This is a genomic window from Lacunisphaera limnophila, assembly GCF_001746835.1.
Classification (GTDB): Bacteria; Verrucomicrobiota; Verrucomicrobiia; order Opitutales; family Opitutaceae; genus Lacunisphaera; species Lacunisphaera limnophila.
Map to the genome: position 1 here is coordinate 2,839,561 of NZ_CP016094.1, position 56,362 is coordinate 2,895,922.

The following is a 56,362-nucleotide window of genomic DNA, read 5'->3' on the forward strand; positions in this document are numbered from 1 at the left end:
CAACGCCGAGCTGGACCCGGCCCGCGTGCTGCGCACGGCCGCGGCGAACTGGGACGGCGGTTACGCGATTGCCGGCCTGGTGGGCAACGGTGACGCCTTCGTGGCGCGCGATCCCTCGGGCATCCGCCCCTGCCACTGGTTTGAGAACGACGAGGTCGTGGCCTTTGCCTCCGAGCGCGCCCCGCTTTGCACGGTGTTCGACCTTGAGGCTGCGCAGGTCAGCGAGGTGGAGCCCGGCTGCGCCGTGGTGATGAAAAAGTCCGGCGCGGTGCAGGTCGAGCGCATCACGGCCGAGCTGCCCAAGACGCAGTGCACCTTCGAGCGCATCTATTTCTCGCGCGGCAACGACGCCGACATCTACCGCGAGCGCAAGGCCCTCGGCGCCGGCCTGGCCGACCGGATCCTCAGCTCGATCGGGGGCGACCTCGAGAACTCGGTCTTCAGCTTCATCCCGAACACCGCCGAGGTGGCCTACTTTGGTCTGATGAGCGAACTGCGCTTCCGGCGTCGCGCCGAGGTGAAGCAGACGCTCCTCGACGCCGCCAAGGCGGGCACGATCTCCGAGGCGCTGGTCGACGACCTGATCCTCAACAACTGGCCGCGCGGCGAGAAGCTCATCACCAAGGACGTGAAGCTCCGCACCTTCATCAGCCAGGAGAAGTCGCGCAACAACCTCGCCTCGCTGGTCTACGACATAACGTACGGGGTGGTACAGCCGAAGGACCATCTCGTGTGCGTCGACGACTCGATTGTGCGCGGCACGACGCTGCGTCGCTCGATCCTGCGCATCCTGAAGCGGCTGAATCCGAAGAAAATCATCATCGCCTCGACCGCCCCGCAGATCCGCTATCCCGACTGCTACGGCATCGACATGTCGGAGATCGGCAAGTTTGTGGCCTTCGAGGCCGCCATCACCCTGCTGAAGGAGCGCGGCCAGGCCGCGGTCATCGAGGAAGTCTACCGCCTCTGCCGCGAGGAGCTGAAGTCGCCGGGCAAGATACCCGTCAACCACGTGAAGAAGATCTACGAGCCCTTCACGGCCGACGAGATCTCCGCCCGGATCACGCAGCTGGTTTCCCCGCCGGCGAATGGCTGGAAGGGTGAGATCGAGATCATCTTCCAATCCATCGAGAACCTGCACCGCGCGCTGCCCAACCACAGCGGCGACTGGTACTTCACCGGCAACTACCCGACGCCCGGCGGCTTCCGCGTCGTGAACCAGGCCTTCGTGAACTACTTCGAGAAGGCGGAGGGCCGGAGTTATTAATCGCGGAACCGCGGAATCACGGAAATAGATCCCATGAATTCCGTGACTCAGCCCCTCCGCGCTTCAGCGATTTTCCCATGTCATTAAGCTACGAAAGTTCCGGTGTCCGTTACGACCAGCTCGATGCCTTCAAGCGCGCGTGCCAGCAGGCGGCGCGGACCACGGCGAACGAGTTGACCTCCCACGGTTACGCCGAGCCGGCGACAACCCGCGGCGAGAGCTGCTACCTGATGGAGGCGGGCGACCACTACCTCGCGCACGTCGAGGAAGGTCTCGGCACCAAGAATCTCGTGGCGGACGTCGTGTACGCCCAGACGGGGAAGTGTTTCTACCGTGAGATCGCGATCGATACCGTCGCGACCATCGTCAACGACCTAATCACCTGCGGCGCGCGCCCGATCTCGGTCGCGATGCACGCGGCGGTGGGCGCCTCGGAGTGGTTCACCGACGCGGTGCGTATGCAGGCGCTGGTGGACGGCTGGGCCGAGGGCTGTCACCGGGCCGGCGCGGTCTGGGGCGGCGGCGAGACCCCGACACTCAAGGGCATCGTGCATCCCGACGCCATCGTGCTCGCGGGCTCGGCCGTGGGCAAGATCGTGCCGAAGACGCAGCGCATCACGGGTGACGTGCAGGACGGCGACGCGATCATTTTCCTAGCCTCCACGGGCGTGCAGACGAACGGGCTGAGCCTGTGCCGCCTGATCGCGGAGCGGCTGCCGCAGGGTTACCAGACCCCGATCGGTCATGGCGACGGGCGCACCTACGGCGAGGCCCTGCTCGCCGCGTCGGCCATCTACGTGGATTTCGTGGTGAAGTGCCAGCAGGCCGGCGTGAAGCTGAACTATGTGGCACACGTCACCGGCCACGGCTGGCGCAAGCTGATGCGGCTGGAGGAGCCGTTTGTCTACGAGATCACGGAGCCGCGCCCGATTCCGGCCCTGTTCCAATTCCTGATGGAGGCCGGCCCGATCGATCTGCGCGAGGCCTACGCGACCTTCAACATGGGCGTCGGTTTCGCCGCCTACGTGGCGCCGTCCGCCGTGGAGGCGACGCTCGCCGCCGCCAAGGCGGCAGGGCACGAGGCCTGGGTGGCCGGCAAGGTGAAGAAGGACGGCACGCGCAAGGCGGTTGTCATCCCATCGCTGGGCCTCGAGTACTCCGGCGACACGCTGCAGGTGCGGTGAGCGTTTTTGTAGGGCAGGGTCGCCGAGCCCCGCCTTTGTCCGAAAGTGATGCCACGTGCGAGGCGGGGTTCAGCGACCCCGCCCTACAACGAGGCAACCAAGCCAGGACTCAGCGCCGGTTCCAGCGGCCGCGCGAGAGGCCGCCGAACTTGCGCGGGCCGGGCGGCTGGCCGTGACCGCCACCACCGGGGGCGGGGGCCTGACCTTGCGGCGTGAACTGGCCGGGCTGCGCCGGGCGAGGCGCGGGAGCCTGGGCCTGGCTCGACGGCTGGAAAAACTTCTGCTCGCGGGCGGGCTGGTGGCCGCGGCCACCGCCGTAACCGCCCTGGCCGCCGCGGCCGCCACCCTGGCCCCCGCGACCGCCGCCGTGGCCGTGGGCCGGGCGTTGACCGTGGGCGGGTGCCGCGCCCTGGAAACCCATCGCGGGTTTCGGGGCGGCGGCGTAGTTGAAGCCCTCGAGCTTGAGCTGCGGGACCTTCTGGCCGATGAAACGCTCGATGTCGCGGATCTCGCCGGTCTGGTCGGGCGTGGTGAGGGTGAAGGCGTCGCCGACGGCCATGGCGCGGCCGGTGCGGCCGATGCGGTGGACGTAATCCTCGGGGTTGGCCGGGATGTCGTAATTGATAACGTGCGAGACGCCGGCGACGTCGATGCCACGGGCGGCGATGTCGGTGGCGACCATTACCTCGTATTTGCCGGACTTGAAACCCTCGAGGGCTTCGACGCGCTGCGACTGCGAGCGGTTGGCGTGGAGGACGGCGACGGAGTGGTTGGCGGCCTTGAGCTTGCGGGCGATCTTGTCGGCGCCGTGCTTGGTGCGGGAGAAGACCAGACAGCTTTGGAAGTCGGTCTTCTCGAGCAGGGCGACGAGCAGGTCGAACTTGAGGCCCATCGGCACCGGGTAGAAGGCGTGGGTGACCGACTTGTTGACCGTGCGCGACACGCCGATCTCGACGCGGGCGGGATTGCGCAGGGCGAAGCGGGCAACCTCCTCGATCTCGGGCGGGACGGTGGCCGAGAAGAACAGCGTCTGGCGCTCGCGCGGGCACATCGCGATGATCTTCTTCACGTCCTTGACGAAGCCCATGTCGAGCATGCGGTCGACCTCGTCGAGGATGAGGATCTTGAGGTTGTCGAGGCGGAGGGTCTTCTCGTTGAGGAAGTCCATCAGGCGGCCGGGCGTGGCGATGACGATGTCGGTGCCCGCCTGGATCTCGCTGCGCTGGCGGCCGTAGCCGACGCCGCCGTGGACGACGGTGGCGCGGATGTCGGTGAAGCGGCCGAAGTCGCGGAAGGCGGTCTCGACCTGAGCGGCGAGTTCGCGGGTGGGCTCGAGGACGAGGACGCGCGGGCCGCGGGGCTCGTGCTTGCCGAGGCGGGCGAGGACGGGGAGGGCGAAGGCGGCGGTCTTGCCGGTGCCGGTCTGGGCCGAGCCGATCAGGTCGCCGCCGCCGAGCACGACCGGGATGGCGCGCAGCTGGATGGGCGTCGGGTCAACGTAGCCCATGGCTTTGACACCGTTGACGAGGGAGGGCGGCAGCCCGAGCTTGGAAAATGGCATAGCGGGTCATTAGCCGGCCATTTGCGGCTCAACGCGAGGCAAATCCTCACCCACGCGGAGCGGCAGAACCACGAACGGCAGGCTGGCGCGGAAGAAGCGCTGCTGCAACATGAAGGCCGTGTGGTTGTGCAGCCAGCGCGTTAGGCGGGTTTCCTGAGCGAAGAGCAGTTGGCCGGCGAAGAAGACGTGGTTGGGGAATTGGGCCGCCGCCTGGGTGGCAAGCGTCATCACCTCCTCGGTGACATCGTGGCCCACGGCGGTGAAGGTCGCCGCGCCATAGCCATGCCGTCGGGCCCAGGCCGCGTAGCGTTCGGCTTCAGCCGCCGTGTGGGTGCGCAGCGCCTCGATTTCCGCCATGCCCTTGAAGTTGCCGGCGTCCACGGCGCCGACCTGCAGGAAAACGAAGTTGCGGAAACTGTCGCCGAACATGCGCGGCACCTGCAGCGCGGTGTGCAGGCCGAGGCCATTGTAGCCATTGACAAGGAGAATGGCGGTGCGGTCCTGTTTTAGCAGGGTGGAGCTGGACTGGCCGACTTGAGCGGTGTCCGCGGCGCTGGACTCCACCAGGGTGTCGAGCCGGCGGAGTTGGTGCTGTACGCCCCGGTAGTGGCGCTTGATGGCGAAGGCGGTGGCGGTCAGCAGGCCGGTGACGAGCAGCGTGGCCCAGCCGCCCTCGTGGAATTTGACGAGCGTCAGCGAGACCAGGATGAACGAAGTCAGCGCCAGGCCGAAGCCGTTAACCGCGAGCTTGCGCCGCCACGCGGGCTCGGTGTGCCGCTCGCGCCACCAATGCCGTACCATGCCGAGCTGCGAAAGGGTGAAGGTGATGAAGACGTTGATGGCATAGAGCACGACCAGCAGGGCGACGGAGCCGCGGGTGATGACCATCATCAGCAGGCCGGCGCCACCCATGAGGAGGATGCCATTTTGGGTCACAAAGCGGTCGCTCAGGTTGGCGAACCGGGCGGGGAACCAGCGGTCGAGGGCCATATTGGCCAGCACGCGTGGACCGTCGAGGAAACCCGCTTGCGCGGCGATGAAGAGCAGCGCGGCCTCGGCGGCGAGGGTGGTGAAGACGAAGGCCGTGCCGGTGGCACCCCAGCCGGCGGTCATTTTCTCGAAGAGAACCGCGTTGAGGGTCTTGCCCGCCACCGGGGTCACGGCATAGAGCAGGTAGGCGAGGAGCAGGCCGCCCACCGTGACGGCCAGGGACACGCCCATGTAGAGCATGGTGCGACGGCCGGTCCGGACACGCGGTTCGCGGAGAATGGGCAGGCCGTTGCTGACCGCCTCGATGCCGGTATAGGTGCCCGCGCCCATGCTGTAAGCCTTGAGCAGGATGGCGAGAAGGCCGATCCAGCCGAGTTCGCCGCTGACGGTGCGGACCTCCTGCACGGTCGCAGCGGCCACACCGCCCAGTTCCGGACCATGGGAGAACAACGCGTAGAGGATGGCGAAGGCGTGGGTGCCGATGAAGACGAAGAAGACGGGCACCCAGATCATGACGGATTCGCGGACTCCGCGCAGGTTGAGCACGGTGAGGCCGGCCACACCGGCCAGGGCGAAGGGTAGCTTCCACGCCAGCCATGCCGGCGGCAGGAGACTGAAGAGCGCATCGGCGCCACTCGCCACGGAGATGGTGATGGTCAGGACATAGTCGATCAACAGGGCGGAACCGGAGACTACACCGGCCGCAGGGGAGAGGAGCTTACTCGCCACGAGATAGCCGCCGCCGCCGCTGGGAAACAGAGCGATGATCTGTGAATAGCTGGCGCAGATGGCCGTGATCGTGATGATCGACGCGAGGGCGATGAACACCGCGAGGTGGGGATGGGCGCCAAGCGTGCGGAAGGTTTCCTCCGGGCCATAGCAGGAGGACGAGAGGCCATCGGCGCCAAGGCCGACCCAGGCGAAGAGGGCGGCGAGCGACACCTTGTGAAAGAGGTCGCGGTCGGTCAGCGAACGCGCGCGACCGACGATGAGGGATTTCAACGACCCGAGGATGGTCGAGGCAGGCATAGGTTTGTTGTCTCCGACATGCGCCCGCCCTCGAAGCGGTGTTCCCGATTCGGTGGACGGTCGCGGTTGAATTGGGGAGACCGTGGGGACAGCGGCCAAAGCCGTTGCCCTAGGGGATCACCCTTCCCATTGCCGACGAGGTTAGCTGACGGGCTAGGTCCTAGGAAGTGACCTTGCTCGCGGTTGCCCGCGACCATGCGCCCCGTCCGCCGCGCGCGAGCGCGGTGGAATTTGGGTCCCCCGTGAAAACGCCGAGGAAGCGGCGTTGCCTTAGGCGGTGAAAGAACGTGGCGGAGAATGCAAATCGGCTGGCCCCCGACAAGGGTGAGGATCCCCCAGACGGTGTAAGTCGCGCCCGGCCGGACGGATGGAGGCTCATTTTTACGAAACTGAACTTTAATCTCTCATTTTGCCGGCGGTCGGGGCACGCTGTGGCCATGGAAAAACGTCCGTTCAGTGAACTGGGCCTCTCGCCCGAGATTTTGAAAGCCGTGGACAAGATGGGATTCGAGGAAGCCTCGCCCATCCAGACCGCGGTCATCCCCTTCGGCATGGCCGGGCGCGACGTCGTGGGCCAGTCGGCCACGGGGTCGGGCAAGACGGCGGCGTTTGCCATCCCCGCGATCGAGAAGGTCGACGTGTCGCTCAAGAAGGTGCAGGTGCTCGTGCTCTGCCCGACCCGCGAGTTGGCGGTGCAGGTGGCCGAGGAATTCGGCAAGCTGGCCCTCTTCAAGAAGGGCCTGATGGAAGTGCCGATCTACGGCGGCCAGAGTTATGACCGGCAGTTCCGCGCGCTGGCGGCGGGGGCGCAGGTCGTGATCGGCACGCCGGGCCGCGTCATGGACCACATGGAGCGCGGCACGCTGCGGCTCGACGCGCTGAAGGTCATCGTGCTGGACGAGGCCGACCGGATGCTCGACATGGGTTTCCGTGACGACATCGAGCACGTGCTCAAGTCGGTGCCCGAGCAGCGCCAGTGTTTGTTTTTCTCGGCGACGATGCCGCACGCCATCCAGGAGCTGATCAAGCGCTACACCCGCGACCCGGAGTGGATCCGCATCGAGTCCCTGGCGCAGAACGCCCCGCAGGTGGAGCAGATCTATTTTGAAGTGGACCGCCGTTCGAAGATCGAGGTGCTCACGCGCCTGATCGACCTGCACGATTTCCGTTTCGGCATCATTTTCTGCAGCACCAAGATCATGGTGGACGAGCTCGACGAGCACCTGCACGCCCGTGGGTACTCGACCGACCGCCTGCACGGCGACATCACGCAGGCGCAGCGCACGCGGGTGATGGACAAGTTCCGCCGCCGCGGCTTCGAGTTCCTCGTCGCGACCGACGTGGCCGCCCGCGGCCTGGATGTGGACGACCTCGAGGTCGTGTTTAATTTCGACCTGCCCAACGATGCCGAGGACTACACGCACCGCATTGGCCGCACCGGCCGTGCGGGCAAGAAGGGCATGGCCTTCACCTTCGTGTCGGGCCGCGAGATCTACAAGTTGCAGGGCATGATCAACTACGCTCGGCTGAAGATTCGGCGCGAACGCGTGCCGTCACTCGACGAGGTCGAGGAGGCCAAGGGCAACGTGTTCTACGAGAAACTCCGCGCCACGCTGGAGGAGAAGAAATTCAAGTCGCACGACCAGATGGTGGACCGCCTGCTGGAGCAGGGGCACACCAGCACGGACATTGCCTCGGCGCTGATCCATCTCATGCAGGGTGACGTCGAGGAGCCGGCCAAGAAGACGGCCAAGGTTCGCGCGGAGCACATCGCGGCCAACGAGAGCCCGGCGCCGTCGGCGCCGGCCCCGCGTCCGGCTCCCGTCCGCCGTGATCCGCCGCCCGCGGCGACGCCCGCCCCTGTGGCCGCGGCTCCCGAGGGCCCGGCGTCCGCCGCGGTGCGTCCGGTCGAAGCGGCCCGTCCGCCCTCCGGCGACAAGTTCGCCGCGCAGAAACGGACTTATGAGCGCAAGCCGCGCACCGGGCGCGAGCCGGGTTACTCGGTCGTTTCCTTCAATATCGGCCGTCAGCATCTGGTGACCCCCGCCGATCTGGTCGGCAAGATCGCCGGCGTCACGCGCCTGCCGGCGAACGTCGTGGGGGCGATCGACATTAACGAGGACCACACCCTCGTGGATGTGGTGAGCGAGCACGCCGAGCTGGTCGTGACCAAGCTGGCCGGCATCCGGATCAAGAACCAGTCCTTGAAGCTGGCTGTCGTGCCACCGCCGGCGGGGTGAGGCGCGGACCCGGTTGGTTGCTCGCGAAGGGGGCGAAGGAAACGAAGGAGGCTTCGTTGACTTCAAACCCCCCGCGAAGCCCCGAGTTGATCAGTGGGTGCAGCCCGGCTGGCGACGAGGCGCAGTTTACCTGTGATCGTAGATCTTGAATCGGTGGCGCGCAGGCTCCACCACTAGGGGCGACATGAAGAGCGCCCCGCTATCCCCTGACACCCACGCCGCCGAGGAGGTGGCACGGTTGCTGGACTTGGCCCCGTTGGAGCAGGAGGGCGGCTTTTTCCGCCGGTCGGCGGAAGCGGCGACCATCCTGCCGGGGAGTGCGCGTCGGGCGTATTCCGTGATTTATTTCCTGATCACGCCGGCCGGGTTCTCCGCGATGCACAAACTGGAGACGGACGAGGTTTGGAATTTCCACTGCGGGGATACGCTCGAATCGTTGCGGCTGGCTCCGGGCGGGGTCGGGAAGGTCGTGACGCTGGGCCTGGACCTGGCGGCGGGTGAGACCCCGCAGGACGTGGTGGCGGCCGGGGTGTGGCAGGGCACCCGGCTCCGGGCGGGTGGCCGGTGGGCGCTGGTGTCGTGTGTGGTGGCGCCGGAATTTCGCTGGAGCGAGTTCACGCTGGGGGACAGGCGCGAGTTGACGGCGGCTTATCCGGGATTTGCTTCGGAGATCCTCGGGTTGACGCGGTAGGGGGAGAACTCCGCAAGATCGTCACGGCCGGTGACTTGACAGGGCGGTGGGGCAGCCATATCGAAGGAACCCGTTGCCTATGGAAGCCGTGCTCGACCAACCGGTCCTCGTGCTGAACCGCCTCTGGCAGGCGGTGAACGTCATTGCCGCGCGCCGCGCCTTCGCCCTGCTGGCCCGGGAGCACGCGCAGGTGGTGCACCAGACGGACGACAATTTCCGCACGTACTCGCTGTTGGATTGGATCAATTTTTCCACCTACAACCCGCCGGCCGAGGAGCTGGAGACGGTGCGCACGATCAACCGGAACATCCGGTTGCCGCGGGTGATCCTGCTGACCTTCTTCGACAAGCTGCCGTGCAAGGAGCTGAAGCTCACGCGCAACAACGTGTTCGAGCGCGACGACGACAAGTGCCAGTACTGCGGCCACGTGTTTGAGCGGGAGGAGCTGAACCTCGACCACGTCATCCCGCGGCATTACGGCGGCAAGACGACGTGGGAGAACATCGTGTGCTCGTGCATCAAGTGCAATTCCCGCAAGGCGAACCGGCTCCCGCACGAGGCGCACATGCGGCTGATCCGCAAGCCGGTGCGGCCGAAGTGGCGGCCGGTCATCAGCCTCGTGCTGGGCAACCACAAGCACGAGAAGTGGAAGGATTTCCTCGACGTGGCGTACTGGAACGTGGAGCTGGAGGAGTAGCGAAGACCACGGTGGGGTCGATCCTTTGCCAAGTCTTCGGATGGCAGGCGCCACACCCAAGGCCGGTGTGGCGCGAGCAAGCTCGCCGCCCACAAAGTGTGGGCTTTGTCTCGTGACACAAATGTCTGTTGCCCGGGCGGTGTCGCGGAACTAACCTGCCCCCATGATCGAATCACTCGTCCTCACCATCATTGCGGCGGATCGTCCGGGTCTCGTGGACCGCCTGGCGGCGTGCGTGGCTGACCACGGCGGCAACTGGCTGGAGAGCCGGATGTGCCATTTGGGCGGGCGGTTTGCCGGCATCGCGCGCGTCGAGGTCGCGGCGGAAAAGCTCACGGCCCTGAAACGGGCGCTGCACGGGCTCGAGGCGGACGGCCTGAGGATCGTGGTGGAGAGCGGAGCCCATTCGACAGGCTCAGGGCAGGCCGCTTCGACAGGCTCAGGGCAGGCGGGTGCGGCGGGTGGCGTCGCGGTGACCATTGAATTGGTGGGCAACGACCGGCCGGGAATTTTGCGGACGGTGACGGGAGTGCTCGCGGCGCACGGCGTCAACGTGGAGGAGCTTTCGTCGGAGTGCGTGAGTGCGCCGATGGGCGGCGGGGATTTGTTTCAGGCCAAGGCCCGGGTGCTGGTGCCCGCCGGAGTGAAGCTGGAAGCAGTGCGCGCTGACCTGGAGAAGATCGCCACCGACCTGATGGTGGATTTGAAACTGCGGCCGGTGGGGTGAAGGGTGGAGGGGAGTAGGGCGGGATTTCCTCCTGTTGCGGTGTGCTCACCGCCCAGGTCCAGTCGCCCAACCTCAGTTGTGGCTGGGAATCCCGCCTTCAATCGAATGCGTCATCGTCATCGCCCAAAGGCGGGGTTCGGCGACCCCGCCCTACAACTGATCCAAGTCGGGGCGTAAAGCCCCTCCCACATTCGGAATGAACCAGCCTCAGGCCGACGGGAGCGGCAGGGTCACGCGCATGGTGGTGCCGCGGGGGCCGGTGTTGCGCAACTGCAGGACGCCGTGGTGGTCCTTCACGATGCGCAGGGCGATGGTGAGGCCGAGGCCGGTACCGCCGGCGCGGGTGGAGAGGAAGGACTCGAAGATGCGGGGCTGGACCTCAGGCGGGATGCCGCCGCCGGTGTCGGTCACGTCGATGTGCACCACGTGGCCCTCGGGCAGGCAGGTGAGGCGGAGTTCGCCGCCCTGGGGCATGGCGTGGAAGGCGTTGAGCGCGAGATTCAGGAAGACCTGCTGGATCTGGCCCTTGTTGACGTCGACGGTGATCGGCTCGGCCGGCGGGGTGTAGTGGAGCTGGACGCCGGCCTGGGCAAGCTTGGCGCGGAGGAGGTGGTTGGTGTCGCTGAGGATGTCGTCGAGGGACCAGCGCGAGTGGAGGCTCGAGGGCGTGCGGGCGAAGGAGAGGACGCGGGTGACGAGGCCCTCGAGCTGCTCGATCTTCTCGGTGATGATCTCAAGGTCGCGCTTTCGCGGGTCGCCCGGGCCGAAGTCGGCGCCGAGGGGGCCGTGGAGGAGCTTGATCACGGTGAGCGGATTCCTGATCTCGTGGGCGATCTCGGCGGCGAGGAGGCCGAGGGTGGTGAGGGTCTCGTTCTTGCGCAGGACCTCCTCGGAGTGGAAGACGCGCGAGTAGAGGCGGGCGTTCTGGGTGGCGACGGCGGCGAAGTTGGCGAGGGCGGTGAAGAGGCGTTTCTCGTCGTCGCTGAAGCGGTGGGCGTGGTTGTGGAAGACGGAGAGCACGCCGGCGGCCTTGCCCTCGAGAAATAGCGGGGTGGCGAGGGCGCTGCAGAGGGTCGGGTCGCGGGGCAGGTCGGCGGCCTCCCGGTAGCGCGGGCCGTCGAGTTGCTGGTACTCGGTGGTGCGGCCGGTGGTGAGGGTGGAGGAGAGGAGGGCCTCGTCGATCGGGATGGTCTGCTGCTGGAGGGCGAGGCCGGCGCTAGCGAGGTCGCCGCCGGCGGACCAGGCGTGGAGGCGGAGCTCGCGGGCGTTGGCGTCGTAGTCGTGGAGCAGGCACAGGCGGGCGTTGAAGAAGGCGCGGCCGCTCTCGGTGATGGCGTGGAGCAGTTCCTCGGGGGCGAGCTGGGCGACGAGGGCGTGGCCGAGTTCGACGAGGGTGGTGAGCTGGGTGGAGTTGGCGCGCAGGCGGTCGAACTGCCAGAGGCGATTGAGGACGGTGCCGGCCTCGTCGGCGAAGCGCATGAGCCGGTCGAGATCGGTGGAGTTGAAGGCGCCGGGCTGGTCCGCGTCGAGATTCACGACGCCGACGATCTGGCCGTCGATGGTGATGGGCGCGGCCATTTCGCAGCAGACCCCGCGGCGGGCGGCGATGTAACGGGGTTCATGGCTGACGTCGGCGACGAGCAGGGGGCGGCCATGCATGGCGACCCAGCCGGTGATGCCCTGGCCGGGGCGGAGGGCGAAGTCACCGGTCTCGGGCGGCAGGCCCTGCTGGGCGGAAATTTCCAGGCTGGCGCTCTCGGGGGTGAGGAGGGACAGCGACCCGCTGTCGGCGGGAAAGGCGGACATGATGGCGGACAGGATGCCGGTCTGCGCGGTGGTGGCGTCGGGGGCGGTGACGGCCAGGGAGGCGAGCGCATGGTGCGCGGCCAGGTCTTTCATCTCTTCCAAACTCATGCGGGGTTAGGGGAGCAGGAACGGACGGGGTTGGGGAGGCTAAACTGGCGGGGAGCCAGGGCGAAGCGCCGGCTGGTCCGGGCGGCGGGTTTGCGGGGCGAATCGATCCCCGCGTTGGGGGCAACGCGTGCCACCCTCAGGCCGGGGCCTCGGCCTTGGCGGGGGTGATGACGGCGCGGAGGGTGTCGCGGAGGACGTGCAGGTGGGATTCCTCGACCGGGGTGTCGCTGCCGCGGGGCTCGATGTAGAAGGTGTCGAGCGCGATGCTGCGCTCGGTGTTGATGCGGGCGAAGGTGATGTCGAAGCCGTGGTCGGAGATCGTCTTGACCAGCTGGTAGAGGAGGCCGATGCGGTCGTGGGCCTGGATCTCGACGATGATGCGCTTGAGCGAGAGCTCGTGGTAGACCTCGACGGTGGGCGGGAAAGTGGCGGGTAGCTCGGAGGGGACGGCCTTGTAGCGGTTGGCGTTGGCGAGGCGCGCGGCCTGGGCGTTGATGTCCGGCAGCAGGTCCTTGTCGCTGACGAGGGCGTCGTCGACCGTGCGGGCGAAGGTTTCCATCGACTTCTGGTTCTGCACGAGGCCGCGGCCGGGCTCGACGATGTGGAAGGTGTCGATGGCGATGTGGTCGGCGCGGGTGGTGATGCGCGCGGAGAGGATGCTGAGGCCGGCAACGCTGAAGGCGCCGGCGAGCTTGTAGAACAGGCCCGCGCGGTCCCAGGTGACGACGTGCACCGTGGTGTAGCTGCGGTTGAGGTCGTCCTTCCACTCGATGACCGGGCGGAGCGGGTTGAGCGAGTCGGCGTTCGAGATCGACTGCAGCAGACGGTTCACCATCTGGATGTGCAGGGTGATCTCGGGCTCGTCGGTCTGGATGAAGTAGCGCTCGGGGAGGAGATTGAAGTGCGCGGTGATCTCGTCCGGGCTGATGCCGGGGATCGTCTGGGCGATGAGGTTGCGGCGGATCATTTCCTTGCGCTCCGAGAGGCGGGATTCGACCTTGTCGCCGAGGACCAGGCGCTCGAGCGTCGTGTCGAAGAGGCGGCGGTGGAGGGAGTCCTTGTAGCTGTTCCAGAGACTCGCCGACGTCCCGTTGGCGTCACAGTAGGTGTGGACGTAAAGGAAGCGAAGCAGGTCGGCATCGCCGACCAGCTCGGCAAAGGCGGCTGAGGAGCTGGGATCATCCAAATCGTGCTTCTGCCAGAAGCGTGCCATGATCAGGTGATTTTTGATGATAAAGTTGACGGTCGCGCGGGTATCGGGGGCCACCCCCAGGCGGTCGAGGACGGGCCCGGCGACGGTCACGCCGGCCTCGGCGTGGCCCTGGATGCCCTCGCTCTTGCCGATGTCGTGGAGGAGCAGGATGAGGTAGAGGAGAGTCGGGCTGGCCGTCGCGTGGAGGACCTCGCGGTATTTCTCGGCGCGGGGATCGGCGGCCGTGAAAATCCTGTCAAGTTCCCGGATGGTGCTGAGGGTGTGGATATCCGCCGTGTAGCGATGATAATACTCGTGCTGTACGAGGCAGGTGAGCGGGGCAAATTCGGGGACAAAGCGGCCGAGCACGCCGAGCTCATGCATGAGCGACAGGGTGGGATAAACCTGGCCGGCCTCCTCGAGAATGGTCTGGAAGCTGAGGTTGGCGTCGGCCGACGCGATGACCTGCTGGGTGATGAGGGGGACAGAGGCACGGATCAGCGCGGCGAGGTCGAGGTCGGGGGTGCAACCGAGCTGCTGGCAGTGGCGGAAGACGCGGATGAGGCGGACGGGGTCCTGCTGGAAGATGTCGCGGTGCTCGTAGGCCAGCTCGCGTCCGCGGATCACGAAGCCGTCGATGCGCTTGGTGCGTTCGTTGCGGCGGGCCAGCATCAGGTTTTTGAGGGAGCCGACGAGACCCGGGGCGGCGGCGACCGTGAGGGCGAGGCGTTGTTCAACCGTCTGGGAGATGCGGTAGATAGCCTGGGCGTGGCGGTAGTAGTCGTGCATGAACGCCTCGACGCGTTCGAGCAGGCCGATCTGGGGGTAACCGAGGCTGGCGGCGAGCCGGGGCTGGATCTCGAGATTGAGCACGTCGGTCGGGTGCTTGCTCATGTAATGGAGCTCGTTGCGCACCCGCATGAGGAAATCGTAGGCCTCCTGCATGGCGCGGAGCTCGGAAACCTGCAGGTAGTTTTGCTGGGCGAGCTCGTCGAGGCGGGTGATGCCGAGGCGCACGCGGGCCATCCAGAGGGTGTTCTGGTAGTCGCGGAGGCCACCGACGCCGTTCTTGATGTCGGGTTCCTGGAGGAAGACGGTGCCGCCGTGCTGGGCGCGGCGGCTGGACTGGTCGCCGAGGCGGGCCACGATGTAGGCCTTGGGGTCGCTCTGGAGGTAGTGCTTCCGGTAGGCGTCGGTGAAGTTGTCGTAGAGGGTGGTGGTGCCGGCGAGGAAGCGGGCCTCGAGGAGGGCGGTCTTGGACTTGATCTCGCGGGCCGCCTCGACGAAGACCTCGCTGAGGGTGCGGGTGGAGTGGCCGATCTTCAGCTTCAGGTCCCAGAGCGGGTACAGTATGCCGTTGGAGAGGTGTTCCTGGAATTTGGCCAGTTCCGGGGTTTTCGGGGCCTCCGGGTAGAGGAACATCACGTCGACATCGCTCAAGGGGTTCAGTTCGCCGCGGCCATAGCCGCCCAGGGCGACGAGGCAAACGGGCACGGGGGGCTCGCCGTGCTGTTGGCGCCAGGCGGCGACGGCGGTGGTAAAGAGGGGGACCAGCAGGCCGTCCATCCGGTCGGAGAGGGCGGCGGCGATCCGCAGGCCCGGAGCCCCGTCCTGGTGCTGGAGGCGGATCCGCGCGCCTTCCTCGTCGAGATAGGCCTTACAGGCGGCCAGCCGGGCGGGCGCCGGGGTGTCGGCGGTGAACACCGGCTGGTGGCGGTTCGAGGTGGCGGTGGGGACAGACATGCGGGCGAGGCTAGATGAACAGTGCAAATCCTTCGGGGGAAGCTGGAAATAGGCGGCCGAGGGAAGTGCGAGGAAAGTGATAATTCTGGTTGACGGAGCAAAACCGAGTTGAATACTCCGCCTTTCTCTCGCGGGTGTAGCTCAGTTGGTAGAGCACCACCTTGCCAAGGTGGACGTCGAGAGTTCGAGTCTCTTCGCCCGCTCCATTTGACTAAGGCGCCCGGTGGCAACACCGGGCGCCTTTTCATGTCCGGATCCCGAGGGGAGATGAAATTCGCATCGGGTTGTGCCTCCGTGGGATGCCGGGCCCGGTCAGGGTGGGGTGCTTCGCCCGGGGGAACCGCAGGGAAGCCTGTTTACGCGCACCGGGCCGCATGGCGCGCCAGCGCGCGGCCCAGCGGGAGGACATACGCATTACCGCGCGGCGGCGGATGACGGTCGCGCGTTTGCGGGGTACCGGTCTCAGAGCGGGCGGACGAGGAGCTCCTCGATAACGGCGCGGGGGGGCAGACTGACGGCCAGCCAGACGCAGGCGGCGATATCCTCGGGCTGCATCATCCGGGCGCGGGCCTCCGGTGGCGGCGGGGTGGGACGTTTGTCGAGCAGGGGGGTGTCGATGTCACCGGGGAAGACCGAGCAGGCCCGGATGCCGTGGCTGCGTTCCTCGGCATTGATCGTCTGGGTGAGGCCGGTGAGGCCGAATTTTGAGACCGCGTAGGCGGCGCCGGACTTGGCGCTGGCGCGGAGCCCGGCCTCGGAATTGACGTTCACGATGGTGCCGCCGCCCTGGCGCCGCAGATGAGGCAGCACGGCGCGCACGCAGTGGAAGGCGCCGTGGAGGTTGGTGGCGAGGGTGGTGTGGTAATCTTCCAGGGAGAGTTCGGCGAGCGCACGGCGCGGGATGTTGGTGCCGGCGGCATTCACCAGGGCGTCGAGCCGGCCGAAACGTTCGTGCGCGCGGGCGACGGTGCGATCCACGGCGGCAGGATCGCCGATGTCGCAGGCGAAGGCGGCGAGGCGCGCGGCGGCGTCCGGGCCGGCCAGCGCGATGGTGGCGGCGAGGGCATCGGCGCGGCGGCCGATCAAGCCGACGGCCCAGCCGGCGGCGGCGAAGCGGAGGGTGCAGGCCCGGCCGACGCCGGAGCCGGCGCCGGTGACGAGGACGGTGGGGGTGGGGGCAGGGGGCATGGGGAAAGGTGGCGCAAAAAACCCCGGCGCGGCGAGGGTGGAATCCGGGTAGGGCGCAGGGAATACCGTCGGAGGTTCGCCCGCGGCGCATTCAAAAACCGCTGGTTTCCCGCGGCTATTTCGGTATCAAGAGCCCGTGAAAGCCTCCGAATTTTTCGCGTTACCCCCTTCGCTGGCCCGGTTTGCGCCCTATTTTTCCGCCGAGGCGGCGCCGTGGGATTGGATCAAGCAGATCGGGGCGGCGTTGGAGAGCGTCGAGTTCGAGGCGGCGGGGTTGAAGATCCCGGCCGGGGTGCACGTGGAGGGCAAGGTGTGGTTGCATCCGACGGTCAAGCTGCCGGCCCATGCCACGATCATCGGGCCCGTCTACATCGGGGCACGGACGGACATCCGACCCGGCGCCTTCATCCGCAACAACGTGATCGTTGGCGAGGGCTGCGTGCTGGGAAATTCCAGCGAGTTCAAGAACTGCCTGCTGCTGGATAGCGTGCAGGTGCCACATTTCAATTACGTGGGTGATTCCATCCTGGGCAATGGCGCCCATCTGGGGGCGGGCGTCATCTGCTCGAACCTCCGGCTCGACCAGAGCGAGGTGACGGTGCGGCTGCCCCACGAGACAGTCCGGACCGGGCTGCGAAAGTTCGGGGCGATCCTGGGCGACCAGGCGGAGGTCGGGTGCAATGCCGTGCTCAATCCCGGCAGTGTCCTAGGCCGGCGCGCGCTGGTGATGCCCACGATGGCCTTCAGCGGCTACCTGCCCCCGGCCACGATCGCGCGGGTGCGGCAGAGTGTGACGATGATCCCGCGGCGGGACTGAGTCCCGGCCCGCGACAGCGGCCTTGCCTTTCAAGGTCGCTCTGACTTTCACTCTCCCTTTCCTCCCTTTTCATGCCCCGCATCCTCACCGGCATCACGCCTTCCGGCACCCTCCATATCGGCAACTATTTCGGCGCGATGCGCCCGGCCATCGAGCTGCAGGCGGGCGGGGACGCGTTTTATTTCATCGCGGACTATCACTCGATGACGGTGATCACCGACCCGGCCGAGCGCCGGGCGTTTTCCCATGGCATCGCCCTGGACTGGCTGGCCTGCGGGCTGGACCCGGCCAAGGCCGTGTTCTGGCGGCAGAGCGACGTGCCGGAGGTCTGTGAACTCATGTGGATGATCGGCTCGCTGACCCCGATGGGGCTGCTGGAGCGGGCGCACAGCTACAAGGACAAGCTGGCCAAGGGCATCGCCCCGAATTTCGGCCTGTTCTCCTACCCGGTGCTGATGGCTGCGGACATCCTGCTTTACGACACCCACATCGTGCCGGTGGGCAAGGACCAGAAGCAACACCTGGAGATGACGCGGGACATCGCGATCAAGTTCAACCAGACGTATGGCGAGGGCACCTTCGTGGTGCCGGAGGAGCGCATCGCCGAGGCGGTGGCGGTCATCCCCGGGCTCGACGGCCAGAAGATGTCCAAGAGCTACGGCAACACGATTGAGATCTTCGGCGACGAGAAGGCGCTGCGGAAAAAAATCATGGGCATCGTGATGGACTCGCGGACCCCGGCGGAGCCCAAGCCGGATGCGGACAAGAACCTCGCCATCCAGCTGCTGAAATTTTTCGCCCCGGCGGACGTGGCGGCGGATTATGAAAACCGGCTCCGGGCCGGCGGCCTGGGCTACGGAGACCTGAAGAAGGCGCTGTTCGAGCACTACTGGAATCATTTTGCGCCCTACCGGGCGAAACGAGCCGAACTGGCGGCCAATCCGGATTATGTGGAACAGGTGCTGCGCGAGGGTGCGCAGCGCGCGCGGGTGGTGGCCGGGCAGGTCATGGCGCGGGCACGGAAGAACTGCGGGTTGCGCTGATTCTGCAGGGCGATCCCGCCCTACAGCTATTTGCCGGCGAGTTTGCCGGCGGCCTTGATGATCTTGGCGGCGAGGGGGAGGGGGAGCATTTCCGGCTTGGTGAAGCGGATGCAGCTCTTGCCGCAGTCGAGGCCGGCGGCCTTGAGTTCCTGGCGGTAGGGGTCGGCGGCCTCAGGGTTCACGTAGAGGCAGAGGTAGTGTTTCTGCTTGTTGAAGGCCCCGAGGTGATAGTCACCGACGAGGTAGGTCGGCATGCGGTATTGCATGGATTCCGTGACCTTGGGGTGGGCCTGCTTGAGGAGGCTGCGGAGCTTCGTGAAGATCGCCCGCTCGGCATCGGTCAGGGTATTGAGAAACCCGTCCACCGTGGTTGCCTTGGAGATCATGGGGGAGATTTGGCGGGGGAAAGTGGGGACTGCAACCGCGCAATCAAAGGGGGAAATGGCCGGCCGGGACGTGCGGCCGGTCTGCCTTTTCCGGTGAGCGGGTCACAAACCCGGGGCGCGATAGCCGGCGGCCATGCTGTCGAGCACGAGCACCCAGTCGGGGCCGAAGGACGGGCTGGTGAAGGTGGCCGGACCCTTGCCCTCGACGATCCCGGCGTCGCGCGCGAAGCCGGTGCGCGGGTCATACCAGCGGACGTGGAGCGGGCCGGGCCGCAGCCGGCCGAGGTCGATTTGCGCGGACTGGTCGGAGGTGGGGAAATAGATGAAGCCGTAGGTGCCGGCTTCGTCGCGGCTGGCAACGAGGTGGCGGGAGCGGTCGGTCTCGCGGGTGACGACCAAGGCGGAATCGGGGATGCGGGTAAAGAAGGGGCGGGATTCGATCAGACGGCGGAGGTGGAGCATCTGTCGGGCGGCGGGGCGCTGCAGGGCGTCGACCCAGTCGCGGTCGGCATAGTTGATGGAGTCGTTGCGCCGGCCGGCGAATTGCCAGACAGCGTGGTGGCCGTAGGTGACGCCGCAGGCACCGGCGAGGACGGAGCGGTAGCATTGCTTGCGCACGTCGTGGTCGCGGAAATAGCCGAGCGCAGGATCCCAGCGCGGCCAGGGGCTGACCGGGTGGTCCTCGTAGTTGGGCTCGAGGTCGAGGGTGGGTTTGGCTGGGGTGAGGGCGTAGTCGTGGGCGATGTTCTCCCAGATGGGCACGTCATGGCCGCCGCCGTGCCCGCTTTGCAGGCCGTTGAGATCGAGCCACGGTTCCTGCCCGAGCGTGGCCGAGGTGCCGCTGCCGCCGGGCGGGTGGTAGAGGGTGAGGGCCTTGGTGCCGAAACCTTCGTGAAGACCGGCGATCATCTCGCGCCAGATGGGGCGCCAGTCGTGGTCGGCGGGGAAGCCGGCGGCGATGCCGGAGGAATTGGGATAATCTCCGGGACGGGACGGATCGAGCACGGCCGGCCGGTCGCCACCCAGCATCCAGATGACATTGCTGCGACCGCGCACTTTGGCGCCGAGGTAACGGCCGTAGGCGCGGGCGACGGGCAGGTTGTCGAGGTGGAAGAGGCGCGGGCCGTCGCCCCAGGGCGCGGTGACCTTGTCGCCCCAGGCGGGGAGGAGCGCGACGTAGAGGCCGAGCGTGGCGGCCTCGTCGACGACCTCGACGAGGCGGTCGAAGTAGGCGGGATTGGGCTGGGTGGGATCGTCGTGGAGGAAGGGTTTTTCGCCGAGGGCGCTGGGGCGCCGGACGCCGTTCATCTCGGCGAGCACATTGGCCTGGATGACGGTGTAGCCCTGGTCGGCGCGGGTGCGGAGAAAGTGGCTGCACTCATCGCGGTCCGTGGCGTGGAGCAGGGCCCAGGCGGTGTCGCCGAGCCAGAAGAACGGGCGGCCGTCGGCGGTCTCGAGGTGGTGGCCGCCGGCGTGAACGCGGACGGCGGGCAGAGCGGCGGAGACGGTGAGGGGCAGCACGAGCAGCAGGACAAACCAGATCAGCCTGCGACCGAGGGGTAGACGGTTTTGCATGCGGGAATCTAGGCAGGCGGTGAGCGCCCGAGCCAGACGAATTGCACCGAGGTCGGCGGAGTGGCGGGGCGGTCCTTGGCGGGTGCGAGCAAGCCAGCGAAGCGCGGGCTCCACCATGGGATACGCTCAGATCACCGGGTAGGCGGGGGCGGGGATGGCCGCGATGCGGTCCATGATGCGCTGGGCGGCGGTCTCATAGCGGGCCTTGCCGGCCGCGGGATCATCGTAGTCGCCGGCCGAAATCGGCGGGCCGAAGACGATGGTCACGGGCGAACCGAAGCTGGGAATGGCCGCGCCCTTGCCGAAAGCCTGGAAGGAGCCGTAGATCCGGCAGGGCACCACGGGCACGCCGGTCTTGCAGGCCATGAGGCCGACGCCGGCCTTGGGTTTGTGGAGCAGGCCGTCGGGCGAGCGCGTCCCCTCGGGGAACAGCACCACGGCGCGGTTTTCCTTCAACGCCTGCAGCACGCGCTTGATGGCGCCGATGTCGCCGCTGTCGCGTTCGACCGGGATGGTTTCCACCTGGTTCAGCCACCAGGCGAAGGCCCGGTTGCTCCAGAGGCTTTTGCGGGCGAAGAAACGCATCTGGCGCGCCACGTGGCAGCCGACGAGTGGCGGGTCAAGGTGGCTGGCGTGGTTCGAGGCGATCAGGAAGGGGCCGTCGACCGGGAAGTTGTCCGTGCCGGCGACGTCGCCGCGGAACCACATGCTGTGGATCGTCGAGGCGAGATAATGGAAGAAGCCGTAGAACGGCGTCAGCTTCATTACGTCGGGCGTGCGGGACATGGAGTGGGCAGGGGGACGGAGGACGGGATGGGACGAATGGCGCGAGTATCGTCAGGGCAGCTTGGGGGCGATGAGGGCGGCCAGTTTGTCGACCACCTGCTCGAGGGTGAGGAAGGTCGAGTCGACATCGATGGCGCCGGCGGGGACGACGAGGGGGGAGGTCTTGCGGGAGGAGTCGAGGCGGTCGCGCTCGGCGACGGAATCCTGCCGGCCCTCGGCGGCGCGGCGCTTGGCGCGTTCGGCGGGGTCGGCGTGCAAGAAGAAGCGGAAGTCAGCGTCGGGGAAGATGACGGACCCGATGTCGCGGCCCTCCATCACGAGCCCGCGGAAGCCGTGCTGGCGTGCGACCTCGGTCTGGCCGCGCTGGTAGCCCAGGAGGACCTGGCGCACCTCGGGCACGGCGGCGTAGTGGGAGACGTGGTCGTTGACGCGCTGGTCGCGGATTTCGTCGCCGGCCGCCTGGCCGTCCACGAGCATGCGGGCGGAGCGACCCTCGAGCCGGGTGGAGAATTTCAAGCCGGGCAGGGCGGCGAGGAGGGCGGGGCGGTCCGCGTGGGGCACGCCGCGGCGGAGGAGTTCCGCGGTGATGTGCCGGTAGAAGGAGCCGGTATCCACGTGGAGCAGGTTGAACCGGTCGGCGAGGAGCCGGGAGGTAGAGGATTTGCCGGAGGCGGCGCCGCCGTCGATGGCGACGATGATGAGGGGGGAGGATCCCATGGGTCGATCAATGAGAGCCGGACCGCAGGCTGGCCAGCAAGTCAAAGAATGCCGGGAAGGTCTTGGTGCAGCAGGCCGGATCCTTGATTGTGAGCCAGGGCCGGCCGTCGCCGCGGAGGTCGTGGCAGCCAAGGATGGCGAAACTCATGGCGAAGCGGTGGTCATGGTAGGTCTCGATTTCGACGTCGGGCGTGAGCGGGCGCGGGTGGATCTCAAGGGCGTCCTCGGTCTCGATGACGTGCTGGCCGAGCCGGGTCAGTTCCCGAGCCATGCCGGCCACCCGGTCGGTCTCCTGTTTGCGCGTGTGGGCGATGCCGACGATCTTGGTCGGCCCGTCGAGCAGCGGGGAGATGGCGGCGAGGGAGAGAAAGGTGTCGGAGAAGTCGTTGAAATGGGCGATCACGCCCGAGCGGGCGGGAGCATGGGCCACGTGTTGGCCGGCGGTCCGGATCAGACCGCGGGCGGTGAGGAGCCGGAAGAACTCGATGTCGCCCTGCAGGGCATCCGGGGCCAGGTTGAGCCCGGGGACGTCGAGGCCGCCCTCGGTGACGACGGCGAGGGTGGCGAAGTAGCTGGCGGCGGTGGCGTCGCCCTCAATGGCGTAGTCGGCCGGCTGGGCGGCGAACTGGGCGATCATGCGTTCGGTCATGGTCACGAACGGACGGGAGACGGTTTCGCCCTTGAGCTGCACGTCGAGCGGGGTGCGGGCGTGCGGCGACACCATGAGCAGGGCGGAAAGCAGCTGGCTGCTTTCGGAAGCGTCGAGCTGGACCGGGCCGCCGGGGAGGCCGGCGGTCGCGAGCGTGAACGGAAAGGCCCGGGCGCTGGCCCGGGCGCCCTGGGATTCAAGGGCCTCGAGCAGCGCGCCGATGGGGCGGCGGCGCATGGCCTCGTCGCCGTCGAAGTGGTAGAGCCCGTCGGGGCGCAGGCAGACGAAGGCGGTGAGGAAGCGCGCGGCCGTGCCGGCGTTGCCGACCTCGATGCGGGCCTCGCGCACGGGGATCTCGCCGCCGCGGCCCTCGATGGTGATGGTGAGCGCGGCCTCGTCGGTGGCGACGGTGAAGCCGAGGGCGCGCAGGGCGGCGACCATGATGCGGGTGTCGCGGCTGAAAAGGGCGCCGCGGAGCGTGACGGTCCGGGGGCTCAGGGCCGCCAGGATGAGGGCGCGGTTGGTGATGCTCTTGGAGCCGGGCAGGGGGGCCTGGCCGCGCACGGGCTGCGTGAACGGGATGATCGGGAGCGTGGGAGGGTAGGAAGACATGTCATTTTGTGGGAGCGACCCTGGTCGCGACGGTCGCGTGCAAGCACGCTCCCACAGGTCGGATCACGGAATGGGGCGGAATTGGTCGCGGTAGGCGCGGCCGCGCTCGAGGATGGCCTGGACCTCGAACCAGTCGCGGTTGGCGAGGGCGCGCTCGAGGCCGTGGAGTTCCTCCTGGTAGGCGCGGACGGCGCGCAGGACCTCGTCGCGGTTCTGGGCGAGGATGGTTTTCCAGAGCTTCGGGTCGCTGCCGGCGATGCGGGTGGTGTCGCGGAGGCCGCCGCCGGCGTGGTTGCGCCAGCGGACCTCGCGCTTCGCCAGGCTGGCGCAGAGGGTGGAGGCGAGGACCTGGGGGAGATGGCTGATGTGGGCGACGATCTCGTCGTGGGCATCGGGCTCGACGGTGGCGACGTCGGATTCGAGCGCGGTCCAGAAGGCGGCGACGCGCGCGGCGGCCGCGGGGTCGGTCTCGGGGAGCGGGGTGACAAAAGTGGTGCGGCCCTTGAAGAGGTCGGCGCGGCCGTGTTCCCAGCCGGTTTTTTCGGAGCCGGCCATGGGGTGGGAGCCGACGAAAGCGTGGCGGGGGGCGAGGGCGACGTGGCTGAGGCGGGAGATCTCGCCCTTCACGCTGCCGACATCGGTGACGAGGGCGCCGGGGGGCAGGGCGGGGGCGATCTGCTGGACGAGAGGGACGATCTGGTCGACCGGCGCGCAGATGATGACGAGTTGGGCGGACTGGACGGCGGCGGCGGGGGTGTCGGCCACGCGGTCGCACCAGGCCTGGCCCTGCAGTTGCAGGCGCACCTCCGGGCGGCGGGCCCAGAGCGTGGTGCGTTGGGCGGCGCCATAGTGGCGGGCGGCGCGGGCCACGGAGGCGCCGAGCAGGCCGGGGGCGAGGATGGCGATTTCGTCAAACACGGCGGCTAGCGAAAGCGGCCCGGGCGGGATTGTCCAGCCCGGGTCAGGTTCGGGCCGCGGCTGGGGGGCGGCCGGCGAACGTGGTTTCGGCGCCAGCAGGCTCCTCCCTGAAGACCGGTCCAAGTCGGCGAGCGTGGGATCTTGGCCTATAAATTAGCCCGGCCGCCGAGTTTCACGATGCGGGCGAACTCTACGGGCTTGAGCGGCATCACGGACAACCGGCCCTGACGGACGAGGGCGATGTCCTTGAGCGCCGGCTCGGCCTTGATCGCTGCGAGGGTGACGGGTTTTTTTAGCGGGGCGACGGGGGCGAGTTCGACGGCGACCCAGCCGTCCTCGTCGGCCGTCCGGTCCGGGAAAGCTTCCTTGGTCACGCGGGCAATCCCGACCACGGCCTTGCCCTCGTTGCTGTGATAATAGAGCACTTCGTCCCCGGGACGCATGGCCTTGAGATGGAGGCGGGCGGCGTAGTTGCGCACGCCGGTCCAGTCGGTGCGGCCGTCGCGGACGAAGGTGTCCCACGCGTAGGTGTCGGGTTCGGATTTCACGAGCCAATATTGCGTTGTCATCGGGTGGGGGCGTGTTCGGATTTGGGTATGAGCGAGAGCGATCCCGAGCTAGAAAAAAAAGCCCACCGGGCACAAATGATTCTTTACGGGGTCATGCTATTCTTCCTCGTGCTGCCCTTTGTCTTGCTGTGGCTGAAAAACCGGGGAGTATTTGGCCAGTTTTAAACCCGACGCATGAACAAGACCCTGCTCGTCATCCGGCTCCTCTTTATTTTTCTCTGCATCGCGGCGAGCTGGCTGGTGTGTTATTCGATCAAGGAGTGGGACGACCACCGCGGGCTGGCCATGGTCATCGGCCTGATGATCGGCCTGCTGGTCGTGCTGATCGACGTGATGCTGAAGGGGTTTTCCCTGCGGGGGCTGACGGCGCTGACCTTCGGGCTGGCGATGGGTACCTTGATTTCCTGGATGATCGGCAGCTCGCCGCTGCTGCAGGAAGGCGACCCCCAGGTGATCTACCTGGTGCAGCTCGCGCTGTTTGTGATCTGCACCTACCTGGGCACGGTCATCGCCCTGCGGGGCAAGGATGACTTCAACCTGGTGATCCCGTATGTGCGGTTTGTGCCGCACGAGGTGGACGTGCCGCTGGTGGTGGTGGACACGAGCGCCTTGGTGGATGGGCGCATCGCGAAAGTCTGCGAGACGCGGTTCCTGGCCGCCGGCCTGATCATCCCGAGCTTCGTGCTGACGGAGCTGCAGGGCATCGCCGATTCGCCGGACCCGGTGAAGCAGGCGCGGGGGCGCCGCGGCCTGCAGGTGCTGAATGATCTCCGTGCGCTGAAGCACGTGGATATCCGGATTCACCAGAGCGAAGTTTCACGCCGGCAGGACATTGAGGCCAAGCTGGTGTTTCTCGCCCAGTCGATGCGGGCCAAGCTGCTGACCACGGACACCAATCTCGCCTCGATGGCCCGGTTCCAAGGGGTGGAGTGGCTGAATCTGCATGCCTTGGAGACGGCCTTGCGGCCCGAGTTGGTGATCGGGGAGAGCATCGCGGTCGAGCTGGTCCGGCCCGGCAAGGACGAGGGGCAGGCGCTTGGATTCCTGGGTGACGGCTCGATGGTGGTGGTGAACAACGCGCGGGCCTTCGTGGGCAAGCGCGTGACCGCCGAGATCATCGGCGTGCTGCCGAGCGGCAGCGGGAAGATGGTCTTCGCCACGCTGCTGGGCGAGGACGTGCCGGTTTAAACGGCCGGCGGGGCCGGTGGCGGGCGAGGTCGCCCGCACTCCAGGTATGGGATGGAGCCACGGCGACCCCGCCGTGGAATCATGCGGTCGCTCAATGCAGGGTTTGAAATTTCCCTTGCCGTCCTATCTGTACTAGTGCAACTAGTACGGAGTGCTCCCGTTCTCCATCGAACTCAAACCCGGCCTGCCGATCACGGAGCAGGTCATCTTCGCCGTGAAGAAGGCCGTGGTGGCCGGCCGGCTCAAGCCCGGCACGCCGTTCCCGTCGGTGCGGGCGTTCAGCCAGGAGCTGCGCATCAACCCCAACACCGCGCACAAGATCATCGCCACCCTCGTCGCCGAGGGCGTGCTCGTCACGACTCCCGCGGTAGGCAGCGTAGTAGCGGAGCACGCCGCCGGTGACCGGGCCGCCAAGGCGGCGCTGTTGGACGACGAACTTGAGCGTCTCGTGGTCGAGGCGAAGAACCTGGGTCTGGGCCTCGACGAGGTGCAGGCCGGACTGGCCGCGCACTGGAAGCGGCTGAACAAAAAGTGACTTTCCCATGAATATCATCGAGACCGACCGACTCACCCGGCGCTTCCAGGCGACCGAGGCGGTGCACGAGCTGACGCTCGCCGTGCCCACCGGAAGCGTCTTCGCCCTGCTCGGCGCCAACGGGGCGGGCAAGACGACGACGCTCAAGCTGCTGGTGAACCTGCTCCTGCCCACGGCCGGTTCGGCGCAGGTGCTGGGGGTGGATTCGCGCCGTCTCGGCGAACGCGAGCTGGCTCAGATCGGTTACGTGTCGGAAAATCAGAAACTGCCCGGCGGGATGACGGTGGCGCAGCTGCTCGATTACTGCCGGTCGTTCTACCCGACCTGGGACCGGACGTTGGAGGCGAAGCTGCTGACGCGCTTCGACCTGCCGGCCGACCGCGCATTGAAGCAGCTTTCCCGCGGTATGCTGATGAAGGCGGCCCTGCTCTCGGCGCTGGCCTACCGTCCGCGCCTGCTGGTGCTCGACGAGCCGTTCAGCGGGCTTGACCCGGTGGTGCGCGACGATTTCACGGCCGGGCTGCTGGAGGCGGCGCAACTGGGCGAGACCACGGTGCTTTTGTCTTCCCATGACATTGAGGAGGTTGAGCGCCTGGCCGACCACATCGCGCTGCTCGAGGCCGGTCGCCTCCGCTTCACCGAGACCACCGAGGTGCTGCTCGGCCGGTTCCGCCGCATCGAGGTAGAGCTGGACGGAGCAGCCGAGCCGGGTGACCTGCCGGCGAGCTGGCTGGGCTGGCGCAGCGAGGCCGGCCGGGCCGTGTTCGTGGAGTCGGCCTACCGGCGGGAGACGACTGAGCAGAACTGCCGCCAGCGCTTCCCCTCGGCCACGGTGCAGGCGCACCCGATGACGCTGCGCGAGATCTTCATTTCCTTGGCCCGCCGCGAATCCAACCCCCACGCCTGAAATCATCCGACCATGAACCTCATGCTCCATGTCATCCGCAAGGATCTCGTCCTGTTCCGCTGGACCCTGCTCATCTGGGTGCTCGGCCTCGGTTATCTGTTCCTGCATTCCATCAACCTGGCGGGCCCCCGGGGCGATGTGCGGGATTTCCTGCAGCTGACCGCGATGTTGTTGATGCTCGTCTCGAGCTTCGCGTACATCGCGGGCATCATCCAAGCCGATCACCCGACCGCCCCCGACGTGCACTGGCGGACGCTGCCGTTGTCGGCCCCGCGCCTGCTGGGCGGCAAGCTGATCCAGCTCGGGCTGATCTTCATCCTGGTGCCGGTGCTCGCCCTCTGGCTGCGCCGCCTGGCCGGCGGCACGGCGCTCGCGGAGCAGCTGCAGGAATATGGGCTGCTTGCCCTGATCTTTGCAGTCCTCACCCTGACGGTGGCGGCAGCGGCCGCGTGCACGAAGAACGTGGTGCACTGCCTCGGGTTGTGGCTGGGGCTCGTTTTCCTGGGCGGGACGTTGACAGAGTTTCTCGACCGCTTCGCCCCGGTGCTGAGCCGGCAGGCGCTGGCGCAGCTGGGCATGACCAAGATTATCCTGATCCTGGGATTCAGCCTCGTTGTCGCGGTGGCGGTCCTCCTCAACCAGTACCTGCGACGCCGGGTGGGCCTGTCGCTCGCCCTGCTGGTCCTGGGGGCGGTGGGCTCGACCCTGATCGGCACTTTCTGGGGGTATTTCTACTTCTACTCGTCGCAGTGACCGGCCAGCCAGGCGCGCAGGTCTGACTCGTCGCCGATTTCCCGGTACAGCTGGTAGTCGGCGGCGAGGAGGGCGGCGTAGGAGGGTTCGGCGAAACGGCGGCAGTGGAGCAGGACCTTGGCTTTCTGTCCCGGGGCGCGCACGAGACGGCCGAGGCCCTGGTTCACCTTCTGGAGGCCGGGGATCTGGTAGACGCGGCGGAAGGCGGCGTCGCGGCCGAGGTCGTGCAGGACGTCCATGCGGGCCTTTTGCACGGCGTTGACCTCGGGCAGGGCGGGGCCGACGACCATGGCGTGGGTCACGCGGCCGCCGAGGAGGTCGATGCCCTCGGCGAAGCTGCTGCCGAGAACGAGGAACAGGACGTCGCTGAGGGCGAGGTTTTCCTCGACCCAGGCGGTCTGGGCGGCGAGGTCGGGGAGCTTGGGCTGGAGGGCCACGCGCAGGACGGAGCCGTAGTCGGCGAGGGTTTTCTGAATGGACTCGGCGTAGGCGTAGGAGGGGAAGAAGACGGCGACGCACCTGCACACCCCGGCCTGCGGCCACCCCTCTCCAGAGGCGATTTTTCCAGTAGCGGCCTCGTGGAGGGCGGCGATGGTGGCGGCGGTGGTGGGGTGGTGGCTGGCGCGGTCGCGGTAGGTGGTGCTGACGCGGAGGTCGACGGCGACGTCGTAGGCCCCGGCGCGCCAGGGGGTGGGGGCGACGAGGGTGGTGTAGGGAAGGTGCGCGGGCTCCGCGCGGGCTGAACCTGCGCGGAGGGCCGGTTCCACCTCAACGCCATTAAGGCCACAGGACTCGGCGAATTCGGCGTAGGGGAACAGCGTCGCGGACATCAGGATGGCGCCGCCAAAGGGTTTCAGGGTCGCCCCGATGGCCGCGGCGGCGTCCACGCAGGTGAATTCCAATTGGCCTGGCCGCGCGACCCAGATGAGTTTTTTCAGCGTCGGGTCGGCCATGAAGTTGGCGAGGGCGGCGAAGGACCAGAGCGTCTCGCTGTGGACCGGGCCGAGGGCGGCGTAGTCGAGGGGGTGGGTGGTGGTGAGCTTGACGATGGATTCCACGAGGTCGCGAATCTCGGCCTCGGTGATCGGGTCGAGGGATTCGGCGGGTTGGAGCGAGGCGAGGAGGCGGATCCAGGCCTCGACGGCGAGCACCAGCGGCGCGGGAGCCGAGAGGTGATCGAGCTCGGCGAGCAGGAGATGGGCTTCGGATTCGGTGGCGCGGTGGGAGTAGGCGCCGGCGACCCGGGAGGGGAGGTTGTGCGCCTCGTCGATCACCAGCAGGGTTTCGGCGGGATCGAAGCCGGGCTGGTCGAAAAAGAGGCCGCGGTTGTCGGGGGCGAAGACGTAGTTGAAGTCGCCGATCCAGACATCGTTGAAGGGCAGGGCGGCGCGGGTGATCTCGTAGGGGCAGATCGTCGCGGCGCGGCCAGCGGCCTTGAGGGTGTCGAGGTCACGGGCCTCGCGGTCGTCGAGGTGGAAGCGGGCGAGACCGCTGCCGGGCCAGCGCTCGGCGCAATCGCGGAGATAGTCGCAGCTGTCGCGGACGCAGTGGAAGGTGTGGTTCACGCAGTGCTCGGCCTTGTTTCTTACCTGCCAGACCGCGAGCGGCGTGGCCGCAGGGGACAAGGGGGAAGGGGGCAGGGACAGGTCAGGGGCCGTCATTTGACGGAGGGTGTGCATGACCTGGATCTGGCCGGTGGACTTGCCGGTGAGCCAGATGAGGCGGGCGAAGCGGCCGGCCTTGAGCTGGCCGAGGGCGTACTCGAGGACGCAGCCGGTCTTGCCATAGCCGGTGGGGGCTTCGAACAAGACAACCGAGGACGGCGCCGTTGCCGCCTGCTGGCGGCCCGGTGTTTGACCTTGGTTCTCGCTGCGTGAAACCCAGGCAAACGGACGGAGGGCAGATGACAGATCGGACTGGATCGTTTCCTGGCCGGGGCGGAGGGACGCGAAGGGTGACCGGAATTGCAGCGAGCGGCGGCGGGCGGTGGCGCGGAGCTGCTGGTTCAGGAAATCGCCGAGGATATCGAGTTGGTGGAAGACCAGCGCCTCGTCGAAGGGGGTGAGGGTGATGGTCTGCGCCAAGCCGGAGCCGGCCTCGACGAAGATGAGTTCGGCGCGGGTGGTCTTGGCGCCTTGCGTGCGGCGGAGGACGACGTAGGCGGCGAGTTGGAGAAAGTAGGCCGGGTAATCGGCGCGCAGGGCCGTCTCCTCGGCGGGGAGCGGGCGCATCACGCTTTTGATTTCGCGGAGGGTATCCCCGATCTGCTGGTCGATGCGGCCTTGAAGTTCGTAGGTCCAGCCGCGGTGGAGGAGGCGGCCTTGAATGGGGACCTCGAATTTGACGTCGGGGCGCAAAGCCCCGGCCACCGTGAATTCCTGCTCGGTGCGCTTCTGGAGCTCGTTGTGCCAATGCTGGCCGAGCTGCGCGCGCCAGATGCCCTGCGGCCCGCCGCCGCTGTCTTGCGGGCCGAGGCTGAAGCCCGCGAAGTCGCCCACGCTCAGGGTGACGGTTTTGGTCTCGAGGGAGAAATGCATGACGGGCCCCGCGGATTACGCGGAAGAACGCGGCGAGGGCAACGGTAGGATGGGCCGGGCGCTGATTCGGTGCCGGGCCGCGGCGGGCCGGGAGGGGTTCAGACTACCTTTTGACCGGCTTGAGGAAATGAACCAGGCGGAACGTTTCGCGGAAGCCGGCTGCCTGGTGGGCGGCGATGCCGACGGCGTTGGCCAGCTCGGCGTCGCTGGCCAGTTCCGTGAGGCCCCGGGCGGCGGTCCAGGCCTCGGCGGCGGAGATGAGCCGCCGGCCCCAGCCCTGCCGGCGCAGGTCGGGATCGAGGTACCAGCCCTCGACAAAACCGACCCGGGGGAACGGGCGCCGTCGACGCGTGGGCGCACGGACAGCTCGATGAAGCCCCGAGGCGATCGCTGCGATCGAGCACGAGCACGGCCCGGAGACGGGAGCGGGCGGACTGTTCCTTCATTTCCAGCCGGTGCATGGCGGGGGCGCAGTCCGGCCAGAGCGCGCAACGCAGGCGCAGCCACTCGGGGTGGTCGGGGCGGCGCAGGGGGCGGATTTTGAGGGGCATGGAAGATGGGGTGTCTGGAAGGCTCCGACGGGGTGGCGCCGCTGGATTGGTGATCGTGGCGTGAGCGAGCTCACCGCCCACGGGAAGAGTCTCTCACAGGCGGATTTCGGTTTCGGCGGCGACCCAGGCTTCGAGGCGGCGGGTGAGGGCGGTGACGGTGGGGGCGTCAGCGGTCTGGGCGGCGAGGGGCTGGTTGAGGAGCTGGGCGGCGGTGTTGCGGTCGCCGGCAGGCAGCAGGGGCCACCATTGTTGTTTCACGGGGTAGCCCTCGTCGCGGAGGAGGCAGTAGAGGGTTTTCAACCAGACGATGTCGGGGCGGCCGCCGGCGGCGAGGGCGCCGAGGCTGGAGCGGAGGAGGGCGGCGACGGGCGCGCGGGATTCCTCGGCCACGGGATTGCGGGCGAGGAGGGTGCCGAAGGCGGCGGCGGTCTTGAGGGCCTCGTAGGAGCGGCCGATGCCGTCGTGGCGGAGGATCAGGCGATGTTCCTTGATGAACCAGGTGCGGCCCTGGCTGGAGGATTCGAGCCAGAGCTCGGCCTCGTCAAAGAGGTCCAGCCGGCCTTCGTTCGGCGCCGCCGAAGTGCGGCGCGCGGAGGCCGGCTTGGCGGTTTTCGGCAGGCGCGTGAGGCAGAGGAGGACGCCGTGCTCGGCGGAGAAGGCGGTCAGCTGCTCAAAGTTGTCCGAACCGGAGGGTTGCCGGGCGAGGATGAAGGCGGTGGTCTGGAGCTGCGGGCCGGGCATTTGGGAGGACGGAGGGCAGAAGACAGAGCACGAAGGCAGATCCGCGCGGGGAGGCGGGATCAGCGATTCCGCCCTACAGCGACTGGCCGAGTGCGGCCTTGGCGGCGGCGGGGTTGGACCAGGTGGGAAGTACGGCGCCGCAGGAAATCACGGTCTTCATGCCGTCGCCGACGGACATCTCCAGTTCGATGAGCTCACCCCGGGGCAGAAACAGGAAGAAGCCGTTGACGGGGCTCGGGCAGGTGGGGACGAAGACGGCCCAATGTTCGCCGGCGAGGCGGGAGTGGGGTTCCCCTTGCGCCTGGTTGGTCACGAAGCCGATGGTGTAGGCACCGGCGCGGGGGAACTGCACGAGCACGACCTTGCTGAACTGCATGCGGTCCTTGGCGCCGAAGGTTTCGATGAACTGCTTCACGCTGTTGTAGAAGCCGCCGACGCCGGGGATGTTCTGGATGAAGCGCTCGGTGGCTGCGCCAATGAGGCGACCGAGGAAATGACGCGACACGTAGCCGAGCAGGGTGATCAGGCCGAGGGCGATGATCGTGGTGACCACGTCCCAGAAGATGGGGGACAGGTGTTGCAGGGGCTCCGGGAGGTACGGGAAAAACAGGGGCGTGATCGAGCCGCCGACGAAGCTGATGATCAGCCGGACCGCCCAGATGGTCACGACCAGCGGGGCCACCAGGAGGATGCCGGTGAGGAAGGCGTTGCGGAGGGAAGTGAAGCGGGTCTCGGACATGGACGGCGACAGGCTCACGCAAAGTCGCAAAGACGCAAAGGGAATTCAGAGGAGGCGGAAGGCCGGCACGGCCCCGGCCGACAGCAACAATTTCATGGCCCGGGCCTCGGCGGCGCGCATGCGGCGCTTTTTCGCCGGCTGGAGGTCGTCGTAGCCGGCGAGGTGGAGCCAGCCGTGAACGAGGTAGAGGGTGAGTTCGGTGGCGAAGGCGTTTTGGAGGGATGCGGCTGGTGCGCGGCCGCGGGCGCGCGCCAGGTGCGCCCCTACAAAAGACCAGGCGGTGTCGGCGGAGAGGCAGATTTCGCCGGCGAGTTCCGCGAGGGGGTCGCCCTCAAAGGTGATCACGTCGGTGGCGGTGGGGTCGCCCATGAAGTCGGCGTGGATTTTGGCCAGGGCGGGATCGGTGAGGAAGACGAGAGAGAGTTCGCCGGGGGGCAGGCGGGGGCCGCCTGCGGCAATTTGAGATTTGCGATCTCAGATTTGAGATTCTGCAGGCGGTTGCGGGGGAGGCTGAGGTGGGGCAGGTCGCCGGGGAGGATATTGAATTCGGCGTCGAGCAGCCCGATGACCCGGGCTACGGCGGCGCGGGGGATGCGCAGGCGGGGGTGGCGGTTGCTGATGGAGATCTCGCGCTTCACGCGTGCGGTCCGTTGGGTTCGCCGTTCTTCGCTTGCTCGTAGGCTTCGAGGATTTTTTGGACGAGGGGGTGGCGCACGACGTCGGCGGGGGTGAAGTGGTGGAAGTCGATGCCGGGGATGTTGCGCAGGATGCGCGGGGCCTGGACGAGGCCGGAGACCTTGGCGCGCGGGAGGTCGATTTGGGTGATGTCGCCGGTGACGATCATGCGGGACTCGTCGCCGAGGCGGGTGAGGAACATCATCATCTGCTCGGGCGTGGTGTTCTGGGCCTCGTCGAGGATGATGTAGGCATTGGCGAGGGTGCGGCCACGCATGTAGGCGAGGGGGGCGATCTCGATGACCCCTTTCTCGGAGAGGGCGGTGACGTCGGCGGCGTCGAGCATGTCGTGGAGGGCGTCGTAGAGCGGGCGGAGGTAGGGGAGGATTTTCTCGCGGAGGTCGCCGGGAAGGAAGCCGAGGGTTTCGCCGGCCTCGACGGCGGGGCGGGTGAGGATGATGCGCTGGACCTGGTTTTTGAGCAGGGCGGAGATGGCGGCGGCCATCGCGAGGTAGGTCTTGCCGGTGCCGGCGGGGCCGATGCCGAAGACGACGGGGTTCCGCTGGATGGCCTGGAGGTAGAGTTTCTGGCCGAGGGTTTTGGGGACAATGCTCTTCCGGCGGGTGGCGATGACGACGGGGTCGTTGATGAGGGAGCGCAGGGCGGTGCCGTCGTCGCGGGCGTAGAGGTCGAGCAGCCGGAGGAAGTCGGGTGTGCGGTAGGCGAGGCCCTGGGCGCGGCCGGTGTTGAGGAGGCTGAAGAATTCCTCGGCGCGGGCGACGGTCTCGGCGGGGCCGTCGAGTTTCAGCCAGTCATCGCGGGTGACCAGGCGGACGCCGAGGATTTTTTCCGCGCGGGCGAGATTGTCCTCGGCGGCGCAGTAGAGCTGGCTGGCGTGGCGGGCGCTGGGGTAGGTGAGGGTTTTGGAGACGGGCACGGGGGCAGAGGAAGGAAGAAAGCGGAAGGAAGAAGGAAGAATCCGGCAGGCGGAATTATTTCAAATCCTGGCGGTGAGCTTGTCCGCGGTGTCCTTGAGGCGGTTATACATGGCCTCGAGCGATTGGGGGAGGACGCGGGTCTGGCCGATGACGGGCATGAAGTTGGTGTCGCCGTTCCAGCGGGGGACGATGTGGGCGTGGAGATGGGGGATGCTGCCGCCGGCGGCGGCGCCGAGGTTGAAGCCGATGTTGAAGGCGTTGGGGTTGACGGCGGCCTGCAGGATTTCCTTGGCGAAGATGATGGTGTCCATCAGGTCGGCGCGCTCGGCGGGGGTGAGTTCCGTGAGATCGGTGGCGGCGCGGAAGGGGATGGCGAGGAGATGGCCCGGATTGTAGGGGTAGCGGTTCAGGATCAGGTAGGACAGCGGGCGGCGGTGGATGATGAGAGCCTCGGCGTCGTTGCCCAGGAGCGGGAGGGCGGCGAAGGGATTGGCGCCCTCGGGCAGGCGGGGGGCCTCGATGTATTCCATGCGCCAGTAGGCGTGCAGGTGGTCCATGATTTCGCGGGCAGGGTTGTCCGGTGGAGGGGGGATGTCAAAGCGGGGTTTGGGTGGGAAAGAGCCCGGCGAGGTCGCCGTGGTTCCAGCTGGGTGTAGCGGTGGCTTGCCGTGGGGTGGAGCGGAGGCACAGTGCGGGGATGGATCGCCGACTTGCCTGGTTTGTTGGGTTGTTGCTTCCGGTGCTGCTGTGGTCGGCCGTCGGGCCGCACGACCGGTTCACGTGGTTCCTGGAAGTGGTGCCGGTGTTGATCGGCATGCCGCTGGCCCTCGTGGTGCGGCGGCGGTTTCCGTTGTCGTCGCTGCTGCTGGGGCTGCTGTGGGTGCACAGCGTGATTTTGATCGTCGGCGGGCATTACACTTATGCGCGGGTGCCGTTGGGCGAGTGGGCGATGGAGTGGTTCGGCTGGACGCGGAACAACTACGACAAGCTCGGGCATTTCGCGCAGGGGTTTGTGCCGGCGATTTTGGTGCGGGAGATTCTGGTGCGGTTATCGCCGCTGGGTGGCTGTGCTGTAGCCGGGGTCGCTGACCCCGGCCCGGCCTCAGCGAGGCCGGCTACAGTAAGAAGCGGATGGCTGGGGTTTCTGGTCGTGAGCGTGTGCCTGGCGTTCAGCGCGTTTTATGAGCTGCTGGAGTGGTGGGTCGCGGCGGCGAGCGGGGCGGCGGCAGAGGATTTTCTGGGGACGCAAGGCTACGTGTGGGACACGCAGTCGGACATGGCGTGGGCGCTGGGCGGGGCGATCGTGGCGGTGGGGTTGCTCGGCCGCTTGCATGACCGGTCGATGGCTAACCTGCTCAGGCGGGATCGCTGAGCTGGTACGTCCCTCCCGGCTTGCGTGGGGGCGGGGCTTGCCTTTGCTCGGCGGGAATGACGGACGCGAACCAAGCCGAAGCCAAAACCGAACCCGGTCCGCGGGTGCCGGGAAATTTCCTGGCCGCGCTCGGGTTGGCGGGTGGGTTCATGGCGTTCGTGGCGTGGGACCAGTCGCACTGGTGGGAGCGGAAGGAGGATTATTCGTTTGGGTGGCTGGTACCGTTGTTCACGGCCTACATGGTGTATGACCGGTGGGCGATGATCACGGCGCGGGTGCGGGAGGCGGCGGGGGCGGCCCCGGGGCCGCGGTGGGCGCGGTGGACGTTGAACGTTGCGGCCGGCACGGGCCTGGTGCTGGGCGCGTTGTTCTTTCTGCTCGGGGCGTTTTATCGCGCGGGAGCGGGGACCTCGCAGCCGGGGACGTTTGCGCTGACGCTGGGCATGGTGGGGATCGTGCTGCCGTTGATTTTTTTCAATGCGGGCGGGGGCGATAATCCGGGTCCGGCCCGCGGGGATGCGGGTCCTCCAGCCCGGGGCATCGCGGAGCTGGGGCGGGAGCCGCGGTTCCGGGTGGCGGTCTTGTTTTTATTTCCGGTGCTGGTGTGGCTGATCTCGGCGCCGCTGGTGTCGGCGATCGAGTCCCAGATCAGCCTATTCCTGTTGCGGAAGGTCGTGACGGTGGTGGCGTTCAGTTTCGACCTGTTGGGCTATCCGCTGGAGCAGCAGGGCAACGTGTTGATGCTGCCGAAGGGACCGGTGGGGGTGGCGGATGCGTGCTCGGGGATCCGGTCGCTGACGGCGTGTTTGTTTGCGGGGTCGTTCCTCGGGGCGGCGTTCTTCACGGAGTTTTGGAAGAAGGCGGTGCTGGTCGGGGCCTCGATGGGGTTCGCGTTCCTGATGAATCTCGGGCGCAGTCTTTTCCTCACGGGCTGGGCTTACGCGCATGGGCCCGAGGCCATCAGCGGGACGGTGCACGATGTGGCCGGTTATGCGGTGTTGGGCCTGACCTGTGCGGGGCTGCTGGTGCTGGTGCCGCTGCTCAACCTGCGGGTGGAGCGGGCGGGGGCGGGGACTTGAGGGCAAAATCGGGAAGTTTAATCCCCGTGTGGCGTGGGCGCTGATTTCGCCGCGGGCGTGGCGGGATTCGGCCCGTTCGACTGGCTCAGGGCAGGCGATTCCGCCCTACAGCAAGGCCAGTCCGGCTAAGCAAACGGTAAGGTGGTGGCGGGTGCCGACGGCGGGGGCGAGGTCGGCGCGGACGCCGGCCCTACAGGGCGGGGGCGGCCGGCTTTTTCTGCAGGAGATAGGTCGGCATCGGGGAGGAGTTCTTGATCTCGATGACGCCCATGGGGACGAAGTCGTATTTGCCCTCGAGGAGCTGCTTGGTGACCTCGGAGACCTGGACCTGGCCGGGCTGGCCGTGGGATTCCATGCGGCTGGCGATGTTGACGGTGTCGCCCCAGAGGTCGTAGGCGAATTTCTTGGTGCCGATGATGCCGGCGACGACGGGGCCGCTGTTCATGCCGATGCGGACGGCCCATTCGACCTGGTGGCGGCGGTTGAAGGCGCGGACGGCCTCGAGCAGTTCGAAGGCGGCGGCGGCGCAGGCCTCGGCGTGGTCGGCGCGGATGACGGGAATGCCGCTCACCATCATGTAGGCGTCGCCGATGGTCTTGATCTTCTCGACCTCGAACTGCTCGGCGATGCGGTCGAAGCTGGAGAACAGCTCGTTGAGGAGCTGGACGGTGCGCTGGGGTGACTGCCGGGAGGAAATGCGGGTGAAGCCGACGATGTCGGCGAAGACCACGGTGGAGTCGATGAAGCTGTCGACGATGGTGCGGTGGCCGGCCTTGAGGCGCTCGGCGATGGCCTTGGGCAGGACATTGAGGAGGAGGCGGTCGGACTTGGTGCGCTCGACCTGCAGCTGGGCCAGGAAGGCCTGTTCCTGGTCGCGGAGGCGCTTCTTTTCGAGCGAGGCGGTGATGCGGGCGCGCAGGACGACGGCGTTAAAGGGCTTGGGGACGTAGTCCTCGGCGCCGGCCTCGATGCAGCGGACGGTGCTGTCGACGTCATCGAGGGCGGTGAGCATGATGACGGGGATATGCTTGAGGCGCGGGTCGGCCTTCATGAACTCGAGCGTCTGGAAGCCGTCGAGGTCGGGCATGAGGATATCGAGGAGGACGAGGTCGAAGGCGCGGTCCTTGAGCTTGGCGAGGGCCTCGCGGCCGTTGACGGCCTCGGTGACATCGTAGCCGAGCTTGTCGAGGCGGCGGATGAGCATGTCGCGGTTCATCTCGTCGTCGTCGACGCAGAGGATGCGGGCGGTGGGCAGCGGGGACGTGGAGATGCCGAAATCCTGAGGGGTGACGGTGGGGGCGCCGAGGAGGGGGGAGCCGAGGCTGACGAGGGCGGAGGCGGGATCCTCGGCGAGGGGGGAGGCCGAGCCGGTGCCGTGCTCAGTGAGGTCGGCGGGGTCGGAGTTCTCGGCGAGGGCGAGCAGGTTCTGGGCGGCGCGGAGGATCTTTTCGAGATCCTTGGCGATGCTGACCTGGCCGGCGGTGCGCGCCTTCTCGATGGATTGGGTGGTGAAACTGATGACGCCGGTGAGGGGGGTGCGGAGGTTGTCGCGCAGGGCGGCGAAATCGACCTTGCCGGCCTCGATCTTCCAGCCGGCGAGCGCGTCGTTGATGAGGGCGAGGAGTTCGCCGCCGCCGCTGTGGATGCGCTTGAGCTCGGGGAGGAGGGTGGTGGTGCCGCCCTCCTCGGCGTTCTCCATCAGGAGCTCGCTGTAGCCGATGATCTGGTTGAGGGGCGTGCGGAGGGCGTGACGCAGCTTGGACAGGCCCTCGTGGTCGCGGGTCCGGAGCGCCTTGAGCAGAGGCGTGAGCGTGGCGGGAGGAAGGGGAGCGGCCGCCGGCGTGGGGTCGGGGACGTTCATGCCTTGGGCGGGAACTTTTTCAGCAGCTCCTCGATCTTCATGAGGAGGCGGGGCAGCTCGACGGGTTTGGTGTCGAAATCGTCGCAGCCGGCGCCGAGGGCCTTCTGGCGGTCGCTTTCCATGGCATGCGCGGTGAGTGCGATGATGGGAATGCCGGCGAGGGCGGGGTTGGCCTTGATTTGCTTGGTGGCATCCCAGCCGTCGAGGACGGGGAGGGACATGTCCATGAGGATGAGGTCGGGAACCTCGGCGGCGGCCTTGGCGACGCCCTCGCCGCCATCGACCGCGACGGAGACGGCGTACCCGCGCTTCTCGAGGCGGCGGGTGAGCATGTCGCGGTTCATTTCGTTGTCTTCGACGAGGAGGATCTTGGGCATGGGAGCGAGGGGTGAGAGGGGTGGGTCAGACGAGGGCGGCAATCGCCCGTTGCACGGCGGGGCGGATGACGTTGACGAGGTCATCGCGGCTGAAGCGGCCCTTGAAGAGGATGCCGACGGTGCGCGGGGTGAGGTAGTCGCGCATGTCGGAGGTGAGATCCATGGACGTGACGATCACGACGGGGATTTTGCTCCACACGGGGTTCTTGGTGATGACCTCGAGCAGCTCGAAGCCGTTCATGCCGGCCATCTTCAGGTCGAGCACGATCATGGCGGGGGCGGACTGCTTGAGGATGCGGAGGGCGGCGTTGCCGTTGATGGCGGCTCGGGAGTTCCAGCCCTCGCCGTCGAAGAGGCGGGTGAGGAGGGTGCGGGAGTCGTTGTCGTCTTCGACGAGGAGGATATAGGCGGGCGGGAGCGGGGCGAGCTGCGCGGCGATCTCGGCGGTGAGCTGGTTGGCGTCGACCGGCTTGAAGAGCACGGCGGCGGCGCCGAGGGACATGGCCATCTCGAGGCCGCTGGCGCCGCTGAGGATGATGACGGGGATGTCGGCGAGCTGCGGCTTGTGCTGGAGCTTGGTGAGCACGGTCCAGCCGTCCATGCCGGGCATCATGAGGTCGAGGACGATGAGGTTGGGGAGGATCTGACCGGCGAGGTCGAGGCCCTGCTGGCCGGACGCGGCGGTGAAGACTTCGTAGCCACTCTGGTCGAGGATCTCGGTGATGACGGTGCGGATGTCCTTGTCATCGTCGACGACGAGGATCTTGGGGCGCTTCTGGTCGGGGAAGGGGGAGCGGGTAAGGCGGGGGCTGCCCTGGTTGACGATCTTGGGCTTCTTGGTCTCGACGCGGAGGGGCAGGCGGATGGAGAAGGTGGAGCCGACGCCGGCGGCGCTGGTGACGGTGATGTCGCCATTCATCATCTGGGCGAACTGCTTGGAGATGGCGAGGCCGAGGCCAGTGCCGCCGTACTTGCTGGTGGTGGAGGCGTCAGCCTGGCTGAAGGCTTGGAAGAGGCGGGACAGCTGCTCGGGGGTCATGCCGATGCCGGTGTCGATCACGGCGAAGTCGATGGCGTCCTCGGTGGGGAGGCGGGTGACCTTGAGGGTGATGGTGCCCTTTTCGGTGAACTTGCTGGCGTTGCTCAGGAGGTTGAGGAGCATCTGGCGCAGCTTGGTGGCGTCGGCGAGCATCGAGCCGGTGTCGGGCGGGCAATCAAGGGCGAGGACGTTGCCCTTCTTGGCGATGAGGGGCTGGGCGGTGGCGATGACCTCGTTGATCGTCTTGGCGATGTCGAAGTTCTCGAGGTAGAGCTCCATCTTGCCGGCCTCGATCTTGGAGATGTCGAGCACGTCGTTGATGAGGCCGAGGAGGTGGCGGGCGGCGTTGAGGACCTTGTCGAGATCCTCGGCGGTGCGGGTGTCGCCGTCGTCGACGGCGTCTTCGCGGAGGATTTCGCTGTAGCCGATGATGGCGTTGAGCGGGGTGCGGAGCTCGTGGCTCATCTTGGCGAGGAAGCTGGACTTGGCCTTGCTGGCCTCCTCGGCGTCCTTGACGGCCTTGGCGAGGAGCTTGGTGCGGTCCTCGACGCGGGCCTCGAGGGTGCGGTTGGCCTCCTCGAGCTGTTCCTTGGCGCCCTCGGCGGTGGCGCGGGCCTGCTCGAGCTCGGTGGTCTTGGTCTCGATGGTGCCGAGCATCGCGTTGAAGGACTCGATGAGTTCGCCGATCTCGCCGCTGGCGGTGCTTTCGACGCGCTCGGCGTAGTTGTGGGTGCGGCGGACCGCGGTGGAGACCTGGGCGAGCTCGGTGATGGGCGAGGTGAAGCGGCCGCCGAGGCGGTAGGCGACGGCGATGGCGAGGAAGGAGGCGCCGGCGAAGATGATGAGCGAGCCGCGGAGGAGGTTGGCGAAGCGCTCGTCGTCGGCGATGCTCTTGTCGGCCTTGAGGTAGAGCAGGCCGAGGGGGCGTTCGGTGGAGGCGATCTCGCTCCAGATGACGTAGCGCTGGGTATCGAAGAGCTTGGTCACGCCCTTGGGCGGGGGCGGGATGAATTCCTTGGCGCCTTGGCGGACGTAGCGGGCGAGGAGTTTGCCATCGAGGGTGAAGACGGCGGCGGCGACGGTCTGGGCATCGACGCCGAGGGCGCCCAGCTGCAGGTCGGTGGCCTCGGGGTTTTGCTCGAGGAGCGGGACCAGGTTGGAGACCATGAGGCCGCGGGTGTTCTCAAGCCGGAACTGCACCTCGGAGGTGATTTGCCGGGATTCAAACAGGTACAAGCCCACGAAGGCGAGGGACAGGGTCACCCCGCAAATCATCAAAATGAAGAGCGTTAGCTGCCAGCGGAACGAGAGGCTTTTCACGAGGATAGAGGCAACACGCTCCTAGGCTGTGGATTACGGGGCAAAGTCAACGGGATAGCTCCGGGGAGGGTGGAGTATAGTCCGTATAAGTGAGCTGCAGCTCCTCCTGGGTGGAAAAGAACAGGATCCGGCCCGTGAAGCGGGAGGTTTGGTCAGCGGGAAGGGCGGGGTGGCTGTCCGCAGGGGCTTGGTAGCGGACGGTGACGTCAAGGGTGTGCATTTTCACCCCTAGTACGGGTGAGTAAGGCTCTTGGAGCGAAAGACGGTATTCCGCGACGTGGGGGATGCGTTTGTCGACCAGGAGACGCAGGGTCAGGCGGCCGAGCATTTTGTCGGCCCCGGTGGAGGTCTCGCGAAAGCGGCCGGTCCACTCGGACACGGATTCGTCCTCGCGCACGAGGGTCAGGCTGCCGGGCTCGATATCGTCCTTGGTGAAATTGGCCTTGGTGCCGCCGGAGTCGGCTTGGGGGCGGGAACGGAGGTATTTTTCCGCCTCCTCGGGGGTGGGGGCGCGGCCCTGCCATTGGAGGAGCGTCCAACGGGCCGCCGGGGGGCGGGCGGGGTCGTAGCGTTCGACCATGTGCGTCTCGTTCCGGCGGGTGGTGAGGGTGTAGGCCCAGTCCGCGGGGGCATCGGGTTTGAACTGCGTGAGCGCGGTGCGCAGATAGTCAGGCAGAGGGGCCGCGGCGGCCGGGCTCAACAGGATCAGCAACAGGGCGAGCCAGCCCAAGACCGCGTCAGGGCGGAGTTGGGGGAGCCAGGGAGATGAACCACTCGAATTGACCATGAAAGGTCAGCGTGCCGGTGCGGTCCTTGAGATCAATCAGGATCACGGCCTTGGTGCGGCCGCGGTGGCGGAGGGTGTCGATCAGGCCGGTGAGGGTGGAGGCATCGGGCTGGCCGTAGGCGAGGAGGTCCCCGGTGGCGGGGCGGCGGTAGCCGACCTCGACCCCGCGCATGACGGCGAAGACCGGGCCGAGCGTGGCGCCGAAATGGCGTTGCAGGCACTCGGCACTGGCCGCCTCGGCGAGGGCGAATTGGGCGGCGGCGTGCATGGTGCCGAGGTGGTTTTGCACCAGCGGCGTGAAGGGCATTTCCAGCAGATGGTCCGCCCCGGCGGGTGCGTCGAGGATGCCGAGGGCCCGGTTCAAGGCGAGGTCGGTGGCTTTCAACGAGGGGGACGATTCGTGGAGCGGTGGCGGATGGCAACGGTGGAGTGGGCTAAGATATTCTCCGCCGACGCGTCGTGTAACCGGAGGCAAACATGACCATCGAACGCTACAAAATCCCAGCACTGATCGCAGCGGGCCTGCATGGCGCGCTTTTCTTCGGCATGACCGAAACCGTGGCACGGCCGATCATCGTCAAATCACCGCCGGGGGCTGTCTGGAATCCGCCTCCGGGCCCCGAGGAACCGCCGGCGGTCCCGCCCTCGGATACGGAGGAGAGCGACCCGGGGACCGCCTCGGCGGGAGTGAAACCGCTGCCCCGTGCGCCGGAAGTGGTGCGGCCGCTCACGCGCGACGAGCCGTTCCGGGTCCCGGTGGCGAGCACCCCGGTCGCGATCGACCGCGTGAAGGATCTCGGCGGGCACCGCGGGTTGCCTGAAGGGAACGGGGATGGGCCGGAGGGCTGGAGGGGGAGCATCCCGGATGTGCACAAGCTCGACCGGGTTCCCCGGGCGGTCGTGCAGCGCGCCCCGGCCTATCCGGAGGCGGCGCGGCGCGCCGGAATCAACGGCCGGGTCACGGTCCAGTTTGTGGTGGATCAGGAGGGGAGCGTGGTCAGGGCCGAGGCGGTGGAGTGGACGGATCCGAGCTTTGTGGATGCGGCGGTGCGAGCCGTGCTGGGTTGGCGGTTTCAGCCGGGCACGCAGTTGGGGCGCAAGGTGAGTTTCCGGATGGCGGTGCCGATTGAGTTCAACGCGGCACGGTGAGGGGGCGGCGAGTGATGACGGTGGAACCCGGTGCTGGACAGGGTGGCGGCGGTGCCGAACAGCCCGTCCGGAGGCCGGGTTCCACTTTTCGGGCCGGAAGCGCGCTTAGACGGCGCGGGCGTGGATGAGGCGGTTGACGCGCTCGACGAGTTCCTGGGGGCTGAAAGGCTTGGTGAGGTAGTCGAGGGCGCCGAGCTCAAGACCGAGGAGCCGCGAGTCGGGGGAGGACCAGGCCGACACGATCACGATCGGAATGGTGGCCGTGGAGGGGTCGCGGCGCAGGATTTCACACACGCCGAAGCCGTCGAGGTCGGGCAGCATGAGGTCGAGCAGGATGATATCCGGCCGGTTCGCGCGGATGCTGGCGATGGCCTCCCAGCCGTTGGCGGCGGTGGTCACTTGATGGCCCGCCCGGACGAGGTGATATTGCATGAGCTCGGTGAGCTCGGGTTCGTCGTCGACGGCGAGGATGCGGGCGGGGGGGAGGGACATCGCCGGCATCATGGCCGGGGCGCGTGACAGTCTGGTGCGGGTCGCGTGACGATCCGGTGACGAATCAGGCCGGTGCCCACTGATGGAAGGCGGGGTGGCCCGGGCGCACGGCGACGAAGGTACCGCGGCAGGTGGCGCGGGGTTTGCCGGCGGCATGCAACTCGGCCTCGACGGTGGCCCGGTCGGCGGTGTGGGCGACGATGCGGGCGGTCAGTTCGACGGGCGCCTCGAGGGGGGTGGGGCGCAGGAGCTTGATCGCATAGTCGGCCGTCACCGTGCAGAGGGGCTGGGTGAGGCCGTTGATGGTCATGAGGTGCCAGGCGGCGGTCCAGTTGCCGTGGCAATCGAGGAGGGTGCCGATAATACCGCCGTTGAGCAGGCCCGGAAAGGCCTGGTAGCGGTCGGCGGGCTGCCAGGTGGCGATGACGGTGTCGCCTTGGACAAAGCTGCGCAGGCGGAGGCCGGAGGGGTTGGCGGGCCCGCACCCGAAGCAGGCGCTGAGCGGGGCGTACCGTTCCTGGAGGCTGGGGGCGTTCATGGTTGGGGGTGGCGATGACTAGGGAATCCCACGAAAAGCATAACTTAGTAAGATTTTTAACTGGCACCCGATGGGTCATCTGCCATCCTGTGAACCAGATATATAAAATACCCATGGCACGCAAGATAGCCTTCCTCAATTACAAAGGCGGTGTTGGTAAAACCTCCCTGATCGTCAATACGGCGGCCAGTCTCGCCCGGCGTGGCATGCGGGTCTTGTTGATGGATTTCGACACCCAGTCGAACGCCAGCATCTGGTTGATGAAGCTGGAGCGTTGGAACAAGATCAACGCCACGGGGACGGGATCAATCTATTCGATTTTTGATCCGGGCGTGACGCGCCTGAAGGATTGCGTGATCAAGGACGTGGTGGAGGGCAAGGATGGGGAGAAGCTCCTGCCCGGCCTCGATCTGGTGCCGACGACCTTCAATCTCGTGGACCTGGAGGGTGAGTACAAACCGGACCCTAAGCGGCCGTCCTACGTGATCTTCCAGGAGCAGCTGGCGGAGATCGAGAGCAACTACGATTTCATCCTCTTTGATTGCCCGCCGAACGTCCTGCGCGCCTCGCAGAACGGCGTGTACTGCGCCGGCGAGATCTACGTGCCCTCCAACCCCGATGCGCTGAGCCTGATCGGCTTCACGCTGCTGGTGGAAAAGCTGCTGCGGTTCCAGCAAAGCTCGGCGAGTTTCCGCACCACGGCGATGGGGCCGGCCTCGCAGGTGTACGGCATCGTGTTCAACTCGATCAAGGCCAACACCGACATCGAGGTGCCGAAGATGCGGATGCAGCTTCGTCTCAACCAATTCAAGACCCAGAAGCGCGGATGCGCGCCCGCGGCCAAGATCTGCACGACGCAGATCCGGGATGCGATGATCGTGCGCCGTGCCGTCACCTTGGGCCTGCCCGTGTTTCTGGTCGGCACCGAGGGGTCCGAGGCCGACAGCGTGGCCAACGACTACATGCGCCTCGCCACCGAAATCATCGAGAACGCCCCGCCCGAGATCAAATAACCCCCAGCCCTCTTTTACGCCATGGCCAAGTTCACCAGCAACGAATGGGACGAGATCCGCAAAAAATTCCGCAGCTCCATCATGGCTGACACCTCGCTGGTCAGCCTGGCGCAGAATCTGGACACCAAGGACTGGCCCCACAAGGGCGAGGAGGAGACGCCGTCCAAGTACATCGATTTCACCTACGAGGAGCTGCTGATGCTCCCCGAGATCGCGGGCAGCACCGACCGGGCCGATCATCTGGCGGGCATCCTCAAGGAGACGCTGGCCTTCGACGATCCCTTTGGCGACATGGTCGCCCAGGTGGAAGAGACGGCCTCGAAAGAGAACCCGATCCTCAAGACGCTGGCGCGGCTGGGCATCCCGGAGAATTTCCCGCTGGTGCTGGCCAACTTCAGCGAGGGCACGCGCGTCGTGTGCGCCTCCGAGGGCATCAAGACCATCGGCGAGTTCGCCAACCTCGGCCAGCAGATGTCGACGAAGGTCGTCCTCGGCGGCGATTTCCGCAACGCGCTGAACGCGCTCACCCACGGCGACGAGGAAGGCATCGGCCAGTTCCTCCCGTACCGCAAGGGCTCCACCGGCCTGCACCTGGCCGAAGCCATCGGCCTGATTTCCGCCGGCCTGCCGCGGCCCGACCAGCTGGGCCTGGCCAAGGCCTATGGCGCAACCCTGCCGCCGGCCGAGGCGAGTGCCGCGCGCACGCTGAGCAAGGACCAGATTGAGAAGCACCAGGGCATGATGCGCGTGACCCTGAACACCGCGTTCGAGTGGTTCAAGGACGGCAAGGCCGCCCTGTTGAAGCACGTGTCGGACGGCGGCACCTACGAGCGCTACTTTGTCGTGATCAACGATCCTGCCCGCGAGGCCATTGCCGTGAGGCTGACCAGCACCGCGCTCAAGGATCAGGTGAAACCTGCCGCCGTGAGCGCCCCCCGCGAAGACAAGAAGGGTGGATTCTTCTCGCGCCTGTTTGGCAAGGGCTGAGCCCACTTGATCTGAAGTGAATCCGCCCCCGCCACCGCCTCCCCGGGGCGCGCCTTTCCCGCCCGCCCCCGCTTTTCCGCCCCACCTGGGGCGAGTGCCGCATCCGGTCCGGCCCCCGGCCCGGCCTTTCCGCCGCCGGGCGGCGGCGTGAAGTCCCCGATCAAGCCCGTCGGCGGGCTCAAGCCGCTGGTCCTGCCCCGCCGGGTCAATCCGCTGCAGCGGGCCCAGGAGGCCACACAGGCCACGATTGCGGCCCGCAAGTCCATCGATGCGATCATGTCGAGCTCCCGCGCCCCCTGGGGCGGCAAGACGGCGCTCAGCGGGGCCCAGGTCGAGGAACTGGAGAAGGCCCTGCGTGCACTGGAGGCCAAGGTGGGCGAGCGCGAGATGGCGCTGGCCGACGCGGAGAACAAAATGGCCGAGAAGGACCGGGCGCTGGCCGAAACGGAAGCCCTGTTGCAGGCACGCGAGAAGGTCATCGACGCAATGCGCAAGCAGCCCGCGGCGGAAGCCGGCGGCGGCATGAATCCCGCGGAGCTGGAGGCGCTGGGCAAGCTCAAGGAGGAGCTGGACCGCCAGGAGGCCTCGATGAAGGAGCAGCGCGCGGCGCTGCAGGAGCGCGAGGATTTCCTGAACCAAAGCGAGGCCTCGTTGTTCGAGAAGATGCAGGCGCAGCAGGAGAAGGAAACGGAGCTGGAGCAGAAGGAGGAGGACCTGAAGCGGATGGCCCGGCAGCTGGGGGTCCTGAAGGATGAGCCCAAGGAGCCCATCGAAAAGGCCTGACACGGAACCTCCGGCAGTTTCCCCTTTCCAAGCCTTGCACCCGCCCCTATGCCCCTTTCCGAAATGATCCCACGCCTGCTCAAGCCGACCGCCCTTGCCCTGCTCGCCGCCCTGCCGGCCCTGCTCCCGGCCCAGACCGACACCACGGCCCGCGAGGACATGCGGATGGAGGACCTGAGCCGCAACCAGGGACAATGGTTTTCGCCGCGCAGCAAGCTGACCGTGGGCTTCCGGGTGTTGAATTCGGGCGCCACGGTTGATTTCGGGAAGCTCGGCGGCGTGTCCTCCCTGAATCCGATCGTGCCGGCCAGCGCCGGGGCGGTGGACCGGGGCTACAGCAACGGGTCCGTCATCCTCGATGTCCTGCGCGCGAATGAAGTGAATTCGAGCGGGGTCCAGACCTCCACGCCGGGCGGGCGCTACCAGGTCACCACCCCGGTCGTGGTGGAGGGCGTGACCGTGAACCGCCTGTCGGGCGACTTTGTGAGCTACACGCCGGGCGTGACGCGCGACTGGCAGATCATGTCGCAGCAACAGCTGCTGGAGGCCCCCGGCTATGTGGCCTTCCGCAATTACAGCACCATTTCGGAGGGCGCCACGGCCCGCAACGAGCAGGGCGCCACGGCTGGCGCCGAGCTGCAGTTCAGCCGGGAGCTCGGGCGCGGCGGCCGGTACTTCACCTGGGGGGTGGCGGCCGGGATCGCCCTGAACGACATCAGCAACAAGGCCGCCGGCACGGTGACCTCCACGTTGCGCACCTACACCGATTATTATTCGCTGAACGGCGCCTCGGCCCCGTTGAACCAGCTGGACAATCCCTACGTCGAGACCGTGTTCGACACCGACGGCGACGGCTTCGCCAACGCCTACGAGACCACGGTCAAGCTGAACGCCGTGCCGGACGCCAGCAAGAGCACAGATGTGCTGACGGCCGGGGGCGCCACCGTGACCGGACGCTGGCAGATCAAGGGCGCGTATTTCCTGGTCAAGCTGGGGCCCACGGTGCGCGCCCAGATCACCGACCGGTTTGGCATCACCGCCAGCGCCGGTTTTGCCGGGGCCTATGCCGGCACGCGCTACAGCGCGTCGGAAAAGTTTTTTGTGGCCGAGCTGCCCGGCGTGGAGCTCGAGACCCAGGATCCGGTAACGGGCGCCGATACCATCGACAGCACGGAGACGAAGTTCCTGACCGGCTACTACGCGGATTTGAACCTGGAATGGGACACGAATGGCACCCTCGGGCTCTTTGGTGGCGTGACCGCGCAGCAGCTTGATTCCTACGATCAGAAGCTGGGCGATCGCACGGCCAAGATCGACCTGGGCAGTGCCGTCGGCCTGCGGGGCGGCGTCTCGATCAGGTTTTGAGTTCCGCCAGAACCTGCGCCATGTCGCGCAGGCTGCCGGGAGGAAAGAAGCCGTTGATGCGGGTGATGACCTGCTGGATGAGCCCGTCCGGGCACGAGGCCCCGCCGGTGATTAGCACGGTCTTGGGGCCCTCGCCGTCCTTCCACAGCGGCAGCTGCTCGGTGTGGCCGGCGGAACCGCGACCGGCGGAGGGGAAGACGTAGTGGAGGATCTGGGCGGGGGAGAGGATGCTCTTCTCCGACTGGATGAAGTAGGCGCGCTGGCCCAGTTGCTGTTCGCACACCCGGTAGAGCTGGTAGGTGTTGGAGCTGTTCTTGCCGCCGACGACAAAGGCGGCGTCCAGCGGGACGGTGAGTGCGCGCTGCAAGGCGTCCTGGTTGACCTGGGTGGCGTAGCAGAGCGTGTCCTTGCGGTCCGCGCCGCCGACGTGGTCGGCGGTGGCGGCGGCGCCGAACCGGGTGGCGAAGACCGACTTGAAGTACTCGATGATCGCGGCGGTCTCGTTCATCAGCAGCGTGGTCTGGTTGACCACGGCGAGGCGGTCGAGGTGGCGGGCCGGGTCGAACCCCGGGGTATGCAGGCCGGCAAAGCGCGTGAGGATGGCGGCGCGTTTGGCCTCGTCGGGCGCGGCGATGTAGTCGCCGAGCAGCCGGGCCTCGTCGAGGTTGCGGATGATGAGGGAGGGGGCGTGGCGGCGGGAATTGGAGAACGTGGCCTTGGTCTCCTCGTGTTCGCTCTTGCCGTGGATGATGACGGTGTACCCGGCACGGCCGAAGTCGCGGGCCGCCTTCCAGACCTTTTCCACCAGCATGCAGGTCGCGTCGTATTGGGCCACCTTGAGCCCCTTGCGGATCAGGCGGCGCTTGTCCTCGTCGGTCGCGCCGAAGGCGGGGATGATCACCACGTCGTCGCTGGTCAATGAGTCCCACAGCACGGGTTCGGTGGAACCGGGTTTGACCGGGACGCCCGCCGGGCTGATCGGCACGCCCTTGTCGGTTTGCAGGTAGCGCAGGCCGCGGCCGAGGAGGTCCTCGTTCACAAACGGGTTGTGGATCAGTTCGCTGAGCATGAAGACCCGGCGGCCGGGGTTTTCGGCGAGGGTCTCGTAGGCGCGCTCGATGGCGTTTTTCACGCCTAGGCAGAAGCCGAAGTGGCTGGGGATGATGTAGCGCACGGCGCCGAAATCGAGCACGGCGGGGGCGCTGGCAGTCCGCTCGTTGGTGCGGGCGAGGGCCTTGATGGCCTCGCAGAGCTGGCTTTGGTACAGGCTGCGGGCGGCATCGTCCTGCTGGTAGATCGCGCGGTTGCGGTGGCGTTCGACGCGGAAGCGGTAGATGTAGTCGTTCTCGCCGAGGTGCAGGTAGGGAATCTCGATGAGGTGGGGTTCGAGCCCGGCGAGGACGGCCGCCAGGGACGCGGCCTGGGCGGGGCGGGTCTGGTCCAGTTGCTCGAGGGAGCGGAAGCTGACCTCGGCATCCAGCGGGTCGGTGTCTACTTGGGTGAAAAACACGCGGTAGGAGAGCGCGCCGGCGGTGCAGGTGAAATACTCGGCCGGGGGCAGCGGGGTGGGGAAGCAGGCCTGGAGGCGGGCGGTGGCCATCGCCTCGTCCGCACCCACGAAGGCCAGGCCCTGCCGCGTGCCAGCCTGGCGGACGGCCAGCTGGTTGCTGAGGTTGAAGGCGAGGATGACGACCTGGGCGGGGACGGACATTCCCTTCACGGAACCACAACCCCGCCGGGGGTCAACCGCCGGGATGCCGCCGGGATGCCGCCGGGATGCCGCCGGGAGCCGTTGGTCCAGATGGGGCTTTATGCGGGAGGAGATGCGTTGTAACTTCTTTCCCGTTCCAGGGTTTTATCAGCCATGCCATCACCACGCGATGACGATCCATCCTTCGCCGGTTTTATGACCGGGGCAACTGGCGACCTCCGCCACGCCACCCGTTTGCTTTGGAAGACCAAGGGCATTACGGCCACCACGCTGCTCACCCTGGCGCTCTGCATCGGGGCCACGACCGCCATTTTCTCCTCGGTCTATGCCCTGATGCTGAAGCCGCTGCCGTTCAGTGAGCCGGAGCGCATCGTCGAACTCTACACCTCCGCGGCCAAGGCCGGGCTCAACAAGATGCCGGCCAATGTGCCGATCTATCTCGATTACGGCAAAAACGCGACCTCCTACGAGTTGATCGCGCTCTGGTCCTTCGGCCAGCAGATGGTCGGCGAGGAGCAGAATCCCGTCCGACTCGACATGGCGCGGGCCACGGCCGAGATCTTCCCCCTCCTCCGAATCCAGCCGCTGCTCGGGGCGTTTTTCACGCAGGAGCAGAACAAGCCCGGGGCCGACAAGGTCGTGGTGCTCACACAGACGTATTGGCGGACGCACCACGCCGAGTACCCGGAGGTCATCGGCAAGGAGATGCGGATCGGGAATGAGAACTTCCGGATCATCGGTGTGGCGCCCCGTGTGCTCGAGGCGTGGGATGCGCGGATCAACTTCGTGATCCCGCTATCCTGGCCGCCGGAACAGGAAAACCCGCAGGGACGCTACGGGGTGGGGCTCCAGCTTTTTGGCCGGCTCAAGCCCGGTATCGCGGCCGGCTCGGCCGATGCCGAGGCGAAGACGATCGAGCAGCGTTACGTGGAGGCGTCCCCGCCGCAGACCAAGGCCTTCGCCGAGCGTTCCGGCATGACGATGAACGTCGGCGGCGTGCAGGACCAGCGCGTCAAGCCGGTCCGGACCACTCTCCTCATGCTGCAGGGCGGCGTGGCCTTCGTGCTGCTCATCGGCTGCATGAACGTGGCCAACCTGCTGCTGGTGCGCGCCAACGCCCGCCAGTCCGAACTCGCCATCCGCTCGGCCCTCGGGGCCGGCCGGAGCCTGATCGCCCGCCAGCTCATCCTGGAGAGCCTGCTGCTCACGACGCTCGGCGCCGTGCTCGGGATCGGCCTGGCCTGGGGGGCGTTGCGCGCGAGCAATTTCTACCTGGCGAAGATGATGCCCCAGTCGCTGCCGGCGGCCCTCGACTGGCGGGTGCTGGGCTTTGCCGCCGGGCTGACCGTCGTCATCGGCGCGCTCATCGGCCTGATCCCCGTCTTTCACATCCTGCGGACCAACCTCGCCGAGATCATCCAGAGCAGCTCGCGCAGTGCGTCCTCCGGCCGCGGCGTGCGGGCGCTGAGCAGCATCCTCGTCGTGGTCCAGGTGGCAGTCGCCCTCATGCTCCTGACCGGCGCGGGCCTCCTGATCCACAGCTTTGCCAAGGCCATCGCAGTTCATCCGGGGTTTGATCCCCAGGGCGTGGTGACGGCCCGCATCATCATTCCGCAGGCCCACCGGGCCACGGCGGAATCGGCTGACCGGTTTCAGGAGCTGCTTCGCCAGGCCCTGCGGGAGATTCCGGGCGTGACCTCCCTCGCGCTGTCGGGGTCCACGCCTTTCCAGGGCGGACTGCCGATCAATGCCTTCACGCTCGAACAGGACACGCTGCCGCCGGGTTCCCCGCAGCCCGGAGCCTTTCGCGTGCAGGTGACACCCGGCTATGCCGAGACCCTGGGCCTGAAGGTGGTCGAAGGGCGTTTCTACGAGGAGGCGGACCGTGATCCGAAGCGCCGCCACTTCGTGGTGGACGAGAGTTTCGCCCGCAAGTTCTTCCCGAACGGCTCGGCGGTCGGTGGACGGTTCGCATTTGGCCCGCGGCCGGAAAAGCCGGAGGACTGGCCAACGATCATCGGCGTGGTGAAGGACATACCCCACAACGGCGTCGAGGAGAAGAGTGGCAATCCGTTCATCTACCAGGTGGTCCCGCAGGGGGCGCGGCCGGGAGGTGCGACCGTCTTCCTGCGCACGAGCCGGCCGGCGGAGGAACTGATTCCGATCCTGCGGGCGAAACTCAAGGCGCTCGACCCGACGATCTTCGTCTATGAGGCGAACTCCCTGGCAAAGGTGGTGGGCTCGTCCTTTGACAACCGGCGGGCGGTGATGCTGTTGCTGGCCGCTTTTGCCGGGCTGGCGCTGTTTCTGTCGGCGCTGGGGATCTACGGGGTGCTGGCCTACGATGTCGGGCAGCGCACGCGCGAGATCGGTGTGCGCGGGGCGATCGGGGCGTCGCAGGGGCAGATCATCGGGCTGATCCTGCAGCAAGGCCTGGGGAAGGCGGCGTTGGGTGTCGGGATCGGGCTGGTGGGCGCGTTTCTGCTCAGCCGATACATGACCAGTCTGCTTTTCGGGGTGAAGCCGACCGAACCAGTCGTCTATGCGGTGGTTGCGCTCGTGCTGTTGCTCGTGGCATTGCTCGCGAGCTATCTGCCGGCGCGGCGGGCGGCGAAGATCGACCCGCTGGTGGCACTGCGGGACGAGTGAGGCGAGTTGGGGGGGTAGGACCGGTCTTCGACCGGTCCGGGCCAGTTGGAGACTGGCCCTACGCGGACGCCAACTCAGCGACGCAGTTCGAAATCGCCAGCGGCTAGGATGCGGCCGTTGACCTGAAGCTCCAGTCGATGTCTGCCCGGGTGGTGTTTGCGTGTCGTGAAATCACGGATCGTCTGGCGTTTCGTGACGACGACAGTTTCGCCGGGACCAAGGGTGAGCTCGCGAAGCTTGAAGACCTTCGCGGAGGTGCCGCCGGAGGCCTTCACGTAGTGGATTAGGTAGTCGAGGGCGAGGGGCTGGCGGCGACGGGAGGCGGAGGTAAGGGAAAAGGAAAATTCGAGCGCCTGTCCGAGGCTAAGGCGGGTGGGGCGTACGGCGAAGCCGTTGACCTTGACTGCGGGTTTGGCTCCGAAATTGAAGAGCGCGAGGGCGGGTTGGTGTCCGGCCTTGATCAGGGTGCGGGCGGCGCGCTTGGCGATCCATTGGGAGTGCGCGTGGGCGAGATCCCAGGATTTCAGCTGCGCAAGCATCCACGCCGGGTGATCCTTCGAAATGTCGTTGAGGTGATTGGCGACGGACTTGCGGACGTAGAGGCTGGGATCGGTGCGGAGGTTCTCGAGAATGGGCGCGGTGAGCGTGGGATCGGCGACAATGGCTTCGAGGCGGAAGGACCACGGCAGACGCGGGCGGGAGCCTTCGCTGGCGAGGCGGCGGACGTGTTCGTTGTCATCGCGCGACCAGCGTTCCATCACGGCGAGGGTGCGGGTGAGGTCGCGGCGCAGGAATTCGCGGATGGCGAACTCGGAGGAGGAGAAGGGCGTGAAGAATTTGAGAGCGGCCATCGACTCCGCGAAATGGCGGTGGCCGTGCTGGCCGACGAAATCGGGGAGGAAGATGCCGACGAATCCGTGCTGAACGCGGGGGGCGATGCGCTGCAGGAGGGCGACTGCGGCCGGGAAATCAGGCGGCAGCGTGGCGTGGCAGGCCTCGGTGGCGCGGCGGACGCGCTGGATGAGGGTCAGCTCGTCGAGGCCGGCCGAGGCGACGGCGAGGAAGCGACGGCGATTGAAGCCGGGATGGACGTCCGCAAGCAGGTCCGCGATCTGGCGGTAGCGGGCGGCGTTGAACCAGTCCTTGAGCGCGGGTTGGGGATCGGCGGGCACGGCGCAAAGGCGGGGTTCGGAGACCCCGCCCTACAATCAGAGCTTCAGGGCGTCGGGCAGCTTGCTGGCGTCGCCGCCGCCGCCTTGGGCGTAGTCGGGCTTGCCGCCGCCCTTGCCACCGAGCTTGGCGGCGAGGGCGCCGATGAGCTTGCCGGCGGCCTGGCCGGCCTTGATGGCCTCGGGCGAGCAGTAGGCGACGACGGCGACCTTGCCGTCGAAGAGGGCGCCGAGTTGCACGACGGCACCGGCACCGACCTGGTGCAGGACCTGGCTGCCGAGGGAACGCAGGGCGTCCTGATTCTCGGCGGTGACGATCGTGGAAACCCACTTCAGGTTGTCCTTGGCGACGGCCGTGGCGGCGAGTTCTGCAGCGAGGCCGGCGGAGGCCTTGGCCTCGAAGGCCTTCAGCTTCTTCTCGAGCTCCTTCTGCTGGTTGAGCAGGGATTCGAGCTTGGCGGCAACGTCGCTGGTGCCGGCGTTGAGGCGGGCATTGACGGTCTTAAGGGCGGATTCCTCGTGGGCGATGAAATCGTAGGCGGCTTGGCCGGCGACGGCCTCGATGCGGCGGGTGCCGGCGGCGATGGCCATCTCGGCGACGATCTTGATGACGCCGATCTCACCGGTGGTGGACACGTGGGTGCCGCCGCAGAGTTCCATGGAGTAGCCGTCGAGCTTCGCGGTGCCGGCGGGGTCGGCGGAGCCGCCGATCTGGACGACGCGAACTTCCTTGCCGTATTTGTCGCCGAAGAACTGGAGGATGTCGGCGCGGCCGGAGACCTCGGCGTGGGGCACGGTGGCGTAGTGGACGCCGGTGTTGTCGAGAACCTTCTCGTTGATGAGCTGCTCGCACTCCTTGATCTGGGCGGCGGTAAGGGCCTCGAAGTGGGTGAAGTCGAAGCGGAGCCGGTCGGGCGTCTTGTGCGTGCCGAACTGGCGGACGTGGGTGCCGAGGATCTTCCGCAGGGCCCAGTTCAGGAGGTGGGCGGAGGTGTGCTGACGGGAGATGGCGCGGCGGCGAGCCACGTCGACGTGGAGCGTCGCCGTGGAGTTTAAGTCAGGAAGTTGAAGTTTAAGTTCTGAAGCGACCTTGTGCAGGTGGCGGCCGGACTTGTCCTTGATGGTGTCGACGATGTCGACCTTGGTGCCGTTGATCAGGGCGTGGCCGGTGTCGCCGACCTGGCCGCCCATTTCGCCGTAGAAGGGGGATTGGTCGAAGACGAGGTAGGTGTCCTTCTCGGTCTTCACGACGTCCACGAGCTTGGCGTGGGTGGCGTGCGTCGAATCGATGCCATAGCCCACGAACTGGGTCGCCTCAGCGGCGGATTCGCCCTCGGTGGCGGCGACGATCACATCGGTCTTGCGAGCGGCGCGGCCGCGCTCGCGTTGTTTTTCCATCTCGGCCTCGAAGCCGGCGGCATCGACGGACAGACCGCGCTCGGTGGCGAGCAGCTGGGTCATATCGAGCGGGAAGCCGTAGGTGTCGTAAAGTTCGAAGGCGGAGGCACCGGTGATGGCACCGGCCGCAGTGGCCCTGTTGAAAATCTGGAGGCCCTTGTCGAGCGTGCGGCCGAAGGATTCTTCCTCCGCGCGGATGGCCTTCTCGACCATGACGCGCTGGGTTTTGAGTTCGGGGAAGACGGCGCCGAGGGACTCGATGACGGGGGCGACGAGGGCGGAGAAGTCGCCGGTCTTCAGACCGAGATTCTTTTGGCCGTACATGATGCCGCGGCGGAGGATGCGGCGGATGACGTAGTTGCGACCCTCGTTGCCGGGGAGGATGCCGTCGGCGATGGCGCAGGAGACGCAGCGGGCGTGGTCGGCGAGGACGCGGAAGGTGATGTCGATCGTCTGCTGCTCGCTGAGGCCGGTGCGCTCGGTGGGGACGGTGCCGGTGTAAGTTTTGCCGGAGAGGGCGGCGATGCGGTCGAAGGTCGGCTTGAAGACGTCGGCGTTGTAGTTCGAGGGTTCGGCGGAGAAGTCCTTGAAACCGCGGGTCGTGGCGTGGATGCCGGCGACGCGCTCGAAGCCCATGCCGGTGTCAACGTGTTTGGCGGCGAGGGGGGCGAAGGTGCCGTCGGCGTTGGCGTTGAACTGGATGAAGACGTGGTTCCAGATCTCGATGCAGCGCGGGCTGGAGGAGTTCACACCCTTGCGGCCCTCGGTCTCGTCATCGGAGGGGAGGAGGTTGAAGTGGATCTCGGAGCAGGGACCGCAGGGGCCGGTGTCGCCCATCATCCAGAAATTGTCCTTCTTGTTGCCGTTGACGATGTGGACGGCGGGGTCGAGGCCGGCATCGGTGAAGATCTTCGCCCAGATGGCGTAGGCCTCCTCGTCACGCTCGGCGGGGTCGCCCTTCGACTTGTCGGGTTGGTAGATCGTGGCGAAGAGACGCTTGGGCGGGATGCCCCAGACCTTGGTCAGCAGTTCCCAGCCCCAGGTGAGCGAGTCTTTCTTGAAATAGTCGCCGAAGGACCAGTTGCCCAGCATCTCGAACATCGTGTGGTGGTAGGTATCGAAACCGACGTCCTCGAGGTCGTTGTGCTTGCCGCCGGCGCGGATGCACTTCTGGGTGTCGGCCACGCGCTTCCACGGGGCGGCCTGGTCGCCCA

50 protein-coding genes, 1 tRNA gene and 1 riboswitch (2 of these 52 running past the window's edge) are annotated in these 56,362 nt (G+C 67.1%); of the genes, 21 read left to right on the forward strand and 30 right to left on the reverse strand.

The genetic code is table 11. The features are described from left to right. A protein-coding gene (locus tag Verru16B_RS11890) for an amidophosphoribosyltransferase (protein ID WP_069962484.1) crosses the window boundary here: on the forward strand, positions 1-1,267 show its 3' portion. It extends 647 nt beyond the left edge of the window; only the last 1,267 of its 1,914 coding nucleotides appear in the window; its start codon lies beyond the left edge, outside the window; the stop codon is at positions 1,265-1,267. A 77-nt stretch (positions 1,268-1,344) separates the two neighbouring features. Next, positions 1,345-2,451 (forward strand): AIR synthase related protein, encoded by a 1,107-nt coding sequence (locus tag Verru16B_RS11895; RefSeq protein ID WP_069962485.1) that lies wholly within the window; start codon positions 1,345-1,347, stop codon positions 2,449-2,451. A gap of 109 nt (positions 2,452-2,560) precedes the next feature. Here the strand turns inward: Verru16B_RS11895 and Verru16B_RS11900 are convergent, their stop codons facing one another. After that, positions 2,561-4,012, reverse strand: coding sequence for a DEAD/DEAH box helicase (locus Verru16B_RS11900; protein WP_083270313.1), 1,452 nt, complete (start codon positions 4,010-4,012; stop codon positions 2,561-2,563). 9 nt (positions 4,013-4,021) lie between these two features. Next, positions 4,022-6,031, reverse strand: a complete 2,010-nt coding sequence (locus Verru16B_RS11905; protein ID WP_069962486.1) for an APC family permease — start codon at positions 6,029-6,031, stop codon at positions 4,022-4,024. A gap of 115 nt (positions 6,032-6,146) precedes the next feature. Continuing rightward, positions 6,147-6,318, reverse strand: a riboswitch (cyclic di-AMP (ydaO/yuaA leader). Between the two features lie 150 nt (positions 6,319-6,468). Between Verru16B_RS11905 and Verru16B_RS11910 the strand changes: the two genes are divergently transcribed. The 4 genes from Verru16B_RS11910 (at position 6,469) to Verru16B_RS11925 (ending at position 10,386) form a co-directional block, all read left to right on the forward strand. After that, positions 6,469-8,271 (forward strand): DEAD/DEAH box helicase, encoded by a 1,803-nt coding sequence (locus Verru16B_RS11910; RefSeq protein WP_069962487.1) that lies wholly within the window; start codon positions 6,469-6,471, stop codon positions 8,269-8,271. 184 nt (positions 8,272-8,455) lie between these two features. Next, positions 8,456-8,962 (forward strand): cupin domain-containing protein, encoded by a 507-nt coding sequence (locus Verru16B_RS11915; RefSeq protein ID WP_069962488.1) that lies wholly within the window; start codon positions 8,456-8,458, stop codon positions 8,960-8,962. A gap of 79 nt (positions 8,963-9,041) precedes the next feature. Then, a complete protein-coding gene (locus Verru16B_RS11920; RefSeq protein ID WP_069962489.1) occupies positions 9,042-9,659 on the forward strand; it encodes an HNH endonuclease in 618 nt (205 codons plus the stop codon). Between the two features lie 166 nt (positions 9,660-9,825). Next, positions 9,826-10,386 carry an ACT domain-containing protein gene (locus Verru16B_RS11925; RefSeq protein ID WP_069963727.1) on the forward strand — a complete coding sequence of 187 codons (561 nt, stop codon included), beginning with the start codon at positions 9,826-9,828 and terminating at the stop codon, positions 10,384-10,386. 207 nt (positions 10,387-10,593) lie between these two features. Here Verru16B_RS11925 and Verru16B_RS11930 read toward each other — a convergent pair whose 3' ends face one another. Together Verru16B_RS11930 and glnD are read right to left on the reverse strand one after the other, a co-directional pair. Further along, positions 10,594-12,300, reverse strand: a complete 1,707-nt coding sequence (locus Verru16B_RS11930; protein WP_069962490.1) for a GAF domain-containing protein — start codon at positions 12,298-12,300, stop codon at positions 10,594-10,596. Positions 12,301-12,436: 136 nt separating this feature from the next. Further along, positions 12,437-15,235 (reverse strand): [protein-PII] uridylyltransferase, encoded by a 2,799-nt coding sequence (glnD, locus tag Verru16B_RS11935; RefSeq protein WP_069962491.1) that lies wholly within the window; start codon positions 15,233-15,235, stop codon positions 12,437-12,439. Positions 15,236-15,365: 130 nt separating this feature from the next. On the opposite strand from glnD, the gene Verru16B_RS11940 reads away from it, so the two are divergent. Beyond that, a tRNA-Gly gene (locus Verru16B_RS11940) sits at positions 15,366-15,441 on the forward strand. Between the two features lie 256 nt (positions 15,442-15,697). On the opposite strand, the gene Verru16B_RS11945 is transcribed toward Verru16B_RS11940, so the two are convergent. Next, a complete protein-coding gene (locus tag Verru16B_RS11945) occupies positions 15,698-16,423 on the reverse strand; it encodes an SDR family oxidoreductase (RefSeq protein ID WP_069962492.1) in 726 nt (241 codons plus the stop codon). Positions 16,424-16,559: 136 nt separating this feature from the next. Here Verru16B_RS11945 and Verru16B_RS11950 point away from each other — a divergent pair, with 136 nt between their 5' ends. Next, positions 16,560-17,240, forward strand: a complete 681-nt coding sequence (locus Verru16B_RS11950; RefSeq protein ID WP_069962493.1) for an acyltransferase — start codon at positions 16,560-16,562, stop codon at positions 17,238-17,240. A gap of 71 nt (positions 17,241-17,311) precedes the next feature. Beyond that, complete coding sequence (gene trpS / locus Verru16B_RS11955; RefSeq protein WP_069962494.1) at positions 17,312-18,283, forward strand: tryptophan--tRNA ligase; 972 nt, start codon at positions 17,312-17,314, stop codon at positions 18,281-18,283. Positions 18,284-18,309: 26 nt separating this feature from the next. Here the strand turns inward: trpS and Verru16B_RS11960 are convergent, their stop codons facing one another. The 7 genes from Verru16B_RS11960 to Verru16B_RS11990 all read right to left on the reverse strand — a co-directional run bounded on the left by Verru16B_RS11960 (position 18,310) and on the right by Verru16B_RS11990 (position 24,495). Next, entirely contained in the window at positions 18,310-18,669 is a 360-nt protein-coding gene (locus tag Verru16B_RS11960; protein ID WP_069962495.1) for an iron chaperone, read from the reverse strand. Between the two features lie 102 nt (positions 18,670-18,771). Then, entirely contained in the window at positions 18,772-20,244 is a 1,473-nt protein-coding gene (locus Verru16B_RS11965; protein WP_083270314.1) for a glycoside hydrolase family 140 protein, read from the reverse strand. Between the two features lie 126 nt (positions 20,245-20,370). Continuing rightward, positions 20,371-21,030 (reverse strand): lysophospholipid acyltransferase family protein, encoded by a 660-nt coding sequence (locus Verru16B_RS11970; protein WP_237023407.1) that lies wholly within the window; start codon positions 21,028-21,030, stop codon positions 20,371-20,373. A 51-nt stretch (positions 21,031-21,081) separates the two neighbouring features. Further along, a complete protein-coding gene (gene cmk, locus Verru16B_RS11975; protein ID WP_069962496.1) occupies positions 21,082-21,747 on the reverse strand; it encodes a (d)CMP kinase in 666 nt (221 codons plus the stop codon). Between the two features lie 7 nt (positions 21,748-21,754). Continuing rightward, the gene (locus Verru16B_RS11980) at positions 21,755-23,008 is read right to left on the reverse strand and encodes a 3-phosphoshikimate 1-carboxyvinyltransferase (RefSeq protein WP_069962497.1); all 1,254 of its coding nucleotides are present in this window, start codon (positions 23,006-23,008) and stop codon (positions 21,755-21,757) included. Between the two features lie 63 nt (positions 23,009-23,071). After that, a complete protein-coding gene (locus Verru16B_RS11985; RefSeq protein WP_069962498.1) occupies positions 23,072-23,926 on the reverse strand; it encodes a prephenate dehydrogenase in 855 nt (284 codons plus the stop codon). 146 nt (positions 23,927-24,072) lie between these two features. Continuing rightward, a complete protein-coding gene (locus Verru16B_RS11990) occupies positions 24,073-24,495 on the reverse strand; it encodes an EVE domain-containing protein (RefSeq protein WP_069962499.1) in 423 nt (140 codons plus the stop codon). Positions 24,496-24,669: 174 nt separating this feature from the next. On the opposite strand from Verru16B_RS11990, the gene Verru16B_RS11995 reads away from it, so the two are divergent. The 4 genes from Verru16B_RS11995 to Verru16B_RS12010 all read left to right on the forward strand — a co-directional run bounded on the left by Verru16B_RS11995 (position 24,670) and on the right by Verru16B_RS12010 (position 27,878). Next, positions 24,670-25,683, forward strand: a complete 1,014-nt coding sequence (locus tag Verru16B_RS11995) for a PIN/TRAM domain-containing protein (protein WP_069962500.1) — start codon at positions 24,670-24,672, stop codon at positions 25,681-25,683. Between the two features lie 151 nt (positions 25,684-25,834). Next, positions 25,835-26,218, forward strand: coding sequence for a GntR family transcriptional regulator (locus Verru16B_RS12000; RefSeq protein WP_069962501.1), 384 nt, complete (start codon positions 25,835-25,837; stop codon positions 26,216-26,218). A 7-nt stretch (positions 26,219-26,225) separates the two neighbouring features. Beyond that, the gene (locus tag Verru16B_RS12005; protein WP_069962502.1) at positions 26,226-27,125 is read left to right on the forward strand and encodes an ABC transporter ATP-binding protein; all 900 of its coding nucleotides are present in this window, start codon (positions 26,226-26,228) and stop codon (positions 27,123-27,125) included. 12 nt (positions 27,126-27,137) lie between these two features. After that, positions 27,138-27,878 (forward strand): hypothetical protein, encoded by a 741-nt coding sequence (locus tag Verru16B_RS12010; RefSeq protein ID WP_069962503.1) that lies wholly within the window; start codon positions 27,138-27,140, stop codon positions 27,876-27,878. On the opposite strand, the gene Verru16B_RS12015 is transcribed toward Verru16B_RS12010, so the two are convergent. The 8 genes from Verru16B_RS12015 to Verru16B_RS12040 all read right to left on the reverse strand — a co-directional run bounded on the left by Verru16B_RS12015 (position 27,863) and on the right by Verru16B_RS12040 (position 34,616). After that, positions 27,863-30,415 carry an ATP-dependent DNA helicase gene (locus tag Verru16B_RS12015; protein ID WP_069962504.1) on the reverse strand — a complete coding sequence of 851 codons (2,553 nt, stop codon included), beginning with the start codon at positions 30,413-30,415 and terminating at the stop codon, positions 27,863-27,865. The genes Verru16B_RS12010 and Verru16B_RS12015 overlap by 16 nt on opposite strands. Before the next feature lie 103 nt (positions 30,416-30,518). After that, positions 30,519-30,812 (reverse strand): GNAT family N-acetyltransferase, encoded by a 294-nt coding sequence (locus Verru16B_RS19285; protein ID WP_083270521.1) that lies wholly within the window; start codon positions 30,810-30,812, stop codon positions 30,519-30,521. Between the two features lie 247 nt (positions 30,813-31,059). Continuing rightward, positions 31,060-31,707: a hypothetical protein gene (locus tag Verru16B_RS12020; protein WP_069962505.1), complete on the reverse strand. Its 648-nt coding sequence runs from the start codon at positions 31,705-31,707 to the stop codon at positions 31,060-31,062. Between the two features lie 73 nt (positions 31,708-31,780). Next, on the reverse strand, positions 31,781-32,446 hold the full coding sequence (locus tag Verru16B_RS12025) for a DUF502 domain-containing protein (protein ID WP_069962506.1): 666 nt from the start codon (positions 32,444-32,446) through the stop codon (positions 31,781-31,783). A gap of 45 nt (positions 32,447-32,491) precedes the next feature. After that, positions 32,492-32,815 (reverse strand): rRNA maturation RNase YbeY, encoded by a 324-nt coding sequence (ybeY, locus tag Verru16B_RS12030; RefSeq protein ID WP_237023409.1) that lies wholly within the window; start codon positions 32,813-32,815, stop codon positions 32,492-32,494. Further along, entirely contained in the window at positions 32,788-33,084 is a 297-nt protein-coding gene (locus Verru16B_RS18345; RefSeq protein WP_157772392.1) for a hypothetical protein, read from the reverse strand. Before Verru16B_RS18345 ends, ybeY begins: the two co-directional genes overlap by 28 nt. Further along, complete coding sequence (locus Verru16B_RS12035) at positions 33,081-34,058, reverse strand: PhoH family protein (protein WP_069962507.1); 978 nt, start codon at positions 34,056-34,058, stop codon at positions 33,081-33,083. The genes Verru16B_RS18345 and Verru16B_RS12035 overlap by 4 nt, the downstream gene beginning before the upstream one ends. Before the next feature lie 60 nt (positions 34,059-34,118). Continuing rightward, on the reverse strand, positions 34,119-34,616 hold the full coding sequence (locus Verru16B_RS12040) for an HIT family protein (RefSeq protein WP_069962508.1): 498 nt from the start codon (positions 34,614-34,616) through the stop codon (positions 34,119-34,121). A gap of 140 nt (positions 34,617-34,756) precedes the next feature. Between Verru16B_RS12040 and Verru16B_RS12045 the strand changes: the two genes are divergently transcribed. Next, positions 34,757-35,431: a DUF2238 domain-containing protein gene (locus Verru16B_RS12045; protein WP_069962509.1), complete on the forward strand. Its 675-nt coding sequence runs from the start codon at positions 34,757-34,759 to the stop codon at positions 35,429-35,431. Between the two features lie 56 nt (positions 35,432-35,487). Further along, positions 35,488-36,510, forward strand: coding sequence for an exosortase/archaeosortase family protein (locus Verru16B_RS12050; protein ID WP_083270315.1), 1,023 nt, complete (start codon positions 35,488-35,490; stop codon positions 36,508-36,510). Between the two features lie 190 nt (positions 36,511-36,700). Here Verru16B_RS12050 and Verru16B_RS12055 read toward each other — a convergent pair whose 3' ends face one another. Genes Verru16B_RS12055 through Verru16B_RS12075 form a run of 5 tightly spaced genes read right to left on the reverse strand, consistent with a single transcriptional unit; the run spans position 36,701 to position 42,279 of the window. Continuing rightward, entirely contained in the window at positions 36,701-38,371 is a 1,671-nt protein-coding gene (locus Verru16B_RS12055) for an adenylate/guanylate cyclase domain-containing protein (RefSeq protein WP_218918782.1), read from the reverse strand. After that, positions 38,368-38,748 (reverse strand): response regulator, encoded by a 381-nt coding sequence (locus tag Verru16B_RS12060; protein WP_069962510.1) that lies wholly within the window; start codon positions 38,746-38,748, stop codon positions 38,368-38,370. The genes Verru16B_RS12055 and Verru16B_RS12060 overlap by 4 nt, the downstream gene beginning before the upstream one ends. Before the next feature lie 25 nt (positions 38,749-38,773). Further along, complete coding sequence (locus Verru16B_RS12065) at positions 38,774-41,107, reverse strand: response regulator (RefSeq protein WP_069962511.1); 2,334 nt, start codon at positions 41,105-41,107, stop codon at positions 38,774-38,776. Between the two features lie 46 nt (positions 41,108-41,153). Continuing rightward, positions 41,154-41,837, reverse strand: a complete 684-nt coding sequence (locus Verru16B_RS12070) for a hypothetical protein (RefSeq protein WP_069962512.1) — start codon at positions 41,835-41,837, stop codon at positions 41,154-41,156. A 7-nt stretch (positions 41,838-41,844) separates the two neighbouring features. Then, positions 41,845-42,279 (reverse strand): DUF4442 domain-containing protein, encoded by a 435-nt coding sequence (locus Verru16B_RS12075; RefSeq protein WP_069962513.1) that lies wholly within the window; start codon positions 42,277-42,279, stop codon positions 41,845-41,847. Positions 42,280-42,371: 92 nt separating this feature from the next. On the opposite strand from Verru16B_RS12075, the gene Verru16B_RS12080 reads away from it, so the two are divergent. Beyond that, a complete protein-coding gene (locus tag Verru16B_RS12080) occupies positions 42,372-43,043 on the forward strand; it encodes an energy transducer TonB (protein WP_069962514.1) in 672 nt (223 codons plus the stop codon). 105 nt (positions 43,044-43,148) lie between these two features. Here the strand turns inward: Verru16B_RS12080 and Verru16B_RS12085 are convergent, their stop codons facing one another. Together Verru16B_RS12085 and Verru16B_RS12090 are read right to left on the reverse strand one after the other, a co-directional pair. Next, the gene (locus Verru16B_RS12085; RefSeq protein WP_083270523.1) at positions 43,149-43,535 is read right to left on the reverse strand and encodes a response regulator; all 387 of its coding nucleotides are present in this window, start codon (positions 43,533-43,535) and stop codon (positions 43,149-43,151) included. A gap of 64 nt (positions 43,536-43,599) precedes the next feature. Next, entirely contained in the window at positions 43,600-44,073 is a 474-nt protein-coding gene (locus Verru16B_RS12090) for a PaaI family thioesterase (protein WP_069962516.1), read from the reverse strand. 113 nt (positions 44,074-44,186) lie between these two features. Between Verru16B_RS12090 and Verru16B_RS12095 the strand changes: the two genes are divergently transcribed. The 4 genes from Verru16B_RS12095 to Verru16B_RS12110 all read left to right on the forward strand — a co-directional run bounded on the left by Verru16B_RS12095 (position 44,187) and on the right by Verru16B_RS12110 (position 48,221). After that, on the forward strand, positions 44,187-45,086 hold the full coding sequence (locus tag Verru16B_RS12095; protein ID WP_069962517.1) for a ParA family protein: 900 nt from the start codon (positions 44,187-44,189) through the stop codon (positions 45,084-45,086). A gap of 21 nt (positions 45,087-45,107) precedes the next feature. Further along, complete coding sequence (locus tag Verru16B_RS12100) at positions 45,108-46,073, forward strand: hypothetical protein (protein WP_069962518.1); 966 nt, start codon at positions 45,108-45,110, stop codon at positions 46,071-46,073. Positions 46,074-46,220: 147 nt separating this feature from the next. Then, positions 46,221-46,856: a coiled-coil domain-containing protein gene (locus tag Verru16B_RS12105; protein WP_069962519.1), complete on the forward strand. Its 636-nt coding sequence runs from the start codon at positions 46,221-46,223 to the stop codon at positions 46,854-46,856. A gap of 63 nt (positions 46,857-46,919) precedes the next feature. After that, positions 46,920-48,221: a hypothetical protein gene (locus Verru16B_RS12110; RefSeq protein WP_157772393.1), complete on the forward strand. Its 1,302-nt coding sequence runs from the start codon at positions 46,920-46,922 to the stop codon at positions 48,219-48,221. Here the strand turns inward: Verru16B_RS12110 and ispH are convergent. Further along, positions 48,211-49,932, reverse strand: coding sequence for a 4-hydroxy-3-methylbut-2-enyl diphosphate reductase (gene ispH, locus Verru16B_RS12115; RefSeq protein WP_069962521.1), 1,722 nt, complete (start codon positions 49,930-49,932; stop codon positions 48,211-48,213). The genes Verru16B_RS12110 and ispH overlap by 11 nt on opposite strands. 153 nt (positions 49,933-50,085) lie before the next feature. On the opposite strand from ispH, the gene Verru16B_RS12120 reads away from it, so the two are divergent. Next, positions 50,086-52,581: an ABC transporter permease gene (locus Verru16B_RS12120; RefSeq protein WP_083270316.1), complete on the forward strand. Its 2,496-nt coding sequence runs from the start codon at positions 50,086-50,088 to the stop codon at positions 52,579-52,581. 74 nt (positions 52,582-52,655) lie between these two features. On the opposite strand, the gene Verru16B_RS12125 is transcribed toward Verru16B_RS12120, so the two are convergent. Together Verru16B_RS12125 and alaS are read right to left on the reverse strand one after the other, a co-directional pair. Then, positions 52,656-53,753 (reverse strand): DNA alkylation repair protein, encoded by a 1,098-nt coding sequence (locus Verru16B_RS12125; protein WP_069962523.1) that lies wholly within the window; start codon positions 53,751-53,753, stop codon positions 52,656-52,658. A 36-nt stretch (positions 53,754-53,789) separates the two neighbouring features. After that, positions 53,790-56,362, reverse strand: partial view of an alanine--tRNA ligase gene (gene alaS / locus Verru16B_RS12130; protein WP_069962524.1) — the 3' portion only. The gene runs 145 nt beyond the window's last position; 2,573 of the gene's 2,718 nt are visible here — the last part of the coding sequence; the start codon falls outside the window, past its right edge; it ends in the stop codon at positions 53,790-53,792.

Excerpts from the sequence above, each read along its gene's own strand:
- Verru16B_RS12085 (WP_083270523.1), bottom strand. The coding sequence starts at position 43,535 with ATGTCCCTCCCCCCCGCCCGCATCCTCGCCGTCGACGACGAACCCGAG.
- Verru16B_RS11945 (WP_069962492.1), bottom strand. The coding sequence starts at position 16,423 with ATGCCCCCTGCCCCCACCCCCACCGTCCTCGTCACCGGCGCCGGCTCC.
- Verru16B_RS12060 (WP_069962510.1), bottom strand. The coding sequence starts at position 38,748 with ATGCCCAAGATCCTCCTCGTCGAAGACAACGAAATGAACCGCGACATG.
- glnD (WP_069962491.1), bottom strand. The coding sequence starts at position 15,235 with ATGTCTGTCCCCACCGCCACCTCGAACCGCCACCAGCCGGTGTTCACC.
- Verru16B_RS12055 (WP_218918782.1), bottom strand. The coding sequence starts at position 38,371 with ATGAACGTCCCCGACCCCACGCCGGCGGCCGCTCCCCTTCCTCCCGCC.
- Verru16B_RS11965 (WP_083270314.1), bottom strand. The coding sequence starts at position 20,244 with ATGCAAAACCGTCTACCCCTCGGTCGCAGGCTGATCTGGTTTGTCCTG.
- Verru16B_RS12015 (WP_069962504.1), bottom strand. The coding sequence starts at position 30,415 with ATGCATTTCTCCCTCGAGACCAAAACCGTCACCCTGAGCGTGGGCGAC.
- trpS (WP_069962494.1), top strand. The coding sequence starts at position 17,312 with ATGCCCCGCATCCTCACCGGCATCACGCCTTCCGGCACCCTCCATATC.
- Verru16B_RS11930 (WP_069962490.1), bottom strand. The coding sequence starts at position 12,300 with ATGAGTTTGGAAGAGATGAAAGACCTGGCCGCGCACCATGCGCTCGCC.
- Verru16B_RS12005 (WP_069962502.1), top strand. The coding sequence starts at position 26,226 with ATGAATATCATCGAGACCGACCGACTCACCCGGCGCTTCCAGGCGACC.
- Verru16B_RS11995 (WP_069962500.1), top strand. The coding sequence starts at position 24,670 with ATGAACAAGACCCTGCTCGTCATCCGGCTCCTCTTTATTTTTCTCTGC.
- Verru16B_RS12040 (WP_069962508.1), bottom strand. The coding sequence starts at position 34,616 with ATGGACCACCTGCACGCCTACTGGCGCATGGAATACATCGAGGCCCCC.
- Verru16B_RS11960 (WP_069962495.1), bottom strand. The coding sequence starts at position 18,669 with ATGATCTCCAAGGCAACCACGGTGGACGGGTTTCTCAATACCCTGACC.
- Verru16B_RS12050 (WP_083270315.1), top strand. The coding sequence starts at position 35,488 with ATGACGGACGCGAACCAAGCCGAAGCCAAAACCGAACCCGGTCCGCGG.
- Verru16B_RS12025 (WP_069962506.1), bottom strand. The coding sequence starts at position 32,446 with ATGTCCGAGACCCGCTTCACTTCCCTCCGCAACGCCTTCCTCACCGGC.
- cmk (WP_069962496.1), bottom strand. The coding sequence starts at position 21,747 with ATGGGATCCTCCCCCCTCATCATCGTCGCCATCGACGGCGGCGCCGCC.
- Verru16B_RS11910 (WP_069962487.1), top strand. The coding sequence starts at position 6,469 with ATGGAAAAACGTCCGTTCAGTGAACTGGGCCTCTCGCCCGAGATTTTG.
- Verru16B_RS11895 (WP_069962485.1), top strand. The coding sequence starts at position 1,345 with ATGTCATTAAGCTACGAAAGTTCCGGTGTCCGTTACGACCAGCTCGAT.
- Verru16B_RS12010 (WP_069962503.1), top strand. The coding sequence starts at position 27,138 with ATGAACCTCATGCTCCATGTCATCCGCAAGGATCTCGTCCTGTTCCGC.
- Verru16B_RS11990 (WP_069962499.1), bottom strand. The coding sequence starts at position 24,495 with ATGACAACGCAATATTGGCTCGTGAAATCCGAACCCGACACCTACGCG.
- Verru16B_RS11920 (WP_069962489.1), top strand. The coding sequence starts at position 9,042 with ATGGAAGCCGTGCTCGACCAACCGGTCCTCGTGCTGAACCGCCTCTGG.
- Verru16B_RS11905 (WP_069962486.1), bottom strand. The coding sequence starts at position 6,031 with ATGCCTGCCTCGACCATCCTCGGGTCGTTGAAATCCCTCATCGTCGGT.
- Verru16B_RS12100 (WP_069962518.1), top strand. The coding sequence starts at position 45,108 with ATGGCCAAGTTCACCAGCAACGAATGGGACGAGATCCGCAAAAAATTC.
- ispH (WP_069962521.1), bottom strand. The coding sequence starts at position 49,932 with ATGTCCGTCCCCGCCCAGGTCGTCATCCTCGCCTTCAACCTCAGCAAC.
- Verru16B_RS11970 (WP_237023407.1), bottom strand. The coding sequence starts at position 21,030 with ATGTCCCGCACGCCCGACGTAATGAAGCTGACGCCGTTCTACGGCTTC.
- Verru16B_RS12045 (WP_069962509.1), top strand. The coding sequence starts at position 34,757 with ATGGATCGCCGACTTGCCTGGTTTGTTGGGTTGTTGCTTCCGGTGCTG.
- Verru16B_RS12080 (WP_069962514.1), top strand. The coding sequence starts at position 42,372 with ATGACCATCGAACGCTACAAAATCCCAGCACTGATCGCAGCGGGCCTG.
- Verru16B_RS12090 (WP_069962516.1), bottom strand. The coding sequence starts at position 44,073 with ATGAACGCCCCCAGCCTCCAGGAACGGTACGCCCCGCTCAGCGCCTGC.
- Verru16B_RS11900 (WP_083270313.1), bottom strand. The coding sequence starts at position 4,012 with ATGCCATTTTCCAAGCTCGGGCTGCCGCCCTCCCTCGTCAACGGTGTC.
- Verru16B_RS11915 (WP_069962488.1), top strand. The coding sequence starts at position 8,456 with ATGAAGAGCGCCCCGCTATCCCCTGACACCCACGCCGCCGAGGAGGTG.
- ybeY (WP_237023409.1), bottom strand. The coding sequence starts at position 32,815 with ATGGGCGACCCCACCGCCACCGACGTGATCACCTTTGAGGGCGACCCC.
- Verru16B_RS12120 (WP_083270316.1), top strand. The coding sequence starts at position 50,086 with ATGCCATCACCACGCGATGACGATCCATCCTTCGCCGGTTTTATGACC.
- Verru16B_RS12095 (WP_069962517.1), top strand. The coding sequence starts at position 44,187 with ATGGCACGCAAGATAGCCTTCCTCAATTACAAAGGCGGTGTTGGTAAA.
- Verru16B_RS12110 (WP_157772393.1), top strand. The coding sequence starts at position 46,920 with ATGATCCCACGCCTGCTCAAGCCGACCGCCCTTGCCCTGCTCGCCGCC.
- Verru16B_RS11980 (WP_069962497.1), bottom strand. The coding sequence starts at position 23,008 with ATGTCTTCCTACCCTCCCACGCTCCCGATCATCCCGTTCACGCAGCCC.
- Verru16B_RS12020 (WP_069962505.1), bottom strand. The coding sequence starts at position 31,707 with ATGCCCGGCCCGCAGCTCCAGACCACCGCCTTCATCCTCGCCCGGCAA.